Origin of the sequence: Streptomyces sp. NPDC020299 (assembly GCF_044387825.1) — a bacterium.
GTDB lineage: Bacteria > Actinomycetota > Actinomycetes > Streptomycetales > Streptomycetaceae > Streptomyces.
Genome location: NZ_JBIRWL010000009.1, coordinates 272,006 through 329,676, shown reverse-complemented (window position 1 = coordinate 329,676; position 57,671 = coordinate 272,006). Strand labels below are relative to the sequence as shown.

Here is a 57,671-nt window from a genome sequence, read left to right as displayed (position 1 = left end):
GTCAGCCGGGGCTCCCACTCGGCGGCGAGTTCCGGGTCGGTGCGCAGCGCGGGCACCGCGGCGTGGGTCATGGACAGCGGGCAGCCGTTGCCCGCCTCGACCTGGGACCAGATCAGGAAGCCGGCCGCCCGCCGCACGTGCCCGGCGGGGCGCACCCAGGCGGTGGTCAGCCCCGCCGAGACGCCCTTGCCGAGCAGCCGGTGCCAGGCCGGGTGGAACTCGACCTCGTCGATGCGGTGGCCGTAGCGGTCGTGGGTGTGCAGTCTGGGCGGGTTCTCGTTGGCCAGCACCCCCCATTCCTGCACCTGCGCCGAGCCCGAGGTCTTGCCGAGCCCGGACAGCTCGTCGCGTACGTCGTCGATCAGGCCGGGGTCGGTGTGCCGCTCGACCGCCTCGGCCAGGGCCCGGTCCGCGCTGAAAAGGTCGTACTCGACCAGCGGCGGCGGCTGGTTCGTCACGGAGTGCGTGCTGGTGCCTGCCATGTCAGCGAACCTACCCGGGGCGACGGCGGTGATGGCCCCAGAGTGACACAGGCCGGGCCGCGGGGCGCCAGCGGCCGGGGGCCTCCAGAGCCGTCGCCCCGAGCCGCTGTCCGAGCCGCCGTCCGTACCGCTGCCCGCACAGCCGTCCGCACCGCCGCCCGCGAGATGAGTCGGGTCGGCCCCGGCGGATACCTTTAGGTCGTGCAGCCAGCAAGTGAACCCCCCGAGCGGCCCGGCGGCCGGCTCCACCGGGCCAGAGCCCTCTACCGGAACGTCTCCAAGCGCAGGACCGCGTGGCTGCTGCTGAAGGACACCGTCAACTCGTGCATGGAGTACCGCATCCTGGGTCTGGCGGCCGAGGCGGCGTTCTTCACGCTGCTGTCCGTGCCGCCGCTGCTGCTGAGCCTGATCGGGCTGCTCGGCTACGTCGACGCCTGGACCGGCGCCGACACCATCCAGTCCCTGGAGAACAACCTCCTGGAGGCATCCCGGACCGTCCTGTCCGACAAGGGCGTCAAGGAGATCGCCGAGCCCATCCTGCACGATGTGATGAAGGGCGGCCGCCCGGACGTCATCTCCATCGGCTTCGTGTTCGCCCTGTGGTCGGGCTCCCGCGCGGTGAACGTCTTCATCGACACGATCACCGTGATGTACGGCCTGGACGGGGTCCGGGGCATCGTGCGGACCCGGATCATGGCCTTCCTGCTGTTCATCGTGGCGCTGCTGATCGGCTCGGTGGCGCTGCCGCTGATGGTGGCGGGGCCGGACGCGGTGGTGCGGATCGTGCCGTGGTCGGAGACGCTGGTGCAGGTCCTGTACTGGCCGGTGGTGATCATTCTGTCGATCGCCTTCCTCACCACGCTCTACCACGTGTCCGTGCCCGTCCGTTCGCCGTGGATCGAGGACGTGCCCGGCGCCCTGGTCGCGCTGGCCATGTGGGTCCTGGGCAGCTTCCTGCTGCGCATCTACCTCACCCACACCATCGAGGGCGCCACGATCTACGGCTCGCTCGCCGCGGCCGTCGCGGTCCTGTTGTGGATCGGTGTGTCCGCGTTCGCCGTGCTGGTCGGGGCCGCCGTGAACGCGGCCATCGACCGGGTCTGGCCGGCGGCTGCCACGTCCGCCGCCCGTGCCGCCCAGGAGCGGCTGCGCGAGGTCCAGGTCGCCGAGTACGTCGCCCGTGCCGCCGCGGCCCGCGAGGCGGACCCTGATGATCCCGACGACCCCGACATGCCCTCCGAGTTCCCCGAACGCTGGTCCCGCTTCCTGCCCCCGGAGGACGTGACGGCACGCCTGCGTGGCCATGTGAAGAGCCAGCACAACGTGAAGGGCCGGCACAACGCGCACCACAAGGCGGGGGGCGACGCGGAACGCCCGCAGGAGTGAACGGGGCAGGCGTCCCCGGGATCAGGGGGGGTCCCGGCGATCCGGGCGTGACGCGCGGATCCCGTGGGGCGCCGTCGGCGTAGCCTGGCGGGCGTGTACCAGGAGCGGGTGTCCCGGCTGAGCGGCGCGGTGGTGTGGCGCCGCACCCTGGAGGATCCCGCGGTGCGGCCGGTGCTGCCCGACGGCTGCATGGACCTGCTGTGGAGCGAGGGACGCCTGCTGGTCGCGGGGCCCGACACGCGCGCGTACGTCCCCGGCGGCCCGGCCCGCCGCTGGGCGGGCGTCCGCTTCCGCCCCGGCACCGCGCCCGGCTTCCTCGGCGTACCGGCCCGTGAACTGCTCGACCGTCGCGTGGAACTGGCCGATCTGTGGCCCGCCGCCGAGGTACGGCGCCTGCGCGCCCGCGTCGAGGCGGCGCCGGAACCCGCGACGGCCCTGGAGGACATCGCGCTGGAGCGGGCGGCCGCGGCGGGCCCGCCGGACCCGCTGCTCGGGCTGCTCGTCGCGGCGCTGGACGCGGGCCGCCCGGTCGCCGCCACGGCCGACGGACTCGGTCTCGGCGCACGCCAGTTGCACCGCCGCTGCCTGAGCGCCTTCGGCTACGGTCCCAAGACGCTGGCCCGGGTGCTGCGGCTGCAGCGGGCGCTCGCGCTCGCCCGCACCGGGGTGCCGTTCGCCGAGACCGCGGTCCGGGCCGGATACGCCGACCAGCCGCACCTGGCCCGGGAGGTGCGCGAACTGGCGGGGGCGACGCTCGGGGAGCTACTGGGCCGTCGGTAGCGGCGCGAACAGGTCGACGCCGTTGCCGTCCGGGTCGTGCACGGTCGCGTACCGCTGCCCCCAGAAGGCGTCCCACGGTTTGAGCTCCCCGTGGTACCCGGCGCCCACCAGGTCCTCGTACACGGCGTCGACGTCGGCGGGCGTCCCGCACCGGAAGGCGAGCGAGACGCGGCCCCCGCCGGCCGGCGGCCGCCAGCCGGGGTGGAAGGAGCGGACGGTGTCCTCGGTGTCCAGGGCGAGGGTCAGCCCGCCGGGCAGCTCGGCCTCGACGTGGGGCTGGTCCTCGGCGCCGTCGGGGAAGACGAGCCCGAGCCGGCGGTAGAAGGCGAGCGAGGCGGCCAGGTCGGAGGCCACCACGCCGATCACTGCGCATCGTGGAGTCATGCGATCACGGTAGGAAGGGCCCGGCCGGCCGGTCTTGAACGAATCGGACATGCCCAGGACCGGTCGCGTGACGTTTCTGCGGTGAACCGGATGCTCCATCGGAGTGAGTAAAGGTCTCCTACAGTTCATCCCACGTGAATATCTAGAGAAGCTCTTGTCTTGGTAAAGGGCTGTCGCGACGCGGCGCCGCTCTCGGCGGCCGCGCCACCCACCCACATGAGGAGCCGGACCTTGACTCACGGGAAGAAGCTGCGCGAGCGGATCGCCGGGCCGGGGACCACCCCACTGATCGGCGTCTATGACATGTACTCAGCGTCGATCGCGGCCAAGCACTACGACGGGATGTTCGTCTCGGGCTTCGGCTTCGCGGCCTCGTACTACGGGCTGCCGGACATCGGGTTCATCGCCTGGCCGGACATGGTCGCGTTCGTCCAGCGGCTGCGGGGCGCGTTCCCGCACCACCATCTGCTGGTCGACATCGACGACGGCTACGTGGATCCGGAGGTCGCCTGTCACGTCGTCGAGGGCCTGGAGCGGATCGGCGCCTCGGGTGTGATCCTCGAGGACCAGAAGCGGCCCCGCCGCTGCGGGCACGCCGACGGCAAGCAGGTGCTGCCGCTGGACGAGTACCTGGAGAAGCTCCAGAAGGTCCTCGCCACCCGCAAGGACCTGGTGGTGGTCGCCCGCACGGACGCGACCGACGAGCACGACATCCTGCACCGGGCCGAGCGGCTGGCCGCCACCGACGCCGACGTCATCCTGGTCGACGGGGTGCGCAGCGTGGCGTGGATCCGCAGGATCCGCGAGGTCGTCGGCGACAAGCCGCTGCTGTTCAACCAGATCGCCGGCGGCAAGTCCCCGCGCCTGTCGCTGAGCGAGCTGTCCGACCTCGGCGTGGACGTCGCGATCTACAGCACCCCCTGCCTGTTCGCCGCGCACGAGGCGATGGACTCCGCGCTGGGCGGCCTGAAGGCGGCCGACGGACGGCTGCCCGAGGTGGATGCCACCAGCGGGATCGGCGTCAAGGCCGCCACCCGTCTCCTGGAGCGGAACATCGCGGGCAACCGGCCCGCCCCCGAGGGCGTGGGCGTGTGAGCCGTGCCGTTCCCAGGATGCGTACGGCGACGGTGCTCGCGGCGGCGGTTCTCGGGGCCGCCGCCGGGCCCGCCGCCGCGAACGGCGGCAGCCTGGTCACCGTCATCGACAACTCGCGGGCGGACTCCATCGTCGAGGTCGACCGCACCAACAACATCTCGACCGGCAGCGGCACCGCCGGCAGTGATCACGACGGCAGCGCCGTCGACCTGATGCAGGCCCTCACCGGCGCCCCGCACCAGGACGACGACTGACCGCGACTGACCGCGTCGCGAGGTACGAGGCGGCCGGGCACCCCGTGCGGGAGGCGCCCGGCCACCTCCGACGCCGCCCGGCGCTCGGGGAACGACCCTGGCCGAACGAGGTCACGAGCGTGCTCCCGGACGGGCGGGCGGCGGGGCCGTGCTCGCCCGCCGTACCAGCCGGGTGGACAGCTCGGTGCGCGTTCCCTCCGGGCGCTCGCCGTGCATCATCCGCACCAGCAGCCTCAGGGCCGTCGCCGCCACCTCCGACAGCGGCTGGCGGACCGTGGTCAGCGGCGGGGTGATCCAGCGGGCCTCGGGAAGGTCGTCGAAACCGACCACGCTGATCTCGTCCGGCACCCGCACTCCTCGCTCGCCGAGCGCCGCGTACACCCCGAGCGCCATCCGGTCCGAGCAGACGAACAGGGCCGTCGGCGGCTCGGGCAGATCCAGCAGCTCATGCGTGTGCAGACGCGCGGAGGCCTCGTCGAAGCCCGTGTGGCGGATGTACTCGGCGCGCTGCCGCACCCCCGCCGCCGCCAGCGCCGAGCGGTAGCCGGCCACCCGGGCGCTGCTGCACATCCGGCGCCGGTGTCCCGCGATCACGGCGACGCGCTCGTGGCCCAGCCCCAGCAGGTGCTCGGTCGCCGACACCCCGCCCTGCCAGTTCTGCGCTCCCACCGAGACCACGCCCGGCGGGGGTTCGTGCACCGGGTCGATCATCACGTACGGAATACGGTGCTGGTCGAGCCAGGCGTACTGCGAAGGGGACAGCTCGGCCAGGTTGAACAGCACCCCGGAGGAGCCGCGCGCGGTGAGCTTGTCCAGCCAGCCCCGCTCCGGCCGCCCGCCCCGGGTCCGGCTCAGCCCGGCGGAGACCACCACCTCCAGGCCCGCCTCGTGCGCCGCCTCCTCCACGCCGTGCAGCACCGCGCCCGAGCAGGAGCTGTCCAGCGAGTGCACCACGAGGTCGACCAGGCCGGGCGTCTTGCCCTGGTCGAAGCGGGGTCTGCGGACGTAACCCAGCCGGTCCAGCGCCTCGGTGACCCGGCGGCGGGTCTCCGGCGCCACGTCCTCGCGCCCGTTGACCACCTTGGACGCGGTCGGCACCGACACCCCCGCCTCGCGCGCCACGACAGCCAGTGTCGGACCGGCCGTCACGCTCGTGCTCCCCGTACGGACCATCGTCAACCCGCCTTCCCAGCCCGCCCGAGGGCCTCCGAAAGTTGCGACCACCGCTGCTTCCGGATCCCGGGCATCCGACCGGGCAGAAAGCGCTTCCTACGATAGGTGCGCGTCAACACGGCGGGAAGACATGGGAATTCACGGGATCACAGCGCGTGGAACTTTCGAAACCTCGAACAGCGGGACCGGTCGGTCGGGCGTACACATGAGCCGGAACCCGGTGAAATCCGCGGTGAAGGACGCGTCCACCAGATCCACGGCGTGGATCGCGGCCGTGACACCGGTGAAACGCAGCCGGGAGCCGTGGTCGTCGGACAGCCGGCCGAAGTCCAGCGCCGGACCGACCGGCACACGGACCCGGCCGTCACCGGCGGCGACATACCAGAACCGGGCTTCGGCACCGTCCACCGTCACCCCGACAGTCTGCGGCGCATCCACCCCCACCTCCACCACGGCCACCTGCCGCGTCTCGTCCTCGTCCCGCACGACCAGGCTGAGCACGGTCCGCCCCGCGCCCCGCCACTGCTGCCCGCGCTGCGCCTCGCCCTCGGGTTCCGCCCAGGTCAGGTCCAGGGCGAAGTAGGCCGCGGTGCTGTACCAGAGCAGCAGTCCGGCAGCCTGGGTGAAACTGGACGGCCTCGCCTCGACGGTGACCTCTGCCTCCGCGCGGTGCTCGGTGATCCGCCGGGCGAGCAGACTGTGCTCCCACAGCGATTCCGGCCCGTGCCGCCCGCGCAGCCGGATCCAGCCGGGACGGGACGCGGTGTCCAGCCACGCGGGGTCGGCGGGGGCGCGCAGGGTGAGCCAGGGGAACTCCGCCCCACCCCGCTCACCGTCGCCGGAAACCTCCGGCACGGCCACCTCCACCGCGGGCCCCCACCCGCCGTGCCGCAACCGCGGCCACCCGTCCTCGTCCCAGGTCACCGCCTGGATCGCGGTCTCCCTGCCGAGCGGGCAGCGCGGACCCTCCGGTGTGCTGAGCGGACGTGCCGTCAGATGGCTCAGGAACCACTCCCCTTCCGGCGTCTCGACCAGCTCGGCGTGCCCCGCCTTCTGCAACGGGTGCGCCGGTTCGTCCCGCGCCGTCAGCAGCGGCCGGTCGTCGAGCTCGTACGGGCCGGTGAGCGCGCGGGCGCGAGCCACCCGCACCCCGTGCTCGAACCCGGTGCCGCCCTCCGCGAGGACCAGCACGTACCAGCCCTCCCGTTTCAGCAGCTTGGGCCCCTCGATCAGCCGGTCGTGCTGCAGCAGCAAGTGCGTGCCGCCGACGGGGGAGAGGCCGTCGCGGTCCAGCTCCGTCGCCACGATCCCGGCGAAACGCCGCCCGCCCGGGCGGTGGTCGTTCTGGAGGTTCAGCAGCCAGAGCCGGCCCGCCTCGTGGTAGAGGGCGGGATCGAAGCCGTGGCCCGGCAGCCGGCGCGGAGTGGTCCACTCGCCGCCGATGTCCGTGGCGGTACTGACGTACGTGTCCAGGTCGAAGTACGCCGTACCGACCGAGCGCACCACCGAGTACACCACCCAGAACCGCTCGCCGTCCCAGCTCAGCGAGGGCGCCCAGATCCCACCGGAGTCCGGGACCCCGGCCAGCGAGCCGCCCGGGGCCGCGCCCCGCACATGGCCCGCGTACTCCCAGTGCGCCAGGTCCCGGGAGCGGTACAACGGAATCGTCGGGAACCACTCGAACGAACTGGTCGCCAGGTAGTACCAGTCACCCACCCTGACCAGCGAGGGATCCGGGGCGAAACCGCGGATCACCGGATTGCGCAGTACCGTCACTTCAGCGCCCCCAGGGTGACCCCGGTACGCCAGTAGCGGCGCATCGCGACCATCATGACCGCCATCGGCACGATCGACAGCAGGGCGCCGGTGAGCACCAGGCTCGTCAGGTCGACGCCGGACTCCAGGCGCTTTCCGCTCCAGTTGTACAGGCCCAGGTTGAGCGTCCAGTCGCGCTCGCCGCGCAGCACGGTCAGGGGCAGGAAGAAGGCGTTCCAGGTGTTGACGAAGGCGAGCAGGAAGACCGTCGCGCCACCCGTGGTCATCATCCGCAGCACGATCTGGAAGAAGATCCGCAGCTCGCCCGCCCCGTCGATACGGGCCGCCTCCAGCAGTTCGAAGGGGACCGTGGCCTCGGTGTACACCTTGGCCAGATACACGCTGAACGGGTTGACCAGACAGGGCACCAGCATCGCCCACGGCGTGTCCACCAGGCCGATCTTCGAGAACAGCAGATACAGCGGCAGGGTCAGCAGCGCGATCGGGACCAGGAACGACCCGACCACGCACGCGAACACCACCCCCCGGCCCGGGAAGTCGAACCGGGCCAGCCCGTAACCGGTGGCCAGCGCGATCAGCGTGCCACCGAGGGAGCCCACACCGGCGTACAGGAACGAGTTGGCCGTCCAGCGCAGGAAGATGCCGTCCTCGTAGGTGAACAGCTGGTGCAGGTTGTCCCACAGGTGCATGCCGGAGAACCACAGGCCGTTGCTCTGGTACAGCCCCGTACGGTCCTTGGTGGCGGCGACGATCAGCCACCACACCGGGAACAGGCTGTAGGCGGAGGCCAGCACCAGCCCCACCAGCAGGAAACGCTGCCCGCCGCGCGAGCGCGCGGCCGGGTCGGGCACGGCGAGCCGGCGGACCGTACGGGGACGGTCCTCGGTCATCAGCATCAGTCGGCCTCCCTCGAAGTCAGCCGGTAGAAGAGGAAGGAGGCGACACCGAGGATCAGCGCGAGCAGTACCGAAAGAGCCGCCGCGTAGTGGTAGTTGCCCGCGTTGAACGCCTGGTTGTAGATGACCATGATCGGCGCGAAGCTGTCACCGACCGTCTGCGGCGTGACGTTCCTGAACAGCGCCGGCTCGTTGAAGATCTGCAGCATCTGGATGATCGACAGCATGCCGGTCAGCACCAACGCGCCGCGCACGTACGGCACTTTGATGCTCAGCGCGATCCGCGGCTCGGATGCGCCGTCCAGCCGGGCCGCCTCGAACAGCTCACGCGGCACGCCCTGCAGCGCCGAGTAGATGATCACCATGTTGTAGCCGATGCCGTGCCAGGTCAGCAGATTGCCGATGGACGGCCAGACCATCGACGGCGCGAAGAAGTTCCAGGACAGCCCGAACACCCTGCCCAGCGGGGTCAGCGGGCCCACGTCCGGGCTGTAGAGGTTGATCCACACGATGGCCGCGACCACCCCCGGGATCATGTACGGGACCAGCAGCAGGAGCCGGAACCGGCCCGCCACCCGCGAGGACAGCGCGTCCAGGAACAGCGCCAGCACCAGGCTGACCAGCAGCATCACCGGGATCTGCACACAGGCGAACACCACCACCCGCAGCACGGAGTCCAGGAACGCCGAATCGGTCAGCCCCTGCCGGTAGTTGGCGAGGCCCGAGAACTTCTGGGTGGCACCGCCGAGCCCGAGCCCCGACTGCTGCTCACGGAAGAGCGACTGGTACACCGCGTACCCGATCGGGATCAGGTACAGGAAGACGAAACCGAGCTGGAAGGGCACCGTGAACGCGGCGCCCTTCCAGCGCTGGGAGCGGACCATCGAACCGCCTCAGCCCTTGACGCTGATGCCGCGGGACTTCAGGTCCTTGACCGTCCACTCCTGCATGTGCGCGAGCAGGTCGGTGACCTTCTGCTGCTTGCTGACCACCTTCGCCCAGCCGCTCTGGAGTTCGGTGAACATCGCGGTCCAGTCGGGGCCGAAGGTCCAGTCGGTGGTGACCGTGTTCAGGCTGTCGGTCACGACCTTCTTCGCCGGGTCGTAGTTCTTGCCGAGCAGCTTGGGCGAGATCGCCTCGTCGACGTAACCGCCGCTGTCGGCGAGCGCGGGCATCACGCCGTTGCCCGTCGTCGGGCTCGCCATCGTCTTGACCGCGTCGGCGTCGGTGGACATCCACAGCGCGGCCTCGGCGGCCTGCTGCTGGTTCTGGCACTGCTTGGTCACCAGGGTCACGCTGCCGGTCAGGTTGGTGCCGGCCGGGGTCTTGCCTCCCTCCCCGGTGAACGCCGGCCAGGGGGACACCGCCCACTTGCCGAAGGACTTGGTGAAGTTCTGCACCATGCCGGCCATCTGCCAGGTGGAGATCTGCCGGGTGGCGGTGCCGCCGTTGTCGTAATTGCGCTGCACGGCCGCGTAGTCGGCGAACGACAGCTTGGAGTCGAGGTCGTTGTCGATGATCTCCTGGATCACCTTCGCGGCCTTGAGGGTGCCGGCGTCCTGGAAGTCCACCTTCCAGGAGTTGCCGTCGATCGCATACCAGTGCGCCCCGGCCTGCATGGCGAGCACCTCCAGGGTGCTGGGGTCCTCACCGGCATAGTTGGTGATCTTGACGCCGTGCTTGTTCAGCATCTTGCCCGCGGCGATGAACTCGTCCCAGGTGGCGGGCGGCTTCAGCCCGTACTTGGCGAAGATGTCGGTGCGGTAGATGGTGAAGTTGGGCGCCGAGCTGGTGGGCACGCCGTAGACCCTGCCCTGCACCTGCGCGGCGGACCAGGAACCCGAGTTGAACTTGCCCTTGTCGGCCGCGACGTACCGGGTGATGTCGGCGAGAGCGCCCTGCGAGACCCAACTGGTCACGTACTCGGCCGTGTTCTGCACCAGGCAGGGCGCGTTGCCCGCCTTGACCGCGTTGGTCAGCTGCTTCTGCATGGTCAGCTGGTCGGTGACCTTCGTGTACTTGAGCTGGACGTCCTTGTGGGAGGCGTTGAAGGCCTTGACGACCGCCTCCTGTCCGTTGGCCCAGCCCCAGAAGGGGAGGGTGACCGGACCCGAGGCCGACTTGGAGCCGCCGGAGCCGGATCCGCCGCAGGCGGAGAGCAGGCCTGTGAGTGCGAGACCCGCGACGGCGGCACGGGCGAACCTTCGGGTGCTTCTCCGGGAGCTTCTCCGGGTGCTGGTGGAGTTCATCTGACCGTGTTCCTTCGGAAGTTGGCGCTCTCGGAGTGGCGCTCTCGGAGCGACGGGAGAACGGCGGCTCGGCGCAAGAAGTAGAAACCGGTTTCCGTGGGACAGTAAGGCGGCTGCACGGGGCCTAGCAAGGGGTCTGAACCGAAATCTTGCGACGTGCGGTGCGTCGAACGGGGCATTCATGGCAACCGGTGCGCCGAAGCAACCGGTTGCTCCACTTTTCGTTCTCGAAAGTCCACCACTCCCCTTGACGAGCCCCGCCTACTGCAAGAAGCTCCCCTCACCTGTCGTGGCAACCGGTTGCTGTGCCGACATCCTTGGCTAGGAGATGCGTATGAACAGCCCCCTGTCCCGCCGTACCGCCCTTCAGGCGGCGGGCGCCACCGTGTTCGCGGCCGGTCTGTCCGGTGGCCTCACCGCGACGACGGCCCACGCGGACGACGGCGAACCCGCGCCGAAACTCGTCACCTACCCGCGCCCGTCCGCCGTGCCCACCAACACCAGCTTCAAGGTGCGGGTGCGCACCGCCCCCGACGGCGACTGGCAGACGCTGGACATCTACCGGCCGCAGTTCGAGGAGATCAACCCCGCCACCGGCTCGGGCAAGGTCTACAACTCGTCGCTGGTGTACTTCGACTTCCAGGGCTGCGCCGAGATCGAGGTGACCTACCTCAAGGGCGGCACCACCAAGGCGCGGGTGAGACCGGACGCGCTGGGCATCAAGCCCGAACTCCTCGGCGACACCCTGCGCTTCACTCTCGACGAACCGCGTGACGTCGTCGTCCAGATCAACGACGAGATCTTCGACTGCCTGCACGTCATCACCAACCACATCGACCACCACCCGCCCGCCGCCGACGACCCGGACGTCATCTACTTCGGCCCCGGCGTGCAGACCGTCGCCGGCGGCACCCTCACCGTCCCCAGCGGCAAGACCGTGTACCTGGCGGGCGGTGCCGTCCTGAAGGCGACCGTCTACTTCAAGGACGTGGAGGAGGCCGCCCTCGCCGGGCACGGCGTGATCTGGGCGAGCCCGGGCGGGGGAGTGCTGTGCGAGGGCAGCAAGAACATCCGGGTCGAGGACGTCATCATCATGAACCCGGGTGGCTACATCACCACCCTGGGCGAGGCGGAGAACGTCCACATGAAGAAGGTCCGCGGCTTCAGCTCCAAGGGCAATGGCGACGGCATCGACATCTTCTCCTCCAGCGGCGTCGTCCTCGACGGCTGCTTCCTGCGCAACTCCGACGACTGCGTCGCGATCTACTGTCACCGCTGGGACTACTACGGCGACACCCGCGACATCACCGTCCAGAACTGCACCCTGTGGGCCGACGTCGCGCACCCCATCAACGTCGGCACGCACGGCAACACCGACGCCCCCGAGGTCATCGAGAACCTCGTCATCAAGAACCTCGACATCCTCGACCACCGCGAACCGCAGATGAACTACCAGGGCTGCATCGCCCTCAACCCCGGCGACTCCAACCTGATCCGCAACGTGCGCATCGAGGACGTCCGCATCGAGGACTTCCGCTGGGGCCAGGTCATCTTCATGAAGGTGATGTACAACCCGAAGTACAACACCTCGGTCGGCCGTGGCATCGAGGACGTGTACGTGAAGAACCTCAGCTACACGGGCACGCACGCCGACCCGTCGCTGTTCCTGGGCTACGACGCCGACCACGCCGTCAAGAACGTCACCTTCGAGAACCTGGTGATCAACGGCGTCGTCATCGCCGACTCGATGAAGAAGCCGAGCTGGTACTACACGACCGACGCCATCCAGTGGTTCTACAACGAGCACGTGATCAACCTGAAGTTCCTCACCACCGCCGAGGCCGAGGCGGCCGGCACATCATGACGAACCCCGCACCCAGCCGCCGGGGCTTCCTCGGCGGGACGGCCGCCCTGCTGCTGGCGTCGGGCGCGAGCGGACTGCTCGTACCCGGCCCGGCGCGGGCCGCCGAGAACGCCTCGGGGGCCACGGCCTTCACGCACCCCGGACTGCTGCACAGCGCCGCGGACCTCGCCCGTATGCGATCGGCGGTCGCCGGCAGACAGTCGCCGATGTACGACGGCTACCTCACGCTCGCCGCCCACGCCCGCTCGCAGTCCGCGTACACCGTTCAGAACACCGGCCAGATCACCTCCTGGGGCCGCGGCCCCGCCAACTTCCAGAACCAGGCCGTCGCGGACTCGGCGGCCGCCTACCAGAACGCCCTCATGTGGGCCGTCACCGGCGACCGCGCGCACGCCGACAAGGCCCGCGACATCCTCGACGCCTGGTCGGCCTCGCTGACGGCGATCACCGGAGCGGACGGGCCGCTCGGTGCCGGCCTTCAGGCCTTCAAGTTCGCCAACGCCGCCGAACTGCTGCGGCACACCGGCTACGACGGCTGGACGGAGGCGGACATCGCCCGCTGCGAGCGGTCCTTCCTCGACGTCTGGTATCCAGCCGTGTCCGGCTACATGCTGTATGCGAACGGCAACTGGGACCTGACGGCCGTCCAGTCCATCCTGGCCATCGGCGTGTTCTGCCAGGAGCGCACCCTCTTCGAGGACGCCCTGCGCTTCGCCGCCGCCGGCGCGGGCAACGGCAGCATCCCGCACCGCATCGTCACCGACGCCGGCCAGGGCCAGGAGTCCGGCCGCGACCAGGGCCACGAACAACTCGCCGTCGGCCTGACCGGCGACATCGCCCAGGTCGCCTGGAACCAGGGCGTCGATCTGTGGGCTCACGACGACCACCGCATCCTCGCGAACTTCGAGTACGCCGCCCGCTACAACCTCGGCGGCGACGTCCTGTTCACCCCGGACCTCGACCGCACCGGCAAGTACATCAAGACGGCCGTCTCCGCCACCGGCCGCGGCACCATGCCACCGATCTACGAGATGGCCTACGCCCACTACGCCGGCGTCCTCGGCCTCGACACCCCCTACACCGAGGCCGCCGTGTTCCGCGGCACCGGCGGCGCCCGCGTCGTCGAGGGCAGCAACGACGACCTGCCCAGCTGGGGCACCTTCGCCTACGCCGGCACCCAGGCGCCCGACCCGACCGTGCCCACCGCCCCGGCGGGCGTCACGGCGGCCGACGACGGCAAGGCCGTCACCGTGACCTGGCTGCCGTCGGCCTGGGCGAGCACCTACACCGTCCGGCGGGCCACCCGCCCCGAGGGGCCCTACGAGGACATCGCCACCGGCATCGGCGAACCGGCGTACACCGACGCCGACGCGCACCCGGGCCGGACGTACCACTACACGGTCACCGCCACCAACTCCCAAGGCAGCAGCGGCCCTTCAGTGCCCGTCGCAGCCACCGCGGGCCTCCCGGAACCCTGGTCGACCCAGGACCTCTCAGCCGTGCGGATCCCCGGCTCCGCCGCCTTCGACGGCGAACGGTTCGTGCTGGAGGCGTCCGGCACCGCCGACACCTACCGTTTCGTCCATCTGCCGCTGCGCGGCGACGGCACGGTCACCGCGCGGATCGTCTGGCCGCTCAGCTCGCAGTACTCCAAGATCGGCGTCACCCTCCGCGACTCCCTCGACCCGGACGCCGCCCATGCCGCCATGCTCATCCAGGGACTGCCGCTGCACACCTTCAGCGGCGTGTGGACCGTACGGCCCACCACCGGCGCCGGCATCTCCGCCACCGGCAGCACCCCCGTACCGCCCTCCCAGCAGACGGCCATCACGGCCGCCGCCTCCTTCCCGATCTCGAACCTCGGCGAACTGCCCGAGTCGGCGACCCCCCTCCAGGCCCCGTACGTCGAGGGCGCGGGCGACGGCTACCGGCTGCGCGCGCCGTACTGGGCGCGGGTGACCCGCAGGGGACGCCGCTGCACCGGAGCGATCTCACCGGACGGGATCCGGTGGACCGAGGTGGGGTCGACGGTATGCGATCTGTCGCAGATCGCATACGCCGGTCTCGTCCTCACCTCCTGCCTCGGCGTCGACGAGGACTACGCGGAGACCGGCACCGGTGCCTTCGACAACGTCAGCGTGGTCGCCGCGTCCGGCGAGGTCTGGTCCGTGCCGCGCCCCGACCGCGCCGCCGCCGGCCTGCGGGTGGCCACCGCAGCCGACGCCGTCGAACTGGCCTGGACCGACCCGGACCCCTCCGCCCGCTACAAGGTGCTCCGTGCCACCGACGCCGACGGCCCCTACCTCACCCTCGCCACCGGCATCGGCCCGGTCGGCACCGGCGCCCGCATCCGGTACACGGACGCCACCGGCACACCCGGCACGACCTACCACTACGCCGTGGCGAAGACCAACACCGCCGGACGCGGCCCGCTCTCGAAGCCCGCCTCCGCCACGATGCCGACCCCGTCCACACCCCAACTCACCTCAGCCACCACCGCGTTCGCGAACAAGGGAGACACCTTCCGGCACCTGATACGGGCCTCGCACGAGCCCGTCCGGTTCACCGCCCACGGACTGCCCGACGGCCTGCGCGTCGACAAGCGCACCGGCCTCGTCTCCGGAACCCCCACACGGACCGGCGAGTTCACCGTCACCACCACCGCGGGCAACGCGGCCGGCGAGGGCACGGGCACCCTCACCCTCACCGTCGGCACACCCCCGCCCACCCCCTGGACATACGGCGACCTGGGTGACGTCGTCCTCGACGACCGCGCCTACGGCACCCTCGGCGTCGTCGCCGTCCGCACCCCCGGCAGCACCGCCCACGAGGACGGGACCTTCGTCGTACGGGGCGCCGGGACCGACCTCACCGTCAACAACCAGGGAATGACCGGCCAGTTCGTTCGGCAACCCGTCACCGGTGACTGCGAGTTCACCGCCCGCCTCGTCTCCCGCACCGGGGCCACCGCCGACCGGGTCGGCCTGCTCATGGCCAAGTCCCCGTCACCGTTCGACCAGGCGGCCGGGGTCATCGTCACCGGCGGGACCACCGCCCAGCTGATGCTGCGCCCCACCGTCGCAGGCGCCTCCGCGTTCACCGGCACCACCACCGTCCAACTGCCCCTCCTCCTGCGGCTGAAGCGCACCGGGACCGCCTTCACCGCAGCCGTCTCCACCGATGACGGCGCCACCTGGACCCCTCTGGCCTCCAGCCGGATCCCCGGGTTCGGGGACGCCCCCTATCACGTGGGCCTGGTGGTCTGCTCCCGCAACCCCCTGGCCCTCGCCACCACCGAGTTCGACGAGGTGAGCATCAACCCCGACTGATCCCCCCCACGGATTGGAGAAGCACCGCCATGAGCCGCACGTCCCCCCACCCGCTCCTCCACGCACGCGAGTTGAACCGCCGCGGTCTGCTGAAGACCGCCGGCGGTCTCACCGCCGCCCTCGCCCTCGGCACCGCGTCCACCGCCACCACGGCGGACGCCGCCCCGGCGACCTTCACCCACCCCGGCATGCTGCACAACTGGGGAGACATCAACCGCGCCAAGGTCCGCGTCGCCGCGGGCGACGACCCCTGGCTGTCCGGCTGGACCAGACTGTCCGCCAACTCCCACGCCCAGTCCACCTGGACACCCAACCCCCAGGCCACCGTCATCCGCGGCGGCACCGGCGAGAACTACGGCATCCTCTACAACGACATCGCCGCCGCCTACCAGAACGCCCTGCGCTGGAACATCGCCGGCACCGCCGCCCACGGCGACTGCGCCGCGCGCATCCTCAACGCCTGGGCGGCCGAGCTCACCACCGTCACCGGCAACGCCGACCGCTTCCTCGCCGCCGGCATCTACGGCTGGCAGCTCGCCAACGCCGCCGAACTCATGCGCGGCCACAGCGGGTTCGACCTCGCCGCCTTCCAGAACATGATGGCCGACGTCTTCTACCCGCTCAACAACCAGTTCCTCACCGGCCACAACGACGCATGCATCACCAACTACTGGGCGAACTGGGACCTGTGCAACATGGCCTCCGTCATGGCCATCGGCATCCTCACCGACGACGCCGCCAAGTACGACCAGGCCGTCACCTACTTCAAGTCCGGCGCGGGCAACGGCTCCCTCGCCCACGCGGTCCCCTACCTGTACACCGACGGCGACGGCTACGCCCTCGGGCAGTGGCAGGAGTCCGGCCGCGACCAGGGCCACACGGTCATGGGCATGGGACAGCTGGGCGCCCTCTGCGAGATGGCCTGGAACCAGGGCGACGACCTGTACTCGTACGACGGCCGCCGGTTCATGAAAGCCGCCCAGTACGTCGCCAAGTACAACCTCGGCCAGGACGTCCCGTACACCACCTACACCTGGGGCACCGGCCAGAACTGCGCCCAGCAGTCCCAGACGGCGATCTCCTCGACGTCCCGGGGCCAGGCCCGGCCGGTGTGGGCGATGCTCCACTACCACTACAACCGGCGCCTCAGCCTCGACGACAAGTACATCGCCAAGATGGCCGCCTCCGTGGCGCCCGAGGGCGGCGGCGGCGACTACGGCTCCACCAGCGGGGGCTACGACCAGCTGGGCTTCGGCACCCTCATGTACGCCAAATAGCCCTCACCCCGCGTTCGAGCGGCGGAATACCCGGCAGTGATGTGGTGCTGTGGTGTTACCCGGTGCACGAGTACCGCGAAGGGCTGGTGGTCACATGACGGCAGACCGGACGGACCCCGTCGTCAGAACGCCGTACGGGGCGGTGCGCGGCAGGTACGAGCACGGGACCGCCGTCTTCCGCGGCATCCCGTACGCCGCCCCGCCCTTCGGACCGCTCCGGTTCCGCCCGCCCGAGCCGCCCGAACCCTGGGACGGGGTGCGCGACGCGGGCGCCTTCGGGCCCACGGCGCCGAAACCGCCGTACTCGGAGGCGTTCGCGCAGTACCTGTCCGACCCGGTGGTGCCAGGCGACGACTGCCTGAACCTCAACGTATGGACGCCCGAGCCGGGCCCCGCCGCCCGGCTCCCCGTCCTCGTATGGCTGCACGGCGGCGCCCTGACCAGGGGCTCGTCCGCCGTGCCCGTGTACGACGGGCGCCCCTTCGCCCGCGACGGCGTCGTCTTCGTCTCGGTCAACTACCGGCTGGGAACGGAGGGCTACGGACTGTTCCCGGACGTGCCCGCCAACCCCGGTCTGCGCGACCAGCTGGCCGCCCTGCGCTGGGTGCACACCTCCATCGAGGCCTTCGGCGGCGACCCCGGACGGGTGACCCTGGCCGGGCAGTCCGCCGGCGCCATCAGCGCCGGCGCCCTGCTCGCCGCACCCCAGGCACAGGGCCTCGTCCGGCGCGCCGTGCTGCAGAGCGGGGCCCCGGAGGCCGCGGAGCGCGACAAGGTGCGGCGGATGGTGCGCCGCATGGCGAACCGGCTGAGGATCCCCGCCACCGCCGAGGCCTTCGCCGCCGTCGACCGGGACCTGCTGCTGCACACCCAGGCCGAGGCCGGCCGGCTCAGCAGCCCCGTGCTGGGCGGCCCGTCCTTCGGCATCGTCGTCGACGGCGACCTCGTCCCGCGTGACCCGCTCCAGGCCCTGATCGACGGCGAGGCCGCACCCGGCGTCGACCTGCTCATGGGCTGGACCCGGGACGAGTACCGGCTGTGGCTGGTGCCGGGCGGACTGGTCGAGCGCGTCGACCGGCTCGGCTCGGTGGCCCTGGCCGGCGCCATGGCCCGCTGCCACTGCGGGCACGAGGTGCCGCGCGGCTACCGCACCCTGCACCCGGACGCCTCACCCGCCGAACTCGTCGGCCAGCTGGTCACCGACCATCTGCTGCGGATCCCCATGCACCGCCTGGCCGACGCCCGGCCCGGATCGTCGTACGTCTACGAGTTCGCCTGGCCCTCCAACCTCCCCCGGCTGGGCGCCTGCCACGCCCTGGAACTCGGCTTCGTCTTCGACACCGGGGACGTCCCGGAATCCGCCCGGCTGGCCGGCGAGGGGGCGCCGCAGGAGCTGGCCGACACGATGCACTCGGCATGGGTGCGGTTCGTGACCGAAGGGGATCCGGGATGGGAGCCGTGGGACACCGCCCACCCCGTGCGGATCCTCGGCGACGGTGAACCGTATATCGCATACGGGCCACGTGATCCCGAGGTCGAACTGTGGCCGGCCGCCGCCGGAACAGCCGAGACATCCGGAACAGCCGAGCCATCCCCAACATCCGGAACACCGGATGCGATCGACGGCACACACGCCGCCCGCAGCGCGGAACTCGCGGCGACGGTACGCAGACTGCGCCGCTCGGTCGGCGCCCGCCTGCACTGAGAACCCGAGCAGCCGGCCTCGGTCCGCCGCGGCCGGCCGTCAGCGGTCCGCCGAGTCGGCCGTGTGCGCCGAGCCGGCCGGCCGCGCCACCGAGTCCCGCACCACCACATGCGTGCCCAGCAGCAGATGCTCGTCGGCCGAGTCGGCGGTGTGGCCGAGCGCGGTCCGCACGGCGAGACGGCCCAGCTCCTCGTACGGGACGTGAACCGTGGTCAGGGCGGGATACAGGTCCCGGGCGAACGGAATGTCGTCGTACCCGGCCAGCGACACGTCACCCGGCACGTCGAGGCCCGCCTCGTGCAGGGCCGTCAGCGCGCCCGCCGCCACCATGTCCGTGGCGGCCACCACCGCCGTGAACTCCAGTCCCCGCCGCAGAGCCTCCCGCATCAGGCGGTGACCCGAGTCGCGAGTGAAGTCGCCGTGCAGCAGCAGCCCGGGGTCGGTCTCCACGCCGCGGGCCCGGTGGGCGGCCAGGTAGCCGCGCTCACGGCCCTGCGCCGTGGTGTGGTCCGGCTTGCCGCCCAGGAACAGCACCCGCCGATGGCCCTGGGCGAGGACGTGCGCGACCAGGGCGTAGGCGCCGCCCTCGTTGTCGTACTCGATGACGGTCACCGGCGCGCCCGGGTCCAGCGGCGGGCGGCCGCACAGCACCAGCCGGGAACCCGCCGACGCCAGCGAGTCGGCGATCCGGCGGGTGCGCTCACGGTACTCGGGGGTGTCCGCCGCCCCGCCGACCAGGATCACGGCGGCGGCCCGCTGGGCGCGCATCATCTCGACGAACTCCAGCTCGTGCCGGACGTCCCCGTCCGTGCTGCACACCAGGCACAGATGCCCGAGCCGGGTCGCCTCGCGCTCCACGCCGTGCGCCATGTGCGCGAACGACGGCCCCGTGATGTCCTCGAGGACGAAGGCCAGCGTGGGCGTGCCGGCCCCGGCGACGGCCTTGGCGCGGGCGTCGGCGACGTAGTCCATCTCGCGCACCGCCCGCAGCACACGGGTGCGCGTCGCCGTGCTCACCGGGTAGTCCCCGCCCAGCACCCGGGACACCGTCGAAGCGGACACGCCCGCCCGCGCCGCCACGTCCCGGATCGTGCTCCGTGTCGCGTCCCCGCTTTTCCTGGTCATCCGCCTCGGCCCTCCCCGCGTCCGGGAACGACGGCAACATGAGGCAACCGGTTCCCCCAGCCGGAGGCTAGCAGCGGCACCGGCCCGGGACGAAGGAACCTGCTCCCGGCCGCCCCGCTCAGGCGGCGGTGAGCGTCCGTGCGATCGACGCGATCGCCTCCGGGCCCACCCGGCAGCAGCCGCCGATCAGCCGGGCACCCGTCTCCCGCCAGGCCTCGACCTGCTCGGGGGAGAAGCTGGAGCGGCCGTTCCAGGCGCGGGCCTCGGCGTCCCAGGCCTCGCCGCTGTTGGGGTAGACCACCACCGGCTTGCCGGTCACCCGGACGGCGGTCTCGATCGCGTGCTCCACGTCCTCCGGGGCGCAGCAGTTGACGCCCACCGCGATCACCTCGTCGGCGTCGGCGGCCAGGGCGAACGCGTCCTCCAGCGGCTGCCCGGCCCGCGTACGACCACCGTCGACGGTATACGAAAGCCAGGCAGGTGTATCCAATCCACGCACCGCCCGCAGCAGCGCCGCCGCCTCGTCCGCGTCCGGGACCGTCTCCAGCGCCAGCACATCGGGCCCGGCCGCCGCCAGCACCTCCAGGCGGGGCCGGTGGAAGCGCTCCAGCTCGGCCACGCTCAGCCCGTACCGTCCCCGGTACTCGGAGCCGTCCGCGAGCATCGCCCCGTACGGCCCGACGGACGCCGCCACCCACAGCGGGCGCGCCACCCCCTCGGCGTGGGCCCGCCGCGCCGCCTCCCGGGCCAGCTCCACGCTCAGCGTGAGCAGCCGGGCCGCCTCCTCCCGGCCGATCCCGCGTTTCGCGAAGCCCTCGAAGGTGGCCTGGTAGCTGGCGGTGATCGCCACGTTCGCGCCCGCCTCGAAGTAGGCGAGGTGCGCCTGTGTGAGCGCCTGAGGCCGCTCGGCGAGCAGCCGCGCGGACCACAGTTCGTCGCTCAGGTCGTGCCCGGCGGACTCGAGCTGGTTGGACATGCCGCCGTCGAGCACGACGGTGCCGGCGGCGAGGGCTTCGGCGAGGGTTTCGGTGGGCGGGGGAGGGGTGTCGCTGCTCATGCCCCGACGCTAGTCCAAGCGGGTGCGGACAGCCGAGTATGTCCAGTACATGAACAGATCGCCCACCATGTGGGATGGCGGGTTACGATCACGCCCTCCCCGCCCCTGTTCACACCGGAACCGCCATGACCTCCCCCAGCCCCACCGAGACCACCCCGTCGGAGCTCTCCCCGGCTCCGCGCCGCCGCGCCTTCGGCCTGACCGCCGCCACCGCCCTCGTCATGGGCAACATCATCGGCGGCGGCATCTTCGCGCTGCCCGCGACCGTCGCCCCGTACGGCACGGTCAGCCTGCTCGCCTTCCTCGTCCTGTCCGTCGCCGCCGTGCTGCTCGCGCTGCTCTTCGGCAGGCTGGCCCGGCGCAGCCCGGTCACCGGCGGGCTGTACGTCTACCCGCGCGACGCCTTCGGCCCGTTCGCGGGCTTCCTGTCGGCCTGGTCGTACTGGACGATGTGCTGGGTCAGCATCGCCGCCCTCGCGGTCGCCGTCGTCGGCTACGTCGACGTCCTCGTACCCCTGCACGGCAACCACCTCGCGGAAGGCCTCGTCGCCCTCGCCGCGCTGTGGCTGCCCGCCGCCGCGAACTTCGCGGGGACCCGCTGGGTCGGCGCGGTGCAGATCGTGTCCACCATCCTGAAGTTCGTACCCCTGCTGCTTGTCGCCACCGTCGGCCTGTTCTTCGTCGACACCGACAACTTCGGCCCCTTCAACGCCTCCGGCGGCAGCGTCCCCGGCGCCGTCGCCGCCTCCGCCGCACTGCTCCTGTACAGCTTCCTCGGCGTGGAGTCGGCCGCGGTCAGCGCGGGCGAGGTCGACGACCCCGAGCGCACGGTCGGCCGCGCGAGCGTCCTCGGCACCCTCGGTTCCGCCCTCGTCTACCTCCTCGGCACGGTCGCCGTCTTCGGTCTGGTCCCGCACGACAGGCTCGTGAACTCCGGCGCCCCCTTCGCCGACGCGGTGAACGCGATCACCGGCGGCCACTGGGGCGGCACCGCGATCGCCCTGGTCGCCGTCGCCTCCATCACCGGCTGCCTCAACGGCTGGATCCTGATGGCCGCGCAGATGCCGTACGCCGCCGCCCGCGACGGACTCTTCCCCGCGCCCTTCGCCAAGGCCGGCAAGGGCGGGGTGCCCGCGTTCGGGGTGTGGGCCTGCGTGGTCCTCGGCACGGTCCTGATCGCCCTCAACTACACGGCGGGCCCGGACACCACCTTCCGCGTCCTCGTCCTCATCACCACCTTCACCGGCTGCGTCCCGTACCTGCTCTCGGCGGCGGCCCAGCTGTACTGGCTGGCCCGCGGCAGCCGCGACCGCGTCCGCCCCGCCGGCCTCACCCGCGACCTGATCGTCGCCGCACTCTCCTTCGCCTTCTCCTTCTGGCTGATCGCGGGCGCCGGCTACGCCGCCGTCTACCAGGGCGTGCTGTTCCTCTTCGCGGGCATCCCGGTGTACGTGTGGCTACGCGGCCGGCGCGGTCCGGAGGAGGAGGAACCCGCCTAGCGCGCCCGGCGGGAGCCGAGGCTCAGCCCGCCGTGTGCCGTCCGCCCCGGCGGCGCGCCCTGCCCCGCCCGCGCGCGCTCGCGGGGAGCATCAGCCCGCCCAGCAGGCCGACCGCGAGGACGTACGGCCACCAGCCGAAACCCTCGGCCGCACTGCTCGTGCTCCGGGTGTCGAACGCCTTCGGGCCGGTCGTGGCCTCGGCGCGGGCGCTCGCCGCCGGGCTGTCCTCGGCGGCGGTGAGGACGACGTCGTTGCCGTCGCCGCCCCGGTAGGTGATCCGGTAGACGGTGTCCGCCAGCTTCACCTCGGCACCCTCGCCCAGGCCGTCGAAGGCGCCGACGGTCCGGGACGGCCCCTGGTGGTCGACGACGGTGATCTCGGGCGCCGGATCGCCACCGGCCGCGGACATGTCGAAGGACCCGGCCAGCCGAAGCCCGCCCGCCACCTTCAACGGCCCGCCATGCAGCACCAGTTCGCCCTTCTCGTGCTGGGTGTAGTCGCCCGTCACGGTCAGGCCCCCGGCGACCACACCGTCGTTCGTCACCGAACCCCGCACCGTGCCCCTGCCGGTGAGCGCGGTGGCCACGCGCAGTGCCGAGGGGCCCGTGTCCAGCCGTGCGTCGGCCGACGTGAGCCGGATCGCCCTGCTGTGGGTGAGGGTGGCCCCCGCGTCGAGGGCCAGGATGCCGCTGGTGACGGTGGTCGTGCCGGTGTACGTCACCGCGCTGCCGGTGAGCGTGAGAGGCGCGGCGCCCGACTGGGTGAGGGAGCCGCTGCCGCTGATCCGGGACAGGGTCAGGCCCGTGTACTTGTTGTTCAGTACGAGCGAGCCGTTGTCCACGATCCTGCAGAGCTCGCCTTTTGTATACAGTCCGCCGTCGCCGCCGTACCTGCCGCTGCCCAGCCGCAGCACGGCGTTCTTCTCGACGGTCGTCGAGCCGTTGTAGTACTGGTTGGCCGCGAAGGTGACGTCGTTGCCCTTCGTGCCCTTGACGACGACGTCACCGGCGCCGGGCGCGGCCAGCGTGTCGTGGTACTTGCCGCCTCCGATGGGGGCGCCCAGCGTCACGGGCCCGTTGTAGTCGAAGGTGAGCAGTGAACGGGACCGGGCGGCCAGCAGATTGATGTAGACGGTCTCGGCGGTGCCCGGCATGAAGATCTTGTTCGTGGTGCCGTCGCCCCACTGGACGTTCGCGCCCTTGATGTTGGTGCCGCGCTTGTTGACGTTCTTCCGCGCGGGCGTCCAGTTCAGAGCGGGGTCACTGAGCGAGGGGTCGGTGTCGCCGCCCCGGTTCGACCAGCTGTACTGGCCGGTGAGGACGACCTTGCCGCCCGGCCGGGACTGCACGTTGATGTCGCTGCCGTACTCGCGCTGGTAGAAGTCCATCCCCATGGTGACGGTCCGGCCCAGCGGGGTGTCGACCGTCCAGGTGCCCTGGTTGAGGACCTTGCGCACGTTCGGCAGCGAGGTCGTGTACTCCGGTCGTCCGGCGTTGAGTCCGGTGCCGTTGTCGATCACTCCGGAGAAGGGATGGGTGCCGGAGAGGTCCCAGGTCCCCCAGAGGGACCTCGGCTGGGTGATCAGACCGGAGCCGCTGATGGTGCCCAGGTTGTAGGCGCTCTTGAGGGACAGCCGCAGGCGGCCGTCGACCCGGATGTTGTCCTGGTTGAGGCGGAACGCCGGGGTGTTGTAGGGGAAGTGGCCGATCAGCCCGGTCGTGCCGCCGTTCCCGTACTGGAGGGTCGCCCCGCGCTCGACCGTGATCGCCGGCGGGTCCGGGTGGGTGACGGTGACGTACGGGTGGTTGCCGCCCTCCGTCCGCACCGCTTGCCGCTGCCGGGACTTCGGCAGGGTGAAGTCGCTGTCCCTGGTGAGGATCAGCGTTCCGCGGCCGCGCACGGTGAGGGCGCCCTCGCCGTGGAAGACGCCGTCGTACGTCGTGGTCCCGGCGGGCACGGTCACCACGGTGTCGCCGCTGAGCGTGACGTCCCGGCCCGCGCGTACGTCGGCGGTGACGTCACGGGTGCCGGCCGCGGCCGGGGGAGCGCCGGTCATGAGGGCGACCGTCGCGAGGGCGCCGACGGTCGCTGCTGTCCTGTGGGTATGGCTGCGCACGTACTGGGAGACGGACGGGGAGCCGTTCGATAACAGAAATCCGCCCCGCTTCCAGAAATCGCTTACCCCCTTGTCCCGTCAGACCCGTTGACCCCGCCGTGACTCACCCTTACCTTTTCGGCGTTCGTAATCACAGATCACGTCCGTGATCTCGAACGCCCCCATGTCTCCCCCACTGAGAGGCAGTCCGCATGAGCCGCGATCACGACCTGCCCCGGTTCCCCAGCCGGAGAGTGGTGCTGAAAGGCGCCGCGGCCGGTGTCGCCCTGACCGCCGTGTCCGGCGCCACCACGGTGTCCCCGGCGTACGCCGCGTCCGCGCCCCGGAAGGCAGCCCCGTACGTGAACCCCCTCGTCCCCCAGCGAGCCGACCCCCACATCACCCGCCACACCGACGGCCACTACTACTTCACCGCCACCGTCCCCGAGTACGACCGCATCGTCCTGCGCCGCTCCCGCACCCTGAACGGCCTTGCCACCGCCACCGAATCGGTGATCTGGCGGGCACACACCACCGGCCCGATGGGCGCGCACATCTGGGCGCCGGAACTGCACCGCATCGACGGCAAGTGGTACATCTACTTCGCCTCCGCGCCCGCCGAGGACGTATGGGCGATCCGCATCTGGGTCCTGGAGAACGCCCACCCCGACCCCCTCAAGGGCACCTGGACCGAAAAGGGCCAGATCAAGACGGCCTGGGAGACCTTCTCCCTGGACGCCACCACCTTCACCCACCGCGGCACCCGCTACCTCGCCTGGGCCCAGCACGAACCCGGCATGGACAACAACACCGCGCTGTGGCTGTCGGAGATGGCCGACCCCTGGACCCTGACGGGACCTCAGATCCGGCTCTCCACACCCGAGTACGACTGGGAGTGCGTCGGCTACAAGGTCAACGAAGGCCCGTACGTCCTGCAGCGCAACGGACGCGTCTTCCTGACCTACTCGGCCAGCGCCACCGACTACCACTACTGCGTCGGCCTGCTCACCGCCGACGCCCGCGGCGACCTCATGGACCCGGCCACCTGGTCCAAGTCGCCGACCCCGGTCTTCACCAGCAACGACACCACCAAGCAGTACGGCCCCGGCCACAACTGCTTCACGGTCGCCGAGGACGGCCGCACCGACGTCCTCGTCTACCACGCCCGCCAGTACAAGGAGATCACCGGCGACCCGCTGGGCGACCCCAACCGCCACACCCGGATCCAGAAGCTCGGCTGGAACCCGGACGGCACCCCGGACTTCGGCGTCCCCGTCGCCGACACGGTGAAGGAGAGTGCCTGAGATGAGACGAGTGTACGCGATCCTCCTGGCCCTGTGCTGCGCCCTCGCCGCGGCCCTGGCGACCGCCGGACCCGCCCAGGCCGCGGCCAGGACCGTGCCCAACGGCACCGGCTTCACGGACGCTTCGGGTGCCGTCCTGCACGCCCACGGCGGCGGTGTCATCAAGGTCGGGTCCTACTACTACTGGTTCGGCGAGGACCGCAACTCCGACAACACCTTCCGGTACGTGGACGCCTACCGGTCCACCGACCTCAAGAGCTGGGAGTTCCGGGGCCACGTCCTGAGCCAGTCCAGCGCCTCGGAGCTGGCCACCGCCTACATCGAGCGGCCCAAGGTCATCTACAACGCCGCCACCGGCAAGTTCGTCATGTGGATGCACAAGGAGAACGGCACCGACTACAGCGAGGCCCGCGCCGCCGTCGCCGTCTCCGGCACGGTCGACGGGGCCTACACCTACCAGGGAAGCTTCCGCCCGCTGGGCCAGTACATGTCCCGGGACATCACCACCTACGTCGACACGGACGGCACGGCCTACATGGTCTCCGCCGCCAACGAGAACTACGACCTGCACATCTACAAGCTCACCGCCGACTACACCGGCATCGCGAGCCTGGTCGCCAACCCCTGGCCGGGCGGCCACCGCGAGGCCCCGGCGCTGTTCAAGCGCGGCGGCGTCTACTTCATGCTGACCTCGGGCGCGACCGGCTGGAACCCCAACCAGCAGCAGTACGCCACCGCGACCTCCCCCGCCGGCCCGTGGACGTCGATGGCGAACGTCGGCGACTCGACCGCCTACGGATCGCAGACCGCATACGTTCTTCCCATACAAGGGACAACCGGCACGTCGTACCTCTACATGGGCGACCGCTGGGGCAACTCCTTCGGCGGCACCGTCGGAGACTCCCGCTACGTGTGGCTGCCGCTGACCTTCCCGACCTCCACCACGATGTCCATGTCCTGGTACCCGGAGGTCACCGTCGACACGGCCGCCGGGACGGTCACCGGGACCGCCGCCACGTACAACACGCTGGTCGCCCGGCACAGCGGCAGGTGCGCCGACGTCACCAGTCAGTCGCTGTGGCAGGGCGCCCAGATCAAGCAGTACGACTGCAACGGCGGCAACAACCAGAAGTACTGGTTCAAGTCCGTCGGCAGCGGCTACTACCAGCTGGTGGTCAGGAACAGCTCCCTGTGCGTGCAGGAGAACGCGTCCACCGTCACCCAGGAGAACTGCAGCGACTCGGCCACCGGCCAGCAGTGGTCGCTGACCGCCTCCGGCTCCTACGTCACCGTCAAGGCCCGCACCACCGGGGAGTGCCTGGACGTGTCCGGCGCGTCCACCGCCAACTCCGCCGCGATCATCACGTACACCTGCAACGGAGCGACCAACCAGCAGTGGACGCGCGGAACATGACGAGCCGCCGGCTGGTCACGCCAGCAGATCGACGGCGTCGACCGACGTGCCCGCGCTGAGATAGGACGTCGTCCCCGAACCGCTCACCACGTAGATCTTCAGGGTGTTGTAGGCGCTGGTGTCCGTCTTCCAGGCGGACGCCGGGACGCTGTAGCTGAAGGTGTAATTGTTGCCGCGGTACGAACCCACGGTCAGCGACCGGGTACTCGGCTGGCTGGGCGGGGAGGGGATGGCGGAGGTCCAGGCGTCGTTGACGACGACCTGGGGGCGGCCGTTGGCATACGCCGTCGTGACGCCGATGCGCAGGGTGTGCGCGGCGGCGGCCTGGGCGGCCGTCAGCTTGAAGTAGACGATGATGCCGCTGTTGACGTCCTTCCAGAGGTAGCAGGGGAACGCCGAGGTCTCCGTGCCGCTGCCGATGACGACGTTGCCGGTCCAGGAGGCGGCACGGACGTCGGACGGATGCGCGTACGTCATCAGGTCCGCGTTCTTGAAGCCGCCCGGGGTGCCGTTCCAGTCGCCGATCCGCCAGATGGCGGTGGCGTTGCCCGGGTCGTTGGAGGACGGGACCGCGATGGTGTTCAGGGTCGTCGTCGCGCCGGCGGACACCGTCACCGATGTGCTGTACACAGCCAGCTCGCCTTTGTAGACAGTCAGTGTGTACGCACCCGGCAGTATGCCGCCGACCGAGAAGTAGCCGTCCGACGCCCGCGCCGAACCCCAGTACTGCGCCGACGGGTTCGCGAGCCCCACCGTGTACGGGTACGCCGTGTTCCGGCCCGAGATGCCGACGCCCGCCACCCGGCCCCGGCCGCTCGCCGGGACGTATCCGGAGATGCCCAGCGAGTCCGCCCACGAGGTGGTGAGGGTGCCCGGGAACAGTGACGAGGAGGGCGCCCCGCCGTCCGTGAAGGCGATGACGTACGGGCCCTGGAGGCCGTAGCGCTCGGCCTCCGTCTGGTTCTCGCCGTAGTACAGGATCTCGTACAGGCCGCCGCCGTCCGCGCTCTGGTGGCGCAGCAGCGAGCGGTAGAACGGGCCGCCGGAGGCCTTCTCGTGGTTGCTGCGGACGATCCAGAGGCCGACGCCGCCGGCGCTCCAGCCGACGTAGTCGTAGTCCATCACCCGCTGCTTCGAGTAGTGCTTGGACCGCGTCTGCCCGTCGGACTTGGCGAACACGTCCGAGGCCTCGACGGTGCTGGTGGTGTAGGTGTAGGAGTCGGGCTCGTCGTTGAGGAAGAGGCCCGCCTTGACGCGCACGATGTACCGGGTGGCGCTGACCGAGGAGTCCGCCTTGTTGGTCCACAGGTAGATGTTGTTCTCGCCGCTGCGGGCCGCGTAGTAGTGCTTCAGCGTGCCGTAGGCGACGGAGACCAGGATCGTCGTCCCCGACTGCTTGATGGTCACCGTGGACGTGCCGAGGCCGGATTCCACGTGTGAGTTCTTGCCGCCGTAGCCCTGGTACTCCGTGCCTCGGTAGACCAGCGAGGTCAGGTCGCCATTGGTCTTGCTGACCTTGAAGACCAGGTTGGCGCCGGTGTCGACGACGTAGTTCGAGCCGTCGTCGCTGTAGCCGAAGCCCGCCGCGGACGCGGAGGCCGCGAGCGGTCCGGCGAGGGCGGCCGAACCGGCGGCCGCGGCCGCGCCGAGGACGAAGGTACGGCGTCCGACCGGGCTGTTCACGGACTCGGGCATGGGGGTGCCTCCTTCGGAGATGTGGGGGTGCGGGTGTCAGGCAGGGTGACAGTTGAATCGATTTCGCGAAAGGGCTTTCACCGATAGGCGCTTGGCAGTCATGTGAAAAGCCCCCAGGGACTAGAAAGCGCTTGTGGAGCGCGGTACGGTCCAGCCGCCAGGTATGTCGCCGTGACGGAGGAGCCAGGAGTGAGACGTTTCACCGGTGTGCGTACGGCCGCGCTGGCGGCGATGACGCTGACGGCCGTCCTGTCGGCCGCGCCCGCCCACGCCCACGACCGGCGGCCACCCCTCGGCCTCGACCACTGCACCGCCACCGCCTGCCACTTCGACGTCCCGCCCGGCACCTACGACGTGCGGGTGGTCCTCGGCGGCGACACGGCGTCCAGCACCGCCGTCACCGGCGAGACCCGGCGCTCCCTGCTCCCCGAGACCGCCGTCGCCGCCGGCAAGCACGTCACCCGCAGGTTCACCGTGAACGTCCGCACCCCCGAGGGCGAGCCGACCGGCGCCGACGGAACCCCCGGGCTGGACCTGGCACTCGGCGGCTCGGCACCCGCCCTGGCCGGCATCAGGGTCACCCCCGCCCGGCACATCCGCCAGATCCTCCTCGTCGGCGACTCCACGGTCTGCGACCAGCCCGCCGACCCGTACTCCGGCTGGGGCCAGCAGCTCCCGCAGTACCTCGGCAAGGGCCTGTCCGTCGCCAACTACGCGGACTCCGGCGAAAGTACCGTCACGTACCTGCAGAACCCCCAACTGTGGGGCACGGTCCAGCCGTTGATCCGCCCCGGCGACCTGGTGCTGATCCAGTTGGCCCACAACGACAAGACGACGGATGAGACGACGTACCGGGGGAACCTGGAGACACTGGTGGCGGGTGTGCGCGAGAAGGGCGGTGAACCGGTCCTCGTCACCCCGATCGTGCGCCGCTGGTTCAACGCCGACGGCACCCTGAACAACGACACGGCCCTCCTGGTCAACGGGCTCGGCGTCAACCACCCGGAGGTGATCCGCCAGGTCGCCGCCGCCGAGGACGTCCCGCTGATCGACCTCACCGCGAAGACCAAGGCGCTGGTGGAGTCGCTGGGCGTGGAGGGCTCCAAGGCGCTGTACCTGTACAACGAGAAGAAGGACAACACGCACACCTCCGCGCACGGTGCCACGGTCTACGCCGGCCTGGTCCGCGACGAACTCCTCGCCCAGCACCTGGTCCCCAAGGGCAAGGTGCGGGTGGGACAGTGACCCTGGGGCGCCCCGACCGGAACCGGGGCGTCCCAGGCCCCCTCCCCGGGCCCTGGAAGGAACCTGATGCACCTGCCCGCCGACGACCGCGCCCTCAGCCCCCGCACCGGTTACACCCGTGCGCACTGGGAGGCCGCCGCCGACGCCCTGCTCGCCGCCGTGGAGCCGTACGCCACCCCCGACCGCGCGCTGTACCACCTGCCCGGCGAGCGCCAGAGCTGGTCGGGCCGTCTCTCCGACGGCCTGGAGGGGTACGCCCGCACCCTCCTGCTGGCCGCCTTCCGCCGTGACGAGACCGCGCTCGGCCGCTACGCCGAGGGCCTCGCCGCGGGCACCGCGGGCGTCTGGCCCCGCATCGAGGACCGCGGCCAGCCCCTGGTCGAGGCCGCCTCGATCGCGCTCGCGCTGCGCCTGACCCGCCCGCTGCTGTGGGACCGCCTGGACGACGCCGTACGGCAGCGGGCCGCGGACTGGCTCGCCGGCGCGCTCACCGCCGAACCCTGGCCGTGCAACTGGGAGTTGTTCCCCGTCACCGTGGGCGGCTTCCTCGCGGAGATCGGTCACGAGCCCGACGCCGCCCGCAAGGCCGTCGACCACGGTCTGGAGCGCATCGAGCAGTGGTACGTCGGGGACGGCTGGTACACCGACGGCGACGGCCGCAAGTTCGACTACTACAACGGCTGGGCCATGCACCTCTACCCGGTGCTGCACGCCTGGCTCGCCGACGACCCCGGCCTGCTCGACCTCTACGGCGGCCGCCTCGAAACCCATCTCGCCGACTACGCCCGCCTGTTCGGCGCCGACGGTGCCCCGATGCACCAGGGCCGCTCCCTCACCTACCGCTTCGCGACGACGGCCCCGCTGTGGCTGGGCGCGCTCACGGGCCGTACCCCGCTGGCGCCGGGGGAGACACGGCGGCTGGCGTCGGGAGCGCTGAAGTACTTCCTGGACCGGGGAGCGGCCGACGACCGGGATCTGCTGAGCCTCGGCTGGCACGGCCCCGACGAGGCGGTCCTCCAGGGCTATTCGGGACCCGCGTCGCCGTACTGGGCGAGCAAGGGCTTCCTCGGCCTGCTGCTGCCCCCGGACCACGAGGTGTGGACGGCGGCCGAGGAGCCGGGCCCGGCGGAGCGCGCGGACGCGGTCACCCCGGTCGCCGCCCCCAACTGGCTGCTCCAGTCCACGCGTTCGGACGGCCTGGTCCGCCTGCACAACCACGGCAGCGAGGACGTCCGCTACGACCCGTACTACACACGGCTCGCCTACTCCACCGTGACGGCGCCCGCCGGCTCCGACAGCGACTTCCCGGACAACAGCGTGATCGTCGGCGGCGACGCGAGCCGTACGGACATCGTGCCGCTGGGCGTCGGGGACGGCTGGGCCGCCTCCCGGCACACCGTCCGCGACGGGGTCACGGTGACCAGCCTGGTGGTGGCCGAGGGAGCCGCCGAGGTGCGGGCGCACCTGGTGGCGGGCGCGGCCCCCGGCACGCCGGTGCGGGTGACGGGCTGGGCGGCACCGGAGGGTGTACGGGTCGAACTCACCGCCTCCGTAGGGCTGTCGGAGGACCTCGAGGGCGTGACGGGCGAGGAGGCGACCCTCTTCGTCGCCCTGGCCCGCCTCAGTGCCGAGCTGGAACCCCCGCACCTCACGGGACTGGTCACCGTGGAGGCGCGGGGGAGTCATGAGCTGGTGGTCCACTGGGCGGCGGGCCCGTCGAGGGTCTTCCGGTTCACGGCGTCAGACGGGCGATCCGCAGGCTCGTCGTGGTCGGTGACGCCCCGGTGAGCCTGGTGCTGTAGGACGGGGTGACGGGCGCGTAGGCCCAGGTGAGCGTCCCGTCCTTGAGGACCGCGACGTCCCCGGTGATCCGGGCGCTCACCACCTTGTCCGCGGACACGAACTTACCGTTCCAGTCGACGAGACGCAGATGCGTGCCGGTGAACGTGCCGGTGCAGGTGCCGGCGGCGCACTTGGCGTTCTTCAGCGACTCCCAGGACAGCAGCAGCTTGTCCTTGCCGTACGGGGCGAGGTGCACGTTCACGTGCTCGGTGCCCTTGGTGTCCGTCAGGTAGAGCGCCTTGCCGGGGCCGGAGTCGCGGTTCTTGAGGAAGGCGATCGCCACCTGGTGGGTGGACGTCTTCGGCGTGACCGTCCAGCCGCGTCCGCTGGAGTCGTCCGGGTTCTTCTTCGCCGAGGCGGCACCCCGGGAGGCGAAGGCGGTGGCGTAGCGTCCGGTCGAGGACTTCACCAGATCGCCGGTACGGCCGGGGAAGGTACCACCGCAGTACCCCGCCCAGCACTGCTCGCGCTGCACCACCGGCGCCACGTCCGGGGCGCCTATCCCGGTGGAGACGAACAGGCCCGAACGCCAGTCGTCGAAGCAGAGGGAGGTGAAGGCGCCGGAGGACTCCGCGTGCAGCGCGATGCCCTCGTTGTGGCTGCACCCCCAGCTCCAGCCGCCGCTCAGCTTGGCGCCCTTGGCACTGACGTACGACAGCTTGTCGCCGTAGTGCCCGTCGGCGAAGCCCCCGGCCCCGTGCACCACGAAGTAGGCACCGTACTTGGTGCCGTTCCAGGTCAGCTGGCCGTCCAGCAACGGGGCGGTGTCGTGGGAGGCGGTACCGGTGAGCTTCCTCGACCAGATCTTCGCGCCGCCCTTGTAGCGGACGATCGCCGCGGCCGTGTCGTGCCACTTGTTGGTGTCGGCGACACGGGTGAGCAGCGCGAAGCCGTCGTTGTGCGCGACCAGTCCGCCGACCTCCTTGGCACCCTTGACGACCGTGTCCGCACCCGAGCGCGCCCCGGCCGAGGTCAGCGGGGTGACGTGGATGCCGTCCGAGGCGGGCCAGGCCACGCGCAGGGTGCCGTCGGGCGCGACCGCGGTGGCGGTACGGTTCCATTCCCGGGTGTCGTTGTAACCCGCCGACAGGTAGGGGTACTTGGCCGGCAGGCTGACCTTCGTGCTGGTGACGGTGAGGGCGGTCGTCGCCGCCCCGGCGGTCGCGTACCACGCCCCGGCGAGCAGCCCGGCCGCCGCCAGTATGCCGATCGCGGGCTTGCGGGCCGCGCGGACCCGGCGGTGACGTGTCGTGCGTCGTGCGGATGTCATGCCCCCAGGTCGCCGCCGGACCCGGGAAGGTTGCCGAAATTCCGTCACACTTTTCTCGGACGTCCACAAGAATCACACCCATGACTTCCAAGATCCGTCACATCACGGTCGACTGCGCCGACGCCTACGCCGTCGCGGCCTTCTGGTCCCAGGTGCTGGACCTGCCCCTGCACGAGGACGACCACCCGGGCGACCCGGAGGCGCTGATCGAGGGCGCGGGCCTGCTCTTCGTCACCGTGCCGGAGGCCAAGACCGTCAAGAACCGCGTCCACCTGGACCTCCAGCCGCAGGACCGCACCCGTGACGAGGAGGTCGAGCGGCTGCTCGCCCTCGGCGCCACGCTGGTCGCCGACCACCGCAGGCCGGACGGCACGGGCTGGGCGCTCCTGGCCGACCCGGAGGGCAACGAGTTCTGCGTGGAGCGCAGCGCGGGGGAACGCGCCCAGTAGGACCGGCCCGGCGTGGACACCTGGCGCGGACACTTCGGCTGCGACCGAAGCGATCCGCGCCTAGCGTCGAAGCATGACCGACACCGCACCTGTCACTACGTCCGTCACCGCACCCGACACACCGGCCCGGCACGTCACCGCCATGGTCGACCACGTGCTCGCCCTGGCCGCCACCTGGACCGCCTGGGACGGCACCCCCGCTCACATCGACGACCGCGTCTACACCCCGCACAAGGCGATCCGCCGGGTGGCCGACCACCTGATCGACCACCTGGCGGAACTGGAGTCCCGGCTGGCGGGTGCCCAGCCCCAGCCCGACCACTGGCACGCCTCCACCGTCACCACCGCCGCCGACCTCGCGCCCTTCACCGCCGAGGACCTCGACGAGGCCCGCAGCCGCCTCACCCGCCTCGCCCGCATCTGGGCCCACCGCCTGGACGCACTGACCGGCGAGCAGCTCGACGCCTCGCCCGGCGAGGGCTGGAGCTTCCGCGAACTCGCCCACCACCTGAACGGGTCCACGTACTACGCCGACGCCGTGGGAGACCTGTCGTGACGGCGTTCGCCGCACTGCACCGCCCGGGCGAGCCCCTGCTCCTGCCCAACGCCTGGGACCATGCCTCGGCGGCGGCCCTCGCGGCCCAGGGCTACGCGGCCATCGGTACGACCAGCCTCGCCGTCGCGGCGGCGGCGGGACTGCCCGACGGTGCCGCCGCGACCCGCGAGGAGACCCTGCGGCTCGCCCTGGCCCTCGGCGCCGGGCCGTTCCTGCTGTCCGTGGACGCGGAGGGCGGCTTCAGCGACGACCCGGACGAGGTGGGGGAGTTGGCGCGCGAGCTGTGGGCCTGCGGCGCCGTCGGGATCAACCTGGAGGACGGCAACGGCCCGGCCGACCGGCACGCGGCGAAGATCGCGGCGGCCAAGTCGGCCGCGCCCGGCCTGTTCGTGAACGCACGCACGGACACGTACTGGCTGGCCGACGGGGAAGGCACGCTGCCCCGCCTGGACGCCTACCGACAGGCCGGTGCCGACGGCGTGTTCGTCCCCGGCCTGACCGACCCGACGCGGATCACCGCCCTGGTCCGGCACCTCGACGTCCCCCTCAACATCCTCTACTCACCGTCCGGGCCCACCGTCGCCCACCTCGCCGAACTCGGGGTGAGCCGGATCAGCCTCGGCTCCCTGCTCTACCGCCGCGCGCTGGGCGCCGCGCTGGACGCGATGGCCGACATCGCCGGCGGGCGCACACCGCCGGGCACGACGCCCTCGTACGACGCCGTACAGGCGCTGGTGCGCCGGCCGAGCTGACCGCGCCTTCAGCGGGGCGGCATCAGCGTTTCGGTGACCCGGTCGGCGAACGCCACGGGATGTTCGAGGGCGCCGAGGTGCCCGCCGGGGAACTCGGTGAGGTTCCCGCCGGTCCGCTCGGCCACCGACGCGGCGGTGTCGTACAGGACTTGGCCCCGGGAATCGGCCCCGGCGGCCACCGTGAGGCGGCCGGGGGAGGCGGTGAAAGCCGGCGCGTACGCGGAGAACGGCTCCAGGACGTGGGCGAGGAACACGGCCATGGGCCCCTCGGCCGACGCCTGTCCCGCCCGCGACCCCTCGATCAGCCGGGCCCGTTGCTCCGTACCGTCCGGCAGCAGCGTCACGCACGGCGGCTCGTGCGCCACCACGTGCCGCAGCCGCCCGGGGTGCCGGGCGAGCAGGTCGAGGGCCGCGATCCCGCCGGAGCTGGTCCCGAGGACGTACGCCGACTCGCCCGCCGCGAGCACCTCCTCCAGCACCGCGGCCGCCCCGTCGCTCCAGTCCGCCGGCCGCTGGTCGGCGACCGGGCAGCCGAGCCGTCCGTGGGCGAGGCCGAGCGGGTCGTACGTCACCACCGTGAACCGCTCGGCCAGCCGTTCGGTGACCGGGCCGAGGCCCATCGGATGACCGGCCCCGCCGGGGACGACGAGCAGGACGGGCCCGCTGCCGGTGACGTCGTAGTGCGGCTCAGCCATGGCTGTTCCCCTCCCGCGGCCAGTGCGCGAGGGCGACGTGCAGGGCGTCGATCGCCCTGTCCCAGGAGGCCTTTACGTCACGGGAGGCGCCGAAGCCGCCGGTGGACTCCAGGGCGCAGTAGCCGTGGAAGGTGCTGCGCAGCAGGCGTACGGCGTCGGTGAGGTCGGGCTCGTCGAGGCCGTAGGCGCGCAGCATGCCGTAGGTGACCTCGGCGGTGCGGCGCATGGCGGGGGAGTCGGCGACGAGGTCCTGGTCGACGCGGATCTGGGTGGCGGCGTACCGGCCGGGCCGTTCGAGGGCGTACTCCCGGTACGCCCCCGCGAAGGCGGCCAGCGCCTCCTTCCCGGCCCGGCCGGCCACGGCCGCCGCGATCCGGTCGACCAGCTCGCCGCCCGCGAACAGCGCGAGCCGGGTGCGCAGGTCCTGCAGATTCCTGACGTGCGAGTACAGGCTCGCGTCCTTCACGCCGAAGCGGCGGGCCAGCGCGGACAGGGTGACGTTCTCGAACCCCGCCTCGTCGGCGAGCTCGGCCGCGGCCGCCACCAGGCGGTCGGCGGTGAGTCCGACGCGAGCCATACCACACCTCCTAGGTTGCCTAGGTGTGATCCTAGGGCATCTAGGTTCAGTGGCTCAGCGGGTTCAGTCGATCGGCGCGTACAGGACGCCCAGCTTGTCGATCTCGTCGCCGGAGCGGCCGGTGAAGCCGGCGATCTGCCAGCCGGACGGGGCCGTGAACGTGGTGGCGTCGGTGGTCGCCGTGCCGGAGGAGAGGCTGCGGCCCTTGTCGGTCGTGAACGCGGCCGAGAAGATCCGGGTGCGGCCGTCCTTCTGGCCCTCGGTCAGCTTCACCGAGGTGAGGTGCTCGCCGGAGGCGAGGGTCAGGGAGGCCGCCGTGCCGCCCGTACCGCCGTGGGACAGGACCGTACCGCCGTCGTGGGTCAGGGACACCGCGTCCAGGCGGGTGCCGCCGCGCAGGGTCAGGGTGCGGGGGGAGACGGCGGACGGCAGGTCGTCGGCGTCGTTGAAGGCCGTGCCGTGCGGACCGCCGAAGAAGTCACTGGCCCGCAGCCTGGAGCTGAGGGTGTACGAGAAGCCGACGGTGTGCGGGAAGTGGTCGGAGAGGTTGCCGCCGGAGGAGTCCAGGAAGGACGCCCATTCGTCGTTGTAGCGGGTCGCGTTCAGGGACACCAGGGGGCTGCTCCGGTAGAGGACCTTGTCGACGACCTCGCAGTCGTTCGTCGGGGCCGAGGTCGGGCACACCAGCGGGTCCGCGCCCTGCGCCGGGGCCGTGCCGCCCTTGACCAGCTTCACCCAGGCGTCCGTGAGCCCGTTGTCGTCCACGAGCGTGCGGATGTTGTCGCCGGTGCGCGTGTAACGGGTGTTCGTGTCACCCATGACGATGACGGCGTTGCCGGCCGAGTTGGCCTGGATGAAGGCGGAGAGCTGCGCGATGTTGGCGCGGCGGGCGGCGAGCGCGTCGTCGGTGTCGTCCGCGTTGGGGTGCGCGTTGTAGAGGTCGACGTAGACACCCTCGGCCAGCCGCACCCGGGCGAGCGTGAAGCCCTTCGGGGTCAGGCAGTTGGTGCCCGTGCAGGCGTTCCACTTGACCCGCTCGAAGTCGTCGAAGGGGTAGCGGGACAGGGTGTTGAGACCGTCACCGAAGGCCGCGCCACCGCTGGTCGCGGTGCGGTAGGGGTGGTCGTCGCCCGCGTACAGGGCCGCGTGGTAGTTGAAGTCCTCCTGGACGTTCACGATGTCGTACGGCGCCAGCCTGGGCGAGATCAGGGGTGTGTTGGTCGCCGGGTGGCTCGAGCTCAGGCCCTCGGGGAGGCCCGCGACGTTGTACGTCAGCACGTTGAACGTGCCCGACGCGGCGGCGGAGTCCGCCTGGGCCGGAGCCGCTGCCGTGGCCGAGAGCCCGGCCAGGGCGAGCGTGCCGGCTACGAGGGTGCCGATGAGTCTTCTCATGGTGGGGGTGTCTCCGCTCGGGGGAGAGTGGGAGGAAGATGAACGATGCTCAGGTTGATGCCAACGGCGGTGACGCACAAGGCCTGTTGGGGAAACTGTGAATGATCGACCGTCATCCGTTCACCCCCGTGTAGTGATCGAGGCTCCACCGCCACAGCACCCTGGACAGCAGGTACGCGACCGCACCGACCAGTGGTGACGCGGCCGCCAGCCAGTACGGGGCCCCTGCGTGGTGGCCGTGGCCCGTGAGGACCGCCGCCGGGAAGTAGGCGACGAACGCCAGCGGCAGGCCGAACGTCAGGAAGCCGCCCACCGCCTTCGGCAGGACGTTCAGCGGGTAGCTGCCGAAAGTGCCGAGCAGCTCCTCCAGCCAGCGGCCCCAGTAGTCGGCGGCCGGGAAGCGCAGCGAGGCGCAGGCCACCACCGTGAACAGGGCCGCCTCCAGCAGCATCCCGCCGAGCACGGCGGCGACCAGGTACGCGATCCGGCCGGCCGTCCAGTCGAGGTCACTGCGGCTCAGCGCGCCCACCATCAGACCCGACGCCACCGTCAGGTCGCCGATCGCGTTGGTCGGGAAGTACTGCAGCTGGACCTGGCGGTGGACCGGCATGGGACGCAGCAGGTACCCGTCGATCTTCCCCTCCTGGATGAACCGGCCCAGACCGTGCACCCGGCCCAGGAACAGCACGAACAGACCGTGCGCCAGCATCCGCGTCGCCGGGATGAGCAGGACGTCGCTGCTGTCCCAGCCGCCCATCCCGGTGAACCGGGTCAGCAGCACCGTCGCGAAGACGATCACCGCCACCTGCCAGACCGCACCGATCGCGATCATCATCAGGAACTCGGAGCGGTACTCCAGCTGGGCGCGGAAGTTGAGGCGCGTGATGCGCCAGGCGATCCGGACGGCGTTCACGCTCATCAGCCTCCTTGCGAGACGACACGGCGGCCGGCCCGCCGCCACAGGAACCGGGTCAGGAACCGCAGGGCCACCACCCAGCCGGCCTGGACGGCGAGCTGGGCGCCCGCGTCCGCCAGCGGGATACGGCCCACGTACAGCGAGAGCGGCACGCTCAGCGTGGCCTGGAAGGGCAGGAAGCCGCTCATCGCGATGAACCAGTGCGGGAAGAACCACAGCGGCGCGTACACGCCGGCCAGCAGGTTCTGCGCGAAGATCAGGATCAGCATGGCGGCGCCGTTGCGCAGCGTCCAGAAACACAGCTGGTCGATGACGAGCATGATGTAGTACAGGACCCACTGGCCCAGCAGCAGGCTCAGCGCGAACACCCCGGCGACGGCCGCCGACTCGGGCGGCTCCACCACCCCGGCCGCCAGACAGACCAGGTATCCGGTCGACGCCCAGGCCAGCCCGTACAGCTGCTCGCCCAGGGCCCGCATCGCGTAGTAGCGCTGGGGCGGCAGCGGGCGCAGGTACCAGTAGACGATGGTGCCGAAGTGCATGTGCTGCATCACGGTGTCCCGGCCCGCGTACTGGTCCAGTTCCCGCAGCCGGGAGGCGAGGACGGCCAGGACGGCGTAGGTGACCGCCTGCCCGCGGTCGAGGCCCGCGGTGGTGCCGGTCTGCGCGTACAGACCGCGCCAGAGGGACGCCACGAGCACCACCTGCACGGTGAGCCGGAGCAGGGCTCCGGTGATCCGCGGCGGGGTGAGCAGCTCGCCGAGCGGGGTGACGCGGGCAGCGCGCCAGCCGTGCAGGACGGCCATCACACCGTCTCCGTCTCGAAGTCGGCGTGCGACGCGTACGCCGCCCGCATCACGTCCTCGAGGTCCGCTTCGTCGATCGCGATGTCGGTGATCTCGTACCGTTCGACGACCAGCTTCAGCGCCTGGTGGACGGCCGGGGCGTCCGCGCCGTCCGGGCCGAACACCACCTGCGCTCCCTCACGGCGCACCAGCGCGATCCCCGGCAGCGGCTCGGCCACGGCGTGCGGGTCGGCGAGCGTCGCCCGCACCTGCCAGGTCGAGCCGAACGTGCGGCGGATCTCGTCGAGAGTGCCGTCGAGCATCAGCCGCCCGTGGTTGATCAGCACCACGCGCTCGGCCAGCCGCTCGACCTCCGTCATGTCGTGGGTGGTCAGCAGGACCGTGCGGCCGCGCTCCTCGACCTGGTTGCGCAGGAACTCCCGCACCTGCTCCTTCACCACCACGTCCATGCCGATGGTCGGCTCGTCCAGGAACACCACCGGCGGGTCGTGCAGCAGCGCCGCCGCGAGGTCGCAGCGCACCCGCTGCCCCAGGGAGAGGTGACGCACCCGGGTGTCCCAGAACGAGGACAGCTCCAGCAGCTCGTCGAACTCCCTCAGCCGGGCAGCGTGTTCGGCCTGCGGCACCTCGTAGATGTCCCGCAGGATCGCGAAGGACTCGCGCACCGGCAGGTCCCACCACAACTGGGTGCGCTGCCCGAACACCGCCCCGATGTTGCGGGCGTTGCGCTCGCGTTCCTCGTACGGCACCACGCCCGCGACGCGCGCCTCGCCGGCGGTCGGGGTGAGGATGCCGGTCAGCATCTTGATGGCGGTGGACTTGCCCGCGCCGTTCGGGCCGAGCAGGGCGAGGAGTTCACCCGGGGCCACGTCGAAGGAGATGTCGGAGACGGCGTGCTTGGCGACCCGCTCGGGGTTGACCAGGGACCTGAGGGCGCCCGCGAAACCGGGGCGGCGGACGGTGGTGTGGAAGGTGCGGGAGAGACCGCGAACCTCGATGTTACCGGTCACATTCATGGCCAGAGATGTCTCCTTCGACGGCGAGGGCGGGCGGGGTGGGTGGGACGGAAAGCGGAACGGGACAAGCCCACACCCGCGTACGTCACCGGCGCCACTCCTTTTACGGGGCGCCTTGTCGTACGCGGGTGCGTGGGATCGTGTTTTTCAGGAACCGTGCCGGGCCGTCAGGCCCCCGTCGCCCGTCCGGACCGCGAGAAGACGAACGAGAACTCGGCGGGCTCGGCGAGCAGGTAGTACTGCGGCAGCGGGCCGGGACCGCAGGACGCGGAGCCGATGCCGTGCTGGCCGTGGTCGAGGTGGACCCACACCGTCTCACCCGGGGTGAGGTCGGTGCGGTGGGTCGCGGCGTCCAGCTGCTCGGTGGTCCAGCGCCGGGCGCTGAAGAAGAACTCCGGGTCGCCCTCGATGTGCAGTCCGCCGAGTTCCGCCCAGCGGACGTCGGCGCGGGCGCCGTTCTCCTGCGGACGTACATACGGTGTCTGCATACCGTCGACCGTCGACTGCCAGCGCCCGACCATCGACGCCGCCCGGGTGTCCGGGTACGCCTCGCCGGGGCCGCCGCCGAACCACGTCACCGCGTCGGTGTCCGCGCCGGTCAGCCCGAAGCGGATGCCGAGCCGGGGCAGCGGCGCCGTCCAGTCGCCTTCCGGCGTCACGGACACGGTCAGCTGTAGACGATCTCCGTCGGACGTCCATCGGTATACCGTCGACAGCCCCACCTCCCAGGCGGCCGGTGCCACCCGGGTCCGCACGGTGAGCGAGTCCTCGCCGGTCTCCACCCCGTCCAGGCGGTGCCGCACGCGGTGCAGGCCGAGCTTGCGCCACACCTCGGCGTGGCGGATGTCGGTCTGCCAGGCCGCGCCGTCGTCGTTGTCGGTGGTCGCCCGCCACACGTCGAGACGCAGACCGGTGACCTCCACCCCGCCCACCGAACGCAGCGCCCCGGTGCGGGCGTCGAAGGTGCCGGGGCCCAGCGTGATGACCCCGTCGCCGAGCACGGGCCGGCCGGTGGCGGCGACGGACGGCGCCTGCCGGGCGGAGACGGCGAACTGTCCCCAGCCCACCACATGGCCCTTCGGCCCCCACGCCGTGTCGGCGGCGAGCGACGCCCGTACCGTCCACTGCGTCTCACCGCTTCCGGCCACGGGCGGCTCCGGCAGCTTCACGTCGGCCGACTCGCCGGCGGCGAGCACCGGCATGGACAGCGGGCCCGACTCGACCGTCTCGCCGTCCACCTGGAACGACCACTCGAAGGCCAGCGCGGACAGGTCGGCGTAGTCGTGCTTGTTGGTGATCCGCACGGTCCCGTTGGCGAGGTCGCCCTCGATCCGGACCGGTTCGATCACCTTCTTGTACTCGATCAGACCGGGGGTGGGCTGCCGGTCGGGGAAGATCAGCCCGTCGCAGACGAAGTTGCCGTCGTGCAGTTCCTCGCCGAAGTCGCCGCCGTACGCGAAGCCGTACCGCTCGTCCTTGACGCCGTGGTCGATCCACTCCCAGATGAAGCCGCCCTGGAGCCGGTCGTACGCCTCGAAGATCCGCTGGTAGTCGGCGATGCCGCCGGGGCCGTTGCCCATGGCGTGGCCGTACTCGCAGAGGATGAAGGGGAGTTCGCGGCGCTTGTGGGTGCCGCCGTCCAGGTCCTTGCCGATCTCCTCGACCTCGGCGTGACTGGCGTACATGCGTGAGTACATGTCCGTGTCACGGCAGTTGATGTCGCCCTCGTAGTGCACGAGCCGCGAGGAGTCCCGGCCGTGGATCCACTCGGCCATGGCGGTCAGGCCGCGGCCGGTGCCCGCTTCGTTGCCCAGCGACCAGATGACCACCGACGGGTGGTTCTTGTCGCGCTCGACCATGCGGGCGGCGCGGTCCAGCAGCGCCGGGGTCCAGCGGTCGTCGTCGACGGGGTTGTCCCGCCACTCCTGCTCGGTGAACCCGTGCGTCTCCAGGTCGCACTCGTCGATCACCCACAGCCCGTACTCGTCGCACAGGTCGAGGAAGGCCGGGTGCGGCGGGTAGTGGGAGGTGCGGACGGCGTTGATGTTGTGCCGCTTCATCAGCAGCACGTCCTCGCGCATGGTCTCCAGGTCGAGGGCGCGGCCCTTCTCCGGGTGCCATTCGTGCCGGTTGACGCCCTTGAACAGGACGGCCTTTCCGTTGACCTTGATCAGGCCGCCGTCCAGTTCGACGGTGCGGAAGCCGATGCGCAGCGGCACGCGCTCGCCCTCGGTGACCAGGACACCGTCGTACAGCTTCGGCGTCTCCGCCGTCCATGCCTCGACCGGCACCGTCACCGGCTCGCCGGTCGCGACATCGATGTCCAGGGCGGGCACGGTCACCCGCCCGTCGACATCGGAGTCGACGCGCAGGGTGCCCTCGCCCGTGGTGTGGTCGTAGGAGGCGTGCACGAAGAAGTCGAGGACGGAGCCCGCCGGGCGGTGCAGCAGCGTCACGTCACGGAAGATGCCCGGCAGCCACCACTGGTCCTGGTCCTCCAGGTAGGAACCCGCCGACCACTGGTGGACCCGGACGGCCAGTACGTTGCCGGCGGGCTTCAGCAGATGGCCGACCGCGAACTCGTGCGGCAGCCGGGAACCCTTGAACTCGCCGATGTCCGTGCCGTTCAGCCAGACCCGGGCGCAGGACTCGACGCCGTCGAAGCGGATCACCGCTCCGCCGTCCTGAAGGTCCCAGCCCTCGGGGAGGTCGAAGTACCGGAGGTGGTCACCGGTGGGGTTCTCGGTCGGGACCCGGGGCGGGTCGACCGGGAAGGGGTAGAGGTGGTTGGTGTAGATGGGCAGGCCGAACGCGCCGTCGCCCTGGAGCACCCAGTGACCCGGGACCGTGACCTCGGCCCAGCCCTCGGCGGCGTACCCCTCCTCGGCGAACGAGTCGTCCTCGGCGTCGGCGGTCGGCGACACACGAAGCCGCCAGCCGCCGTTCAGGGAAAGTGACTTCGCATCCGAGGAGGCGTACCAGGCGCGGGGCGGAAGAGCCCCGCTGCCGGGCGACACGTCCTCGACGTAGTCGATGGCCGTGGTAGTGCGGAAAGACATCGGTCTCCAGGTCTTCAGAGGCAGGTCGGGACGGCGGGCGTCAGCCCTTGATGCCGGTCTGCGCGATCCCCTGCACCAGCCAGCGCTGGAGGAAGAGGAACACGAACAGCAGGGGCAGGATGGAGATGGCGGTGGCCATGAAGATGAGGTGGAAGTTGACGGTCTGGTTGGTCATGAAGGACGAGAGCGCGACCTGGACCGTCCAGGAGCTCGGGTCCTGAGCCATGACCAGCGGCCACAAGAAGGCGTTCCACGCGCTGATGAACGTGATCGTGGCCATCGCCGCGAAGAAGTTCAGCGAGTTGGGTACGACGATCCGCCAGTACGCGCCCCAGTAGCCGAGCCCGTCCACGCGTGCCGCCTCCTCCAGCTCCTTCGGGAACCCGAGGAAGTACTGCCGGAAAAGGAAGCAGGTGAAACCACTGAACAGGCCCGGGATGATCAGACCGCGGTAGGTATCCACCCAGCCGAGGGACGAGACCAGCACGAAGCTGGGCACGAAGGTGACGGCCGTGGGGACCATCAGGGTCGCCAGGACCAGGTAGAAGACCTTGTTGGCGTGCCTGTAGGGGATGCGGGCCAGGCCGTAGCCGGCCAGGGAGCACACCAGGAGGGTGCCGAAGGTGGTCAGGACGCCGATGACCAGCGAGTTCACCATGGACTTGCCGAACTCGACCGTCGGGTCGTCGAACAGCTCGGTGATGTTGCCCCACTGGAAGGAGGGGAGCAGCTTCCAGTTCTCGCCGGTGATCTCCGGGTCCGTGGAGAGGGCGTTGCGGACGATCAGGTAGAAGGGGATCAGGAAGAACAGGGCGGCGACGCTGACGGCGACGTACAGGCCCGTGTTGCCGAGGACGCCCCGGCCCTTGTTGCGCTGCTTGCCGGCCTGAGGTGCGGTGGTGGTCACTTGGACTCGTCCCCCCTTCCGAAGCCCATGAACTTGCCCTGCAGCAGGGTCACGAGGCAGATGAGCAGGGACAGGATGACCGCGCCCGCGCTGCCGGCGCCGTAGTCCTGGCTCGTGCCGAGAGCTGATTTGTAGAGCACCATGAGCGGTGTCTGGGCCCAGGTCGCCTTCTGCCCGATGAGGTTGAAGAACTCGTCGAACGCCTGGTAGGCGGCGATCAGCAGCAGCAGGATCACCGCGGTCGAGGTGGCCCGCAGCTGGGGCAGCGTGATGTGCCGGAAGGTCTGCCAGCCCGGCTTGGCGCCGTCGATGGCGGCGGCCTCGTACAGCTCCGCCGGGATGTTCTGCAGCGCCGCCAGGAACAGGATCATGTAGAAGCCGGCCTGGATCCACAGCCGCAGTGAAACGATGACCACCCAGTACCAGGGCGGGCTCGGGTCGGACAGGTAGGCGATGTTGTCGACGCCGAACCAGCCGAGGAAGGTGTTCATCAGACCGAAGCGGACACCGGTGAAGATGGACATCTTCCAGATCAGCGCGGCGGCGACGTAGGAGACGGCGGTCGGCAGGAAGAACACCGACCGGAAGAAGGCCCGCATGAACCGCAGCCGGTGCACCAGCAGCGCGAGCCCCAGCGACAGCGCCCACGTCGTCGGCACGATGAACGCGGCGAACACGGTGAACGTCACCAGCGAGTCGGGGAAGTCGCTGTTGGTGAGGATCTGCTTGTAATTGTCGAAGCCGATGAAGTTGCTCGGCGTGACGGTGTACCGCGCGTCGAAGAAGCTGAGCCAGACGCTCCAGACGATCGGCACGAAGACGAAGATCACCAGGCCGATGAGGAAGGGCCCGGTGAAGAGCCAGAAGTTGAACGTCGGGTTGCCCCGCAGGCCCCGCCCCGGCCGGGCCTTGGAGGCCTTGGCCGGGGCGGGGGTCCGGGCGACCCCGAGCTTGGTGGTGGTCGACATGTCGTGGTCCGTTCGTGGTCCGCTCGGGCCTAACCGAACAGCTTCTTCAGCTCGACCTTGACCTTCTTGTCACAGGTGTCGAGCGCGGCCTCCGGGTTGCCGTTCTTACGGACGGACGAGGCGATCACGTCGGTGAACGCGGTCTGCATGGTCTGGTCCCAGGCGATGTTGTCGAAGTGACCGAAGTCGGTGAAGAGCTTCACGCCCTCAGCCGGCAGACCGGACTTGAGCTTGGTGGCCTGGGCGGCGATCGAGGCGCGCGGCGGGATGTGGAAGCCGTAGGACAGCGCCCAGTCCTCCTGGTACTGCTTCTGGTCGATCCACAGCCACTTCACGTACTCCTTGGCCGCGTCGACGTCCTTGCCCTTGGCGTTGACGAAGACCGACCAGCCGCCGTTGTAGACCGACTGCTTGCCGGCGCTGCCGATCTTCGGGAACGGGAAGATGCCGAGGTCGTCGCCGAGCGTCTTCTGCATCACCGGCATGGACCACATGCCGCCCCACTGGATGGCACACAGGCCCTGGTCGAGAGCGGACGGGTCCCACCAGTCGGTCGGGGCGTCCAGCAGCACGTGACCGCTCGTGAACAGGGTCCGGAGCTTCTTCAGGCCCTCGACGACGCCGTCCGTGTGGTAGGCGATCTGGTTCTTCTCGTCGAGGGTGTTGGCGCCGGCCGAGAAGATCAGGGCGTTCTGGATCGCGCTGAAGTCGTTGCCGAGGTAGACGCCCTTGACCTTGTTGGTGGTGAGCTTGGCGGCGGCCTCGAGCAGCTCGTCGAGCGTGGTCGGGACGTCGACCTTGGCCTTCTCCAGCATCGACTTGCGGTAGTAGAAGAACTGCGGGTCGTCGATCATCCGGATGCCGTAGATCTTGCCGTCGACCGTGTGCGACTTGATGTCGTTCTGGTTGAAGTCGTCCTTGACCGGGTCGATGAGGTCGGTCAGGTCGGCCACCTGGCCGCTCTTGACCATCTGCAGCTGCGGGTGGAACTCGAAGACGTCGGGGGCCTTCTTGGTGAGCAGGGCGGCGAAGAGCGCGGACTCGAAGTTGTTGCCCGTGACCCAGTTGGTGCTGACGTTGGCCTTCTTGTAGGCCGCCGCGTACCGCTTGATGGCCTGCTCGGTGCCCGCCTCGCCGTACGCGTGGAAGTACTGCACGAGCTGCTTGCCCGAGCCGCTCCCGCCTCCACGGCCGTTGTTGCCGCCGCACGCGGCCAGCGTGCCTGCAGCGGCCAGGCCCGCGGCGGCCCTGAAGATCGAACGGCGGTCCCAGTTGCTGCTGCTCATTGCCGACATGCTGACGTCCTTGTCTCGAAGTGCGGCTGCGGCTCTACGGCTCAGCGCGATGTGGCTCAAAAGCTGTTGTTGCGGTGCCGGACGTTAACCTTCGGCTAAGGCTTCGGCAAGGGGTTGGACGAAGTCTGTTCGAAGCGTTGTGTCTGGTTCGGAATCGCGAACAAGGGTGAAGGGCAGTGCGGTTGAGGGCCGCCGGGTCGGGGGGCTGGCCGGCGGCCCTCGGTCGGGGGGTGGCTAGGCCCTGTTCCAGACCTCGTTGGAGCCGCCGTTGCAGCTGTAGAGGACCACCTTGCTGCCGTCGGCGGTCGCCTGTCCGCTGACGTCCAGGCACTTGCCCGACGCCTTGCTCAGGATCTGGCCGTTGGCGTTCAGCAGCCAGCGCTGGCTCGCGTCACCGGTGTAGGCGGCCGATGCCGTCAGACCGGCGCTCCCGGCCGTCAGATAGCCGTTCGGGCCCTTCAGGGCGCCCCTGGCGTCGTACGACCACGACTGCCCGGCCTCGCCGGTGCAGGTGCTGATCGCGGCCCCGGTGGAGTTCGCCGTCAGGCACTTGCCGGACTGCTTGCCCTGCCAGGCGCCGGTCACGGCCGATTCGGCGTGCCCCTTCTGGTCGAAGACGTACGTCGTCACGGACCGGGCGGCGAGCGTGGTGGACACCGTGCCGTCACTGACGGCCGGCTTGGCGACGTCCGCCCAGTCCTCGGTGGCCGAGGTGCGGACGGCCTCCCTGGCCCGCTTGGGTGCCTTGTTGTTGAAGTGCAGGTTCAGGGCGGTGTCGGTGGTGTTGTGGTTGTTGACCACGACGACCCACTTGCCGTCCCGGTCGTACGACGACACCTCCACGCCGGCCGGCGCCCCGGTCACGTTGTGGGCGACCGAGCCCGGCTTCACGAACTTGCTGTACTGGCCGAGCGCGTAGTACCGCTTGGTGAAGTACAGCGTCTGGTTGCCGTTCGTCGCGTAGTCGGGGTCGTAGTAGATCAGGCCGTCGTTCCAGCCCTCGTCGTTCCTCGCGGACGGGTCGCTGCCGTACCCGCTCGCGAGCGCCACCCACCACTGGAACGCCGAGTCGTGGGAGCTCGCGAAGTCCTTGTAGACGATCCGGGACATCAGCAGGGCGTTGTCGATGGTCGGGTCGTACTCCTGGTTCCAGCCCGTCGAGCCCTTGCCGAAGCAGCAGATCTCGGTGGCCCAGGACTTCGTGCCGACCGACTTCGCCGTCTCGTAGACGTTGCCGAGCTGGCCGTCGCTGGGGTTGTTGTACGTGTGGTGGGCGAGCGCCGACACGTACTGCGCGGTGTCCGGCTGCGATATCCACTGCGGGAGCTCGGAGGTGAACTGCGTCGTCTTGCTGGACTCGTCCGCGATGATGCCGGTCTTCTGGTGCCGTGCCCTCTGCTCGGCGCCCAGCGCGCGCACGATGTCGTCACGCTGGTCGACCGGTACCGGCATGCCTTCCTGGCCGCAGTCCGCGAAGCTGTTGTCCGGCTCGTTGAAGGGGCTGATGTAGTCCAGCCGGGCACCCGTGCGGGCGAAGTGGTCGGTGACGTCGGCGACGTACTTGGCGAAGTCCGACTCGTTCTCCGCCTTCAACTGGCCGCCGCAGCTCTGCCCGTTCGTCGTCCACTGGGCGGGCGCGCTGTTGACGAAGCCGATCAGGTCCTCGACGCCGTACTTCGCGGCGTAGTCGAGGAACGTCCGGCCGCCCTTGTCCTTGCTCCAGTCGTAGCTGCCGTCGGACTTCAGGAAGTCCTCGGCGGCCCGGGCCGGCGTGGTGACGGCGACACCGCCACCGCCGATGTTGTAGCGGTACGAACTCAGGTCCAGCCCTTTGGAGGAGAACAGGAGCTTCGCCACCCGGGCCTGGACCTTGGGCGAGAAGTGCTGCAGGTCGTTGACCCACCAGGCGCCCGACGCACCGATGTCGTCGATCGTCTGGGCGGCGTGTGGGGAGACTTCGGCCGCCGTGGGGGTGGCGGCCGAGGAGGGCGGAGCGGATATCAGGGGTCCCGCGACGGCGAGCGCCGCCGCGGCGGTCAGAAGAACCGGTCTGCTGCGATGGGGGTGAGGCATGTGCATCCCTTCCGTCGTCATGAAGGTGGTGCGGTACGGCTCCTTGCGGGGGTGGTGCGTTTAGCGGTCCTCTGTCCCACCGACTGCAGGGCACCCTCCAGCGCGAACGTCGCCGCGCCCAGGCATGCCGGATCGGTGGGAATGGGGGAGAGGACGATCTCGGTGGCGGCGAACGGCCGCTTCAGCGCGTGCCGTGCGACGGCCTCGCGCACTTCGTGCAGCAGCGGTTCGCCGAGCCTGCGGGCGACCCAGCTGCTGAGCACGACCACTTCGGGGTTGAGGACGTTGACCAGGTTGGCGATGCCCGCGCCGATGTAACGGGCCGTCTCTCTCACGACCTTGAGGGCTACGGGATCGCTCGCCTCCACGCCGCGGGCCAGCGCGTCGATGGTGGCGGTCTGGTCCTCGGGGTGCAGCAGCGGGCTCTGCGGGCTCAGCTCCCGCAGGTTCAGCATGATGCCGGGCGCGCCGACGTAGGCCTCCACACAGCCGTGGTTGCCGCAGCGGCACAGCCGCCCGTCCAGGACGAGCGTGGTGTGGCCCCACTCGCCGGCGCTGTTGCTCACTCCCCGGTACAGCCCGCCATGGAGCGCGAGCCCCGCGCCGACGCCGGTCCCGAGGTTGACCACCACCGTGTCCCCGCGCCCGCGTGCCGCCCCGAACCACATCTCGGCGACCGCGCCGGCGCGCAGCGGATTGTCCAGGTAGAGGGGGTAGGCGATGACCTCGGACAGCAGGTCGAGCAGGGGTACGTCGTGCCAGTCCCAGTTGGGCGCGTACTCCGAGACGCCGGTGTCCCGGTCCACCTGCCCCGGCACGCTCACCCCGACGCCGAGCACCCGCGCGCCCTCGATGCCGGCCTGCGCGACCACGGAGCCGACGGCGGCGGCGACATGGCTGACCACCTGCGCCGGCAGGCTCTCGCCGGGGCGCATGTCCTCGTCGGCGCGGGCGAGCACGTTCAGCGCGAGGTCGAACAGCTCCACATGGACGTACGTCTCCGCGATGTCCACGCCGATCAGCGCGCCCCCGGACGCGTTGACGGCCACGAGACCCCGAGGGCGGCCGCCCGCGGAGTCCTCGAACCCGACCTCGGTGATCATCCGCAGCTCGAGCAGCTCACCGACGAGCGTGGCGACCGTGGCCAGGCTCAGCCCGGTGGCGGCCGCCAGCTCCTGCCGGGAGGTGGGCGAGTGGGCGATGATCTGGCGCAGCACCTCGTAGCGGTTCGCGGTGCGGATGTCACGTGATGTGCGCTTCACAGGGTTGCCCCCAGTCCCTTCAGCTCAGGCGGCCGGGGCACGTCGGCACCGGCGCGGCGCAAGATTATGGTCTGCGGGGACTTTCGACAAGGGGTTAGGAAAGGGGCTTTATAAAGTCCGCCGCTCTTCAGGTGCCGAGGGCATCCCGCACGAAGGCGTTGGTGAACTTGCCGGTGGGGTCCAGGGAGCGGGCCAGCGCCAGGAAGTCGGCGATGCGTGCATACCGTCGACGGAGATCGTATGCCGACATCGCATACACCTTCCCCCAGTGCGGCCGCGGCTCGAAGGCGTCCAGCACCTCCTCCACCCGCCGCACCACCGGCAGCACCGCCGCCGCGTTCTCGAGCCAGGTGAAGTGGACGGCCACCGAGTCCCGCCCGTGGGCCGGGCTCAGCCACTGCCGGTCGGCGGCGACCGTCCGCACCTCGCACGTCTGCAGTACGGGGGCCACGGTCTGCCGTATCCCGTCGATCGCAGACAGCACATCGAGGGCGGACGACCGCGGCAGCAGATACTCCGACTGCAACTCCGCCCCGCTGCTCGGCGTGAACTCCGCCCGGAAGTGCGGCAACCGCTCGTGCCACGGCCCCGGCACCCCGAACTGCCCGGTGCAGTTCTCCGCCGGCATGCCCGGCACCGGATGCAGTGCCACGGTCGCCGGCGTGGCCCACGGGAAGTCCACCGGCGCCTGGTCGGTGCGCCGCTTTACCCACACCTGCCGGAATCCCGCCGCCCGGGCGTCGGTGAACAGGCTCACGCTGTACGCGGCCCCCGCCACCGCCTCGAAGTCCAGCCCGTCCAGCGGCAGTTCCGTGAACAGGTGCTGTTCCACCTCGTACGCCGGTTCCAGCTCCAGGGTCAGCGCGGTGACCACGCCCAGCGCTCCCAGGGAGGTCACCGCGCCGTCGAAGCCCTCCTCCCCGCGCGCGAACGTCACCGTCGACCCGTCCGCGACGACCAGCTCCACCGCGCGCACCGCCGCGGCCAGCGGCCCGTTGCCGACCCCGGAGCCGTGCGTGCCGGTCGCCACCGAACCCGCCACCGAGATGTGCGGCAGCGACGCCATGTTGGGCAGGGCGAGGCCGTGCGCGTGGACGGCGCGGGCCAGTTCCGCGTACCGGACGCCGCCCGAGACCCGTACCGTGCGGGCCGCGGTGTCCACGTCGAGCACCGGCGGGAGACCGGCGATCGACAGCAGGACGCCGTCGGGGCCCGGGTCGGCGATCGTGTTGAAGGAGTGCCCGCTGCCCAGCACCCGCACCTTCGTGCTCCCGGCCACCAGGGCCCTCAGCGCGTCGAGCGAGTGCGGACGGTGCAACTCCCTGGCCGTGTAGGTGATGTTGCGCGCCCAGTTGGTGACCGCCTGAGTCATCCCTGCCCCTCCCGGTGACTGCGTGTCCATGACTGCGTGTCCATTGACCCTCTCATTCGCCGCCGCCTACCGTAGAGACCGGTTGCTATCCATGCGTCACCGAGCCGGAAGGCCACTTCCTTGCCCGAGCGTCCCCAGGCACTGTTCGCCATGACGGACCAGAACGTGCCGCACATCTTCCCGCCGGAGGTGCTCGCGCGGCTGCGCGAGCACGTAGAAATCGATCCCACTCTGGTGGCGCGGGACTTCACCGACCCACGGATCCGGGAGGCGCTCGCCCGCACCGAGGTCCTCATCACCGGCTGGGGCTGCCCCCGCCTGGACACGGCCGCCCTCGACGCGGCCCCCAGGCTGCGCGCGGTGCTGCACGCGGCCGGCTCGGTCAAGGGCTTCACCACCGAGGAGGTCTTCAAGCGCGGCATCGCGGTCTCCTCTGCCGCCGCCGCCAACGCGCTGCCCGTCGCCGAGTACACCCTCGCCATGATCCTGCTCGCCGGGAAGGACGTCTTCGGCTACCGCGACCAGCTCCGCACCCGCCGCGAATTCCCCTACGGCGACATCCTCCCCGGCATCGGCAACTACGGCCGCCGCGTGGGCATCGTCGGCGCCTCCCGCATCGGCCGCCGGCTGATCGAGCTGCTGCGCCCCTACGACCTGCGGGTGACTCTCGCCGACCCCTACGTCGACGAGGCGGAGGCCGCCCGGCTCGGCGTCCCCCTCCTCACGCTCGGCGAACTGCTGCGCACCTCGGACATCGTCACCGTGCACGCCCCCGAGACCCCGGAGACCCGGCACCTCCTCGGCGCCCGCGAACTCGCCCTGATGCCCACCGGCTCGGTCCTGATCAACACCGCGCGCGGTTCGCTCGTCGACCACGACGCCCTGGTCACCGAGCTGCGCACCGGACGGGTGAGCGCCATCCTCGACGTCACCGACCCCGAGCCGCTGCCCGCCGGCTCGCCGCTCTTCGACCTGCCCAACGCCTTCGTCACCCCCCACCTCGCCGGCTCCCAGGGCAACGAGGTGGCCCGCCTCGGACAGACGGTCGTGGACGAGGCCGAACGGCTCGTGAACGGAAGCGGGCTGGCGTACGCGATCGACCACACCGTGCTGGAGCGGGCGGCGTGACCACGGCCAGGCGGACGCAGACGGCGGGCGGCGACACCTCGACCGTACGGGACGTCGCGGCCCGCGCCGGGGTCTCCGCCTCGACCGTCTCCCGCGTCCTCGGCGGCACCTACCCGGTGGCCGAGACCACCCGCGCCAGGGTCCTCAAGGCCATGCGCGAACTGGACTACGTGGTCAACGCGCACGCCCGGGCCCTCGGCGGCGCCACCAACAAGACGGTCGCCTTCGTCGTCGACGACGTCACCGGCCCCTTCTACGCCCACATCGCGCGCGGGGTGGAGGAGCAGGCCTCCGCGGAGGGCCGGCTGTGCATGCTGTGCACCACGCACGGCGACCCGCGCCGCATCCTCGCCGTCGTCGAGACCATGCGCGAGCAGCGGGCGGACGCGGTGATCGTGGTCGGCGGGGCCTGGGAGGACAAGGCCTACCAGGACCGCATGACCCACTTCGCGCACGCCCTCGACCGGGCCGGCTCCCGGCTGGTCCTGGTCGGCCGCCCGCCGCTCGGGCCGGGAGTGCCCGCCACGGTCGTCGACTACGACAACGAGGGCGGCGCCTTCGCCCTGACCACCCATCTGCTGTCCGCCGGCCACCGGCGCATCGCCTACCTCGGCCGGGTCCCCGGCCTGTCCACCAGCGGCCAGCGCGTCCGCGGCTTCACCCGGGCGCACGAACTCCTCGGCCTGGCCCCGGATCCCGCCCTGATCCTCGACGGTGCCTTCTCCCGCTCGTACGGCTACCGGGCCACCTGCGAACTCCTGGACGACGGGAGGGAGTTCACCGCGATCTTCGCCGCCACCGACATGATCGCCACCGGGGTGGTCCAGGCCCTGCGCGAGGCGGGCCGGCGCATCCCCGACGATGTGGCGGTCGCCGGGTACGACGACATCCCGGTCGCCCGCGACGTGTATCCCGCGCTCACCACCGTGCACGTCCCCCAGGAGGAGCTGGGCCGCGCCGCCGTCCGCCTGGCCCTGCACCGCGACGAGCTGCCCGACGGCCAGCATCTGGTGCTGGGCACCCATGTGGTGCTGCGGGAGTCGACGCGGCGGGCGGACGGCTGACCCCGCCCTCCGCGGCGGCCGACGCGCCCGTGGGGGGACCCGGCCGGGCAGTCGTACAGGCGGGGGCATACCGTGAGGAGTCGAACGCCTGAGCCGGGAGGAGACACGGGATGGGCAGCCGCACCGCGCTGGTCGAGGATCTGATGGAGAGGTTCCCGCACGTACCGCGGGAAGCCGTCTTCAAGGAGGACCTGCTCCGCGGCGGGGTCGCCTTCGACGCGTCCGCGCTCTCCGACAACGAGAGCGGCGAGGTCAAGCCGAAGTCGTACTTCATCTTCTCCTTCGACCACGGCACCCTGCCCGAGCTCGGCGAGGCTGCGCTGCGCCGGCCCCCGGAGGAGATCATCCTCACCGGCGGCCCGTACGACCTGCGGCGCACCGTCGTCTCCGTGCGCGTCAACCCGGCCTCGCCCTACCGGGTCGCCGCCGACGACGAGGGCGTGCTCGGGCTCTACCTGGACGGTAAGCGGATCGCGGACGTGGGCGTGCCGCCGATGCCCGAGTACTACCGGCACACCCTGTCCAACGGGAAGTCGGTGATGGAGGTCGCCCCGACCATCCAGTGGGGCTACCTGATCTACCTGACCGTCTTCCGGGTGTGCCAGTACTTCGGTGCCAAGGAGGAGTGCCAGTACTGCGACATCAACCACAACTGGCGCCAGCACAAGGCGGCCGGCCGGCCGTACACCGGCGTCAAGGACGTGGAGGAGGTCCTCGAGGCGCTGGAGATCATCGACCGGTACGACACCCAGAAGGCGTCCACCGCCTACACCCTCACCGGCGGCGCCATCACCAAGACGGTCGCCGGGCGCGACGAGGCCGACTTCTACGGCCACTACGCCAAGGCCATCGAGGAGCGCTTCCCGGGCCGCTGGATCGGCAAGGTCGTCGCCCAGGCGCTGCCGCGCGACGACGTACAGCGGTTCAAGGACTACGGCGTGCAGATCTACCACCCCAACTACGAGGTGTGGGACCGCCGTCTGTTCGAGCTGTACTGCCCGGGCAAGGAGCGCTACGTCGGCCGCGACGAGTGGCACAAGCGGATCCTCGACTCGGCGGAGATCTTCGGCGCGCGCAACGTGATCCCCAACTTCGTGGCGGGCGTGGAGATGGCGGAGCCCTTCGGCTTCACCTCCGTCGACGAGGCCATCGCCTCCACCACGGAGGGCCTGCGCTTCTTCATGTCGCACGGCATCACGCCCCGCTTCACCACCTGGTGCCCCGAGCCCACCACTCCGCTCGGCAAGGCCAACCCCCAGGGCGCGCCGCTGGAGTACCACATCCGGCTGCTCCAGGCCTATCGCCAGACCATGGACGACTTCGGCCTCTCCTCGCCCCCCGGCTACGGTCCGCCCGGCCCCGGACGCGCCGTCTTCTCCGTCAGCTCCTTCATGGACAGCCTTCCGGCGCGGGAGCCGGCGCAGGACACGCACTTGTAATCCTTCCGCGACGGACGGTGAGTGGAAACGCGCTCCCGTCCGTACAAGAGGCCGGAGATGTGGGGCACGGTGGGCACCCGTGCGCTCACCCCGGTCGTCATGTCCGTATCATCTGGGCTGACACACGGGGCGGGCATGATCGTGGTGCTGCCGGCAACCGGTTTTGAATATGCCGCTTGTCAGTTGTGTCAGAGACGTGAAAAGCTCTGGCCCTGCCGCGAGGTTCCCCCCAACTCCCTTACGAATATGGTGAGTTGACCTCGCTCGTGGATGCAGGAGACCCATGCCCGACCTGCCGAAGCCCCAGGACGCCGCCGAGGCCGCGCTGTTCTCCGAGTACTGGGACGCGGTGCTCTCCTACGCCGACCTGTGCACCTCCGGCGCCACCTCGGCCAACCAACTGGCCACGGAGGCCTTCGAGCTCGGCCTGCTGGAGGCCCGCGCCGCCGACGCCTCCCCGGGGCGTGGCCGCCGGCCGGCCCGGCTGCCCATGACGCCCATGCTGCTCACCGCGGTACGCAGCACGGCGGCGGGCTGGGAGGCCGCAGGCCTCGGCCACAAACTCGATCCCGACCTCAGGCTGTGGCTCAACTCCGAGAAGGCCGCCCGTTACACCGGGCCGCCCCTGCTGCGCCCGGTCGCCCTGCGCGGCCTGCGGGACATGCAGGACGCGGACGCGTCGCTGCTGTGGCTGGCCGAGGTGGAGGCGCTCCCGCTGCCGGCCGTCGCCCGCCGCCTGGGCCTCGACCCGGCCGACGCGACCCGCGAACTGGACCAGGTGCGCGGTCTGTTCCGGGACCGCTGCCACCGCGCCCACCTCGACTCGCCGATGGACGCGCAGTGCCGCAGCTACGCGCGTCTCCTCGACGCGGTCACCCGCTCGCCCGCCGCCGACACCCCCGAGGACCTCTCGCGGCACCTCGCCACCTGCGTGCAGTGCGCGGAGGCCGCCGCCTGTCTGCGGCTGCACGGCGGTGGCATACCCGCGGCCCTGGCCGGCGGCGTGATCGGCTGGGGCGGCCTCGCCTACCTGGAGCGCCGCCGCCGGGCCGTGGAGGTGCGTCAGGGCAAGGCGCGCCCCCAGCAGCAGGACCCGGAGACCGGGGAGTTCAAGGACGCCGCGCACCGCAGCCGGGTCGTGCGCAACGGGCTGCTGGGCGCCGCCGTACTGCTGTCGCTGCTGGCGCTCGGGGTGTCGATGATGCCGTTCGGCTCCGGCGGCGACACCGTGGCCGCACGCGACGACCGTCAGCCGGTCGCCGACCCCAGCCCCTCCCTGCCGACCGCGGCCCCGCTGCCCTCCGCCTCGGCATCCCGTTCCGCGGGCCAGTCCTCAGGGGGTCCGGCGACCAAGTCCGATCCCGTCGGCTCCGACTCCGACCCGGAACCGCAGGGCACCTCCTCCTCCACCGCCCACGAGACCCCCAGCGGCAGCGGCGGCGCGGACGGCACCGGCGGCCCGGCCGCCTGCCGGGTGGAGTACAACCTCGTCAACCAGTGGCCCGACGGCTTCCAGGCCACCGTCACCGTCTTCACCGACGAGCCCCTGTCCGGCTGGAGCGTCGCCTGGTCCTTCCGCAACGGCCAGTCGGTCGGCCAGATGTGGGACGCGAGCGTCACCCAGCACGGCTCCCGTGTCACCGCCGCCGCGGCCGACTACAACAAGTCCGTCGCCGCGGGCGGCAGCCTCTCCTTCGGCTTCCTCGCCTCCTGGCACGGCAGCAACGCGGCGCCGTACGACTTCACGCTCAACGGCGAGAGCTGCGCGAAGTAGTACGGCCGGCGGCCCCCCCATGCGTGAGGGGGTCCGCCGGCCGCCACGGGCGGGCCGGTCAGCAGCCCGACTTGTAGAAGTACTTGCTGACCGAGGGCTGGTTCATGTTGGCCTTCGTGATGGCGACCATGCCGGTGCCCACCGACTTCCTCACGGACTTGCCCTCGAACGCGGCGGCGAGCTGGTCGACGGCCTGCCTGCCGATCGCCGCCGGATCCTGGGCGACCAGGACCTGGAGGGTGCCCGCCTTGAGCGCGGCGATCTCGTCGGGCTCGGCGTCGAAGGCGGCGACCTTGACCTTGCCCTGCTTGCCCGCCTGCTTGAGGCCGGTGGCGATGCCCTGGCCGGTGTTGGTGTTGCCCGCGAAGGCACCGCCCAGATCGGGGTGGGCCGCCAGCGTCGACTGGATCTGGGAGGCCGCGGTGGCCGGCAGGTCGTTGTCGTAGAGGGTGGGCAGCACCTTGATGCCCGGGTACTTGGCCATCTCCTCGGTGAAGCCCTTGATCCGGGCATCGGTGGTGGAGACGCCGGGCTTGACGCTGATCACGATCACCGAGCCCTTCTCGTTCATCAGCTTGGCGAGCGCGTCGGCGGCGACCCGGCCGCCCTTCTCGTTGTCCGACGAGATACGGGTGATGCCGACCGAGGAGTCGGTGACCGTGGTGTCCACGAGCGCGACCTTCGTTCCGGACGACTGGATCTGCTTCAGCGAGGGGGTGAGCGCGCTGGTGTCGACCGGCGAGATCATCAGCCCGTCGGGCCGGGCCGCCGCGACGGAGTCGAGCAGGGGCCGCTGGACCGACACGTCCCACTGCGCGGACCCGTCGGCGGTGAAGTCCATGCCCTTCGCCTTGGCCTCGGCCTTGGCGGCGCAGGTCATGGTGATGTAGAAGGGATCGCTCTTCACACCGGTGATCAGCCGGACCTTCTTGTGAGCGGCACCGCCCGAGGACCCGGAACCGCCGCTGTCCGACG

46 protein-coding genes (2 of these 46 running past the window's edge) are annotated in these 57,671 nt (G+C 70.9%); 20 read left to right on the top strand and 26 right to left on the bottom strand.

Annotated features, from left to right (window positions below; translation table 11 throughout):
• Positions 1 to 482, bottom strand: the start of a protein-coding gene (locus ACH45E_RS24415; RefSeq protein WP_361451692.1) for an acyl-CoA dehydrogenase family protein. 1,156 nt of this gene lie to the left of the window's left edge; the window shows 482 of its 1,638 coding nt (coding positions 1-482); it begins with the start codon at positions 480 to 482; the stop codon falls past the left edge of the window.
• Positions 483 to 683: 201 nt separating this feature from the next.
• Here ACH45E_RS24415 and ACH45E_RS24410 point away from each other — a divergent pair, with 201 nt between their 5' ends.
• Both ACH45E_RS24410 and ACH45E_RS24405 read left to right on the top strand, forming a co-directional pair.
• Positions 684 to 1,868 carry a YihY/virulence factor BrkB family protein gene (locus ACH45E_RS24410; RefSeq protein WP_361451695.1) on the top strand — a complete coding sequence of 395 codons (1,185 nt, stop codon included), beginning with the start codon at positions 684 to 686 and terminating at the stop codon, positions 1,866 to 1,868.
• 93 nt (positions 1,869 to 1,961) lie between these two features.
• The gene (locus ACH45E_RS24405; RefSeq protein WP_361451698.1) at positions 1,962 to 2,648 is read left to right on the top strand and encodes a helix-turn-helix transcriptional regulator; all 687 of its coding nucleotides are present in this window, start codon (positions 1,962 to 1,964) and stop codon (positions 2,646 to 2,648) included.
• Here ACH45E_RS24405 and ACH45E_RS24400 read toward each other — a convergent pair.
• Positions 2,631 to 3,032, bottom strand: coding sequence for a VOC family protein (locus tag ACH45E_RS24400; protein ID WP_361451701.1), 402 nt, complete (start codon positions 3,030 to 3,032; stop codon positions 2,631 to 2,633). The genes ACH45E_RS24405 and ACH45E_RS24400 overlap by 18 nt on opposite strands.
• A 231-nt stretch (positions 3,033 to 3,263) precedes the next feature.
• Between ACH45E_RS24400 and ACH45E_RS24395 the strand changes: the two genes are divergently transcribed.
• Together ACH45E_RS24395 and ACH45E_RS24390 are read left to right on the top strand one after the other, a co-directional pair.
• Positions 3,264 to 4,127 (top strand): isocitrate lyase/PEP mutase family protein, encoded by an 864-nt coding sequence (locus tag ACH45E_RS24395; protein ID WP_361451704.1) that lies wholly within the window; start codon positions 3,264 to 3,266, stop codon positions 4,125 to 4,127.
• A 17-nt stretch (positions 4,128 to 4,144) separates the two neighbouring features.
• On the top strand, positions 4,145 to 4,381 hold the full coding sequence (locus ACH45E_RS24390; RefSeq protein ID WP_361451707.1) for a hypothetical protein: 237 nt from the start codon (positions 4,145 to 4,147) through the stop codon (positions 4,379 to 4,381).
• 111 nt (positions 4,382 to 4,492) lie between these two features.
• On the opposite strand, the gene ACH45E_RS24385 is transcribed toward ACH45E_RS24390, so the two are convergent.
• The 5 genes from ACH45E_RS24385 to ACH45E_RS24365 all read right to left on the bottom strand — a co-directional run bounded on the left by ACH45E_RS24385 (position 4,493) and on the right by ACH45E_RS24365 (position 10,475).
• Positions 4,493 to 5,554, bottom strand: a complete 1,062-nt coding sequence (locus tag ACH45E_RS24385) for a substrate-binding domain-containing protein (protein WP_361451710.1) — start codon at positions 5,552 to 5,554, stop codon at positions 4,493 to 4,495.
• Positions 5,555 to 5,692: 138 nt separating this feature from the next.
• Entirely contained in the window at positions 5,693 to 7,330 is a 1,638-nt protein-coding gene (locus ACH45E_RS24380; RefSeq protein ID WP_361451713.1) for a family 43 glycosylhydrolase, read from the bottom strand.
• Complete coding sequence (locus ACH45E_RS24375; RefSeq protein ID WP_361451716.1) at positions 7,327 to 8,226, bottom strand: carbohydrate ABC transporter permease; 900 nt, start codon at positions 8,224 to 8,226, stop codon at positions 7,327 to 7,329. Before ACH45E_RS24375 ends, ACH45E_RS24380 begins: the two co-directional genes overlap by 4 nt.
• Positions 8,226 to 9,110 carry a sugar ABC transporter permease gene (locus tag ACH45E_RS24370; RefSeq protein ID WP_361451719.1) on the bottom strand — a complete coding sequence of 295 codons (885 nt, stop codon included), beginning with the start codon at positions 9,108 to 9,110 and terminating at the stop codon, positions 8,226 to 8,228. Before ACH45E_RS24370 ends, ACH45E_RS24375 begins: the two co-directional genes overlap by 1 nt.
• A 9-nt stretch (positions 9,111 to 9,119) precedes the next feature.
• Complete coding sequence (locus tag ACH45E_RS24365) at positions 9,120 to 10,475, bottom strand: extracellular solute-binding protein (protein ID WP_361451722.1); 1,356 nt, start codon at positions 10,473 to 10,475, stop codon at positions 9,120 to 9,122.
• Between the two features lie 334 nt (positions 10,476 to 10,809).
• Between ACH45E_RS24365 and ACH45E_RS24360 the strand changes: the two genes are divergently transcribed.
• The 4 genes from ACH45E_RS24360 (at position 10,810) to ACH45E_RS24345 (ending at position 18,650) form a co-directional block, all read left to right on the top strand.
• Entirely contained in the window at positions 10,810 to 12,339 is a 1,530-nt protein-coding gene (locus ACH45E_RS24360; RefSeq protein ID WP_361451725.1) for a glycosyl hydrolase family 28 protein, read from the top strand.
• The gene (locus tag ACH45E_RS24355; protein ID WP_361451728.1) at positions 12,336 to 15,668 is read left to right on the top strand and encodes an alginate lyase family protein; all 3,333 of its coding nucleotides are present in this window, start codon (positions 12,336 to 12,338) and stop codon (positions 15,666 to 15,668) included. The genes ACH45E_RS24360 and ACH45E_RS24355 overlap by 4 nt, the downstream gene beginning before the upstream one ends.
• A gap of 29 nt (positions 15,669 to 15,697) precedes the next feature.
• The gene (locus ACH45E_RS24350) at positions 15,698 to 16,945 is read left to right on the top strand and encodes an alginate lyase family protein (RefSeq protein ID WP_361451731.1); all 1,248 of its coding nucleotides are present in this window, start codon (positions 15,698 to 15,700) and stop codon (positions 16,943 to 16,945) included.
• 94 nt (positions 16,946 to 17,039) lie between these two features.
• The gene (locus tag ACH45E_RS24345) at positions 17,040 to 18,650 is read left to right on the top strand and encodes a carboxylesterase family protein (protein WP_361451734.1); all 1,611 of its coding nucleotides are present in this window, start codon (positions 17,040 to 17,042) and stop codon (positions 18,648 to 18,650) included.
• Positions 18,651 to 18,689: 39 nt separating this feature from the next.
• Here the strand turns inward: ACH45E_RS24345 and ACH45E_RS24340 are convergent, their stop codons facing one another.
• Both ACH45E_RS24340 and mmuM read right to left on the bottom strand, forming a co-directional pair.
• On the bottom strand, positions 18,690 to 19,775 hold the full coding sequence (locus ACH45E_RS24340; protein WP_361451737.1) for a LacI family DNA-binding transcriptional regulator: 1,086 nt from the start codon (positions 19,773 to 19,775) through the stop codon (positions 18,690 to 18,692).
• Between the two features lie 118 nt (positions 19,776 to 19,893).
• Positions 19,894 to 20,832 (bottom strand): homocysteine S-methyltransferase, encoded by a 939-nt coding sequence (mmuM, locus tag ACH45E_RS24335; RefSeq protein WP_361451740.1) that lies wholly within the window; start codon positions 20,830 to 20,832, stop codon positions 19,894 to 19,896.
• 125 nt (positions 20,833 to 20,957) lie between these two features.
• Here mmuM and ACH45E_RS24330 point away from each other — a divergent pair, with 125 nt between their 5' ends.
• Complete coding sequence (locus ACH45E_RS24330; protein WP_361451743.1) at positions 20,958 to 22,331, top strand: amino acid permease; 1,374 nt, start codon at positions 20,958 to 20,960, stop codon at positions 22,329 to 22,331.
• A gap of 22 nt (positions 22,332 to 22,353) precedes the next feature.
• Here ACH45E_RS24330 and ACH45E_RS24325 read toward each other — a convergent pair whose 3' ends face one another.
• On the bottom strand, positions 22,354 to 24,387 hold the full coding sequence (locus ACH45E_RS24325) for an autotransporter (RefSeq protein WP_361451746.1): 2,034 nt from the start codon (positions 24,385 to 24,387) through the stop codon (positions 22,354 to 22,356).
• Positions 24,388 to 24,638: 251 nt separating this feature from the next.
• Between ACH45E_RS24325 and ACH45E_RS24320 the strand changes: the two genes are divergently transcribed.
• Entirely contained in the window at positions 24,639 to 25,730 is a 1,092-nt protein-coding gene (locus ACH45E_RS24320; RefSeq protein WP_361451749.1) for a glycoside hydrolase family 43 protein, read from the top strand.
• A gap of 1 nt (position 25,731) precedes the next feature.
• Positions 25,732 to 27,144, top strand: coding sequence for an RICIN domain-containing protein (locus tag ACH45E_RS24315; RefSeq protein WP_361451752.1), 1,413 nt, complete (start codon positions 25,732 to 25,734; stop codon positions 27,142 to 27,144).
• Between the two features lie 15 nt (positions 27,145 to 27,159).
• Here the strand turns inward: ACH45E_RS24315 and ACH45E_RS24310 are convergent, their stop codons facing one another.
• Positions 27,160 to 28,839 carry a rhamnogalacturonan lyase B N-terminal domain-containing protein gene (locus tag ACH45E_RS24310; protein ID WP_361451755.1) on the bottom strand — a complete coding sequence of 560 codons (1,680 nt, stop codon included), beginning with the start codon at positions 28,837 to 28,839 and terminating at the stop codon, positions 27,160 to 27,162.
• A gap of 231 nt (positions 28,840 to 29,070) precedes the next feature.
• Between ACH45E_RS24310 and ACH45E_RS24305 the strand changes: the two genes are divergently transcribed.
• Together ACH45E_RS24305 and ACH45E_RS24300 are read left to right on the top strand one after the other, a co-directional pair.
• A complete protein-coding gene (locus ACH45E_RS24305) occupies positions 29,071 to 30,084 on the top strand; it encodes a rhamnogalacturonan acetylesterase (protein WP_361451900.1) in 1,014 nt (337 codons plus the stop codon).
• A 66-nt stretch (positions 30,085 to 30,150) separates the two neighbouring features.
• On the top strand, positions 30,151 to 31,872 hold the full coding sequence (locus tag ACH45E_RS24300) for a DUF2264 domain-containing protein (RefSeq protein ID WP_361451758.1): 1,722 nt from the start codon (positions 30,151 to 30,153) through the stop codon (positions 31,870 to 31,872).
• Here ACH45E_RS24300 and ACH45E_RS24295 read toward each other — a convergent pair.
• On the bottom strand, positions 31,817 to 33,196 hold the full coding sequence (locus ACH45E_RS24295) for a hypothetical protein (protein WP_361451761.1): 1,380 nt from the start codon (positions 33,194 to 33,196) through the stop codon (positions 31,817 to 31,819). The two genes, ACH45E_RS24300 and ACH45E_RS24295, sit on opposite strands and share 56 nt — an antisense overlap.
• Before the next feature lie 80 nt (positions 33,197 to 33,276).
• On the opposite strand from ACH45E_RS24295, the gene ACH45E_RS24290 reads away from it, so the two are divergent.
• The 3 genes from ACH45E_RS24290 to ACH45E_RS24280 all read left to right on the top strand — a co-directional run bounded on the left by ACH45E_RS24290 (position 33,277) and on the right by ACH45E_RS24280 (position 34,953).
• On the top strand, positions 33,277 to 33,645 hold the full coding sequence (locus ACH45E_RS24290) for a VOC family protein (protein WP_361451764.1): 369 nt from the start codon (positions 33,277 to 33,279) through the stop codon (positions 33,643 to 33,645).
• A gap of 73 nt (positions 33,646 to 33,718) precedes the next feature.
• Positions 33,719 to 34,201, top strand: a complete 483-nt coding sequence (locus tag ACH45E_RS24285; RefSeq protein ID WP_361451767.1) for a hypothetical protein — start codon at positions 33,719 to 33,721, stop codon at positions 34,199 to 34,201.
• Positions 34,198 to 34,953, top strand: a complete 756-nt coding sequence (locus tag ACH45E_RS24280; RefSeq protein ID WP_361451770.1) for an isocitrate lyase/phosphoenolpyruvate mutase family protein — start codon at positions 34,198 to 34,200, stop codon at positions 34,951 to 34,953. Before ACH45E_RS24285 ends, ACH45E_RS24280 begins: the two co-directional genes overlap by 4 nt.
• Positions 34,954 to 34,961: 8 nt before the next feature.
• Here the strand turns inward: ACH45E_RS24280 and ACH45E_RS24275 are convergent, their stop codons facing one another.
• The 13 genes from ACH45E_RS24275 to ACH45E_RS24215 form a co-directional block, all read right to left on the bottom strand.
• Positions 34,962 to 35,648 carry an alpha/beta fold hydrolase gene (locus tag ACH45E_RS24275; protein ID WP_361451773.1) on the bottom strand — a complete coding sequence of 229 codons (687 nt, stop codon included), beginning with the start codon at positions 35,646 to 35,648 and terminating at the stop codon, positions 34,962 to 34,964.
• Positions 35,641 to 36,225, bottom strand: a complete 585-nt coding sequence (locus ACH45E_RS24270; RefSeq protein ID WP_361451776.1) for a TetR-like C-terminal domain-containing protein — start codon at positions 36,223 to 36,225, stop codon at positions 35,641 to 35,643. Before ACH45E_RS24270 ends, ACH45E_RS24275 begins: the two co-directional genes overlap by 8 nt.
• Before the next feature lie 63 nt (positions 36,226 to 36,288).
• The gene (locus tag ACH45E_RS24265) at positions 36,289 to 37,617 is read right to left on the bottom strand and encodes a jacalin-like lectin (RefSeq protein WP_361451779.1); all 1,329 of its coding nucleotides are present in this window, start codon (positions 37,615 to 37,617) and stop codon (positions 36,289 to 36,291) included.
• 112 nt (positions 37,618 to 37,729) lie between these two features.
• Entirely contained in the window at positions 37,730 to 38,536 is an 807-nt protein-coding gene (locus tag ACH45E_RS24260; RefSeq protein WP_361451782.1) for an ABC-2 family transporter protein, read from the bottom strand.
• On the bottom strand, positions 38,536 to 39,339 hold the full coding sequence (locus ACH45E_RS24255; RefSeq protein WP_361451785.1) for an ABC-2 family transporter protein: 804 nt from the start codon (positions 39,337 to 39,339) through the stop codon (positions 38,536 to 38,538). The genes ACH45E_RS24260 and ACH45E_RS24255 overlap by 1 nt, the downstream gene beginning before the upstream one ends.
• On the bottom strand, positions 39,339 to 40,349 hold the full coding sequence (locus tag ACH45E_RS24250) for an ATP-binding cassette domain-containing protein (protein WP_399041461.1): 1,011 nt from the start codon (positions 40,347 to 40,349) through the stop codon (positions 39,339 to 39,341). Before ACH45E_RS24250 ends, ACH45E_RS24255 begins: the two co-directional genes overlap by 1 nt.
• Before the next feature lie 173 nt (positions 40,350 to 40,522).
• On the bottom strand, positions 40,523 to 43,414 hold the full coding sequence (locus ACH45E_RS24245) for a glycoside hydrolase family 2 TIM barrel-domain containing protein (RefSeq protein WP_361451791.1): 2,892 nt from the start codon (positions 43,412 to 43,414) through the stop codon (positions 40,523 to 40,525).
• A 40-nt stretch (positions 43,415 to 43,454) separates the two neighbouring features.
• A complete protein-coding gene (locus ACH45E_RS24240) occupies positions 43,455 to 44,321 on the bottom strand; it encodes a carbohydrate ABC transporter permease (RefSeq protein ID WP_361451794.1) in 867 nt (288 codons plus the stop codon).
• A complete protein-coding gene (locus tag ACH45E_RS24235) occupies positions 44,318 to 45,289 on the bottom strand; it encodes a sugar ABC transporter permease (protein WP_361451797.1) in 972 nt (323 codons plus the stop codon). Before ACH45E_RS24235 ends, ACH45E_RS24240 begins: the two co-directional genes overlap by 4 nt.
• Before the next feature lie 29 nt (positions 45,290 to 45,318).
• Positions 45,319 to 46,584, bottom strand: coding sequence for an extracellular solute-binding protein (locus tag ACH45E_RS24230; RefSeq protein ID WP_361451800.1), 1,266 nt, complete (start codon positions 46,582 to 46,584; stop codon positions 45,319 to 45,321).
• Between the two features lie 234 nt (positions 46,585 to 46,818).
• On the bottom strand, positions 46,819 to 48,663 hold the full coding sequence (locus tag ACH45E_RS24225) for a glycoside hydrolase (protein ID WP_361451903.1): 1,845 nt from the start codon (positions 48,661 to 48,663) through the stop codon (positions 46,819 to 46,821).
• Positions 48,664 to 48,674: 11 nt separating this feature from the next.
• A complete protein-coding gene (locus tag ACH45E_RS24220; RefSeq protein ID WP_361451803.1) occupies positions 48,675 to 49,919 on the bottom strand; it encodes an ROK family transcriptional regulator in 1,245 nt (414 codons plus the stop codon).
• A gap of 127 nt (positions 49,920 to 50,046) precedes the next feature.
• On the bottom strand, positions 50,047 to 51,291 hold the full coding sequence (locus ACH45E_RS24215; protein WP_361451806.1) for an FAD-binding protein: 1,245 nt from the start codon (positions 51,289 to 51,291) through the stop codon (positions 50,047 to 50,049).
• A gap of 120 nt (positions 51,292 to 51,411) precedes the next feature.
• Between ACH45E_RS24215 and ACH45E_RS24210 the strand changes: the two genes are divergently transcribed.
• From ACH45E_RS24210 to ACH45E_RS24195, 4 genes are all read left to right on the top strand, one after another.
• The gene (locus tag ACH45E_RS24210; protein WP_361451809.1) at positions 51,412 to 52,419 is read left to right on the top strand and encodes a hydroxyacid dehydrogenase; all 1,008 of its coding nucleotides are present in this window, start codon (positions 51,412 to 51,414) and stop codon (positions 52,417 to 52,419) included.
• Entirely contained in the window at positions 52,416 to 53,483 is a 1,068-nt protein-coding gene (locus tag ACH45E_RS24205) for a LacI family DNA-binding transcriptional regulator (RefSeq protein WP_361451812.1), read from the top strand. Before ACH45E_RS24210 ends, ACH45E_RS24205 begins: the two co-directional genes overlap by 4 nt.
• 110 nt (positions 53,484 to 53,593) lie before the next feature.
• Positions 53,594 to 54,922: a radical SAM protein gene (locus ACH45E_RS24200; protein WP_361451815.1), complete on the top strand. Its 1,329-nt coding sequence runs from the start codon at positions 53,594 to 53,596 to the stop codon at positions 54,920 to 54,922.
• A gap of 283 nt (positions 54,923 to 55,205) precedes the next feature.
• On the top strand, positions 55,206 to 56,696 hold the full coding sequence (locus tag ACH45E_RS24195; RefSeq protein ID WP_361451817.1) for a cellulose-binding domain-containing protein: 1,491 nt from the start codon (positions 55,206 to 55,208) through the stop codon (positions 56,694 to 56,696).
• Positions 56,697 to 56,754: 58 nt separating this feature from the next.
• Here ACH45E_RS24195 and ACH45E_RS24190 read toward each other — a convergent pair whose 3' ends face one another.
• On the bottom strand, positions 56,755 to 57,671 hold the 3' portion of the coding sequence (locus ACH45E_RS24190; RefSeq protein ID WP_361451820.1) for an ABC transporter substrate-binding protein. The gene runs 97 nt beyond the window's last position; the window shows 917 of its 1,014 coding nt (coding positions 98-1,014); its start codon lies off the right edge, out of view — the gene reads right to left on this strand; it ends in the stop codon at positions 56,755 to 56,757.

Coding starts and splice junctions, on each gene's coding strand:
- ACH45E_RS24400 (WP_361451701.1), bottom strand. CDS start 3,032: ATGACTCCACGATGCGCAGTGATCGGCGTGGTGGCCTCCGACCTGGCC.
- ACH45E_RS24390 (WP_361451707.1), top strand. CDS start 4,145: ATGCGTACGGCGACGGTGCTCGCGGCGGCGGTTCTCGGGGCCGCCGCC.
- ACH45E_RS24385 (WP_361451710.1), bottom strand. CDS start 5,554: ATGGTCCGTACGGGGAGCACGAGCGTGACGGCCGGTCCGACACTGGCT.
- ACH45E_RS24375 (WP_361451716.1), bottom strand. CDS start 8,226: ATGCTGATGACCGAGGACCGTCCCCGTACGGTCCGCCGGCTCGCCGTG.
- ACH45E_RS24370 (WP_361451719.1), bottom strand. CDS start 9,110: ATGGTCCGCTCCCAGCGCTGGAAGGGCGCCGCGTTCACGGTGCCCTTC.
- ACH45E_RS24365 (WP_361451722.1), bottom strand. CDS start 10,475: ATGAACTCCACCAGCACCCGGAGAAGCTCCCGGAGAAGCACCCGAAGG.
- ACH45E_RS24360 (WP_361451725.1), top strand. CDS start 10,810: ATGAACAGCCCCCTGTCCCGCCGTACCGCCCTTCAGGCGGCGGGCGCC.
- ACH45E_RS24355 (WP_361451728.1), top strand. CDS start 12,336: ATGACGAACCCCGCACCCAGCCGCCGGGGCTTCCTCGGCGGGACGGCC.
- ACH45E_RS24350 (WP_361451731.1), top strand. CDS start 15,698: ATGAGCCGCACGTCCCCCCACCCGCTCCTCCACGCACGCGAGTTGAAC.
- ACH45E_RS24345 (WP_361451734.1), top strand. CDS start 17,040: ATGACGGCAGACCGGACGGACCCCGTCGTCAGAACGCCGTACGGGGCG.
- ACH45E_RS24340 (WP_361451737.1), bottom strand. CDS start 19,775: ATGACCAGGAAAAGCGGGGACGCGACACGGAGCACGATCCGGGACGTG.
- mmuM (WP_361451740.1), bottom strand. CDS start 20,832: ATGAGCAGCGACACCCCTCCCCCGCCCACCGAAACCCTCGCCGAAGCC.
- ACH45E_RS24330 (WP_361451743.1), top strand. CDS start 20,958: ATGACCTCCCCCAGCCCCACCGAGACCACCCCGTCGGAGCTCTCCCCG.
- ACH45E_RS24325 (WP_361451746.1), bottom strand. CDS start 24,387: ATGACCGGCGCTCCCCCGGCCGCGGCCGGCACCCGTGACGTCACCGCC.
- ACH45E_RS24320 (WP_361451749.1), top strand. CDS start 24,639: ATGAGCCGCGATCACGACCTGCCCCGGTTCCCCAGCCGGAGAGTGGTG.
- ACH45E_RS24315 (WP_361451752.1), top strand. CDS start 25,732: ATGAGACGAGTGTACGCGATCCTCCTGGCCCTGTGCTGCGCCCTCGCC.
- ACH45E_RS24310 (WP_361451755.1), bottom strand. CDS start 28,839: ATGCCCGAGTCCGTGAACAGCCCGGTCGGACGCCGTACCTTCGTCCTC.
- ACH45E_RS24305 (WP_361451900.1), top strand. CDS start 29,071: ATGACGCTGACGGCCGTCCTGTCGGCCGCGCCCGCCCACGCCCACGAC.
- ACH45E_RS24300 (WP_361451758.1), top strand. CDS start 30,151: ATGCACCTGCCCGCCGACGACCGCGCCCTCAGCCCCCGCACCGGTTAC.
- ACH45E_RS24295 (WP_361451761.1), bottom strand. CDS start 33,196: ATGACATCCGCACGACGCACGACACGTCACCGCCGGGTCCGCGCGGCC.
- ACH45E_RS24290 (WP_361451764.1), top strand. CDS start 33,277: ATGACTTCCAAGATCCGTCACATCACGGTCGACTGCGCCGACGCCTAC.
- ACH45E_RS24285 (WP_361451767.1), top strand. CDS start 33,719: ATGACCGACACCGCACCTGTCACTACGTCCGTCACCGCACCCGACACA.
- ACH45E_RS24275 (WP_361451773.1), bottom strand. CDS start 35,648: ATGGCTGAGCCGCACTACGACGTCACCGGCAGCGGGCCCGTCCTGCTC.
- ACH45E_RS24270 (WP_361451776.1), bottom strand. CDS start 36,225: ATGGCTCGCGTCGGACTCACCGCCGACCGCCTGGTGGCGGCCGCGGCC.
- ACH45E_RS24265 (WP_361451779.1), bottom strand. CDS start 37,617: ATGAGAAGACTCATCGGCACCCTCGTAGCCGGCACGCTCGCCCTGGCC.
- ACH45E_RS24260 (WP_361451782.1), bottom strand. CDS start 38,536: ATGAGCGTGAACGCCGTCCGGATCGCCTGGCGCATCACGCGCCTCAAC.
- ACH45E_RS24255 (WP_361451785.1), bottom strand. CDS start 39,339: ATGGCCGTCCTGCACGGCTGGCGCGCTGCCCGCGTCACCCCGCTCGGC.
- ACH45E_RS24245 (WP_361451791.1), bottom strand. CDS start 43,414: ATGTCTTTCCGCACTACCACGGCCATCGACTACGTCGAGGACGTGTCG.
- ACH45E_RS24235 (WP_361451797.1), bottom strand. CDS start 45,289: ATGTCGACCACCACCAAGCTCGGGGTCGCCCGGACCCCCGCCCCGGCC.
- ACH45E_RS24230 (WP_361451800.1), bottom strand. CDS start 46,584: ATGTCGGCAATGAGCAGCAGCAACTGGGACCGCCGTTCGATCTTCAGG.
- ACH45E_RS24225 (WP_361451903.1), bottom strand. CDS start 48,663: ATGCACATGCCTCACCCCCATCGCAGCAGACCGGTTCTTCTGACCGCC.
- ACH45E_RS24215 (WP_361451806.1), bottom strand. CDS start 51,291: ATGACTCAGGCGGTCACCAACTGGGCGCGCAACATCACCTACACGGCC.
- ACH45E_RS24200 (WP_361451815.1), top strand. CDS start 53,594: ATGGGCAGCCGCACCGCGCTGGTCGAGGATCTGATGGAGAGGTTCCCG.
- ACH45E_RS24195 (WP_361451817.1), top strand. CDS start 55,206: ATGCCCGACCTGCCGAAGCCCCAGGACGCCGCCGAGGCCGCGCTGTTC.